Here is a 55,558-nt window from a genome sequence, read left to right as displayed (position 1 = left end):
CCAAGCACGTGATAACGGCCTTTGAACACGCCAGCGCGCTCCATTGCCCAGAGATCGGCCACATCTTCGACCACGCACAGCTCGCCGTTGGCACGCCTCTCGTCCGTGCAAAGAGGGCAGATTTCGCTGGTGCCGACATTGCCGCAGTTGAGGCATTCGCGCGCTGTCGCCGCGACCTCGCTCATCACGTCGGCCAGCGGCGTCAGCAGCAGCGCCCGCTTGCGGATCAGATGCAACACGGCGCGCCGGGCCGAGCGCGGCCCCAGTCCCGGCAACTTGGCCATCAGGGCAATCAGGTCTTCGATGTCGCTGGTGGAGTTCTTGATCATTCCGCGGCCTTTTGCTTGCCAGCCATATAGGCCGATCGGGGCCGGGGAACGCAAGGGTGGGCCGACAAAATGTTCAGGGTTTGTCTTGGCGCTATTCGGGGTCGCCCCAGGGGCTGCGCTGTGTCCGGCTGATACAGGCTGCGCCGGATCAGATCGCCCGCCCATTTGTCTGACTTGCGCATGGCAGAGCGGATACCGCAGCTGCAGGGCCTGTGGAATGCAGCGGCGGGGACGTGCAATTTCATTGCGGCCAAGGCCGCCTGCTGGGCGGCGCGCCCTGACAGACCGACTGGAGACAACGTGCGGCCGGCAGCGATTGGCGGGCAAAGAAAAGGCGGCACCAAGGCCGCCCTTTCCGGTTCTGCAAACACCGTTCAGAACGGCAGTTTGATGTCCTTGGGCAGGCCCATGCTCTCAGTCAGCTTGGCCATCTCATCCTGTGCTTTCTCGGCTGCCTTGGCCTGCGCGTCCTTGATGGCGGCCAGGATCAGGTCCTCGACCACTTCCTTGTCGTCGCCATTGAAGATCGAGGGATCGATATCCAGGCCTTTCAGGTCGCCCTTGGCAGAGGCGGTGGCTTTGACCAGACCCGCGCCGGCCTCGCCGGTTACCATGACGTTGTGCAGCTCTTCCTGCATCTGCGCCATCTTGGTCTGCAGTTCCTGTGCCGATTTCATCATCTTGGCCATGTCGCCAAGACCGCCGAGGCCTTTGAGCATCTGTATTCTCCTAAGTGCGGAGGCGCAGCGCGCCGTAAATCATCCCCGCACATATCGCAATTGCAAGCGCGATGAACAAGTGGGGGGAGGCCGTGCAGTCCTGGATTATGCCCATGGCCTTCTTATCATCGAAGAAAACTTCATGGTTATCCACGGCTATGACGCATGCAAGAGCGGCCCAAAGAAGGCCGGCGATTGCGAACAGGCCGCGCTTTCTAGAGTAGAGCGCGAATCCGGCAAGGGCGAAGAGCGCCAGTGCAACAGGTTTGGACGAGAGCCGCAAAAACACATCCCACGCGCTTTCACGTGCTTCTCCTGTATCAAAGCAGGTGGTGGCAAAGGCAGCTGCCGGCAGGGTGAGCAACAGGGCGGTCAGGCCGGCGGTTACCCGTCCTCGAACGGATCCCATTCGTCCTCCACCTCTGGCAGCGCCTCAGCTGCGACTTCGGCAGCCAGTTCCTCGGGCGTGCGGATGCGGGTGATCTTGGCCTTGGGAAAGCTTTCCAGCACCGCCTGCACCAGCGGATGCGCAGTGGCTTCTTGCCGCAGGGCGTTCTCAGCCGCATCGCGGATCTCGGCAATGGTGGCTGCCTCGCCATCCGGCGCGATGGAGACCACCCATCGGGCGCCGGTCCAGTTCTGCAGTGCGGAACCAAGCCGGGCGGCCAGATCGCGCGGCGCCTGGGCCGAGGGCGTGAACTCGATCCGTCCCGGCTGGTAGGCGACCAGCCGCACACCGGTTTCCACCTCCACCAGCAGTTTCACGTCGCGGTTGGTGCGGATCAGTTCGACCACATGTTCGAAACTTGGGTAACGGGCGAGGGCAGAACTGGCCTGTGGTGCCAGCGCCGTCACCGTGCCGCCGCCGCCATGGGCAACCGGGGCGCCGCCCGCAGGGCCGCCGCCGCCACCTCCGCCGCCGGGTGCCGCGCTGCCAAGCGTCTGGGCGCCCATGCCCTGCATCTGCGCACCACCGCCGGGACCGCCCGGGGCGGCGGGCGGCGGGGGCGGCGTGTCCTGCAGCTTGCGGATCAATTCCTCGGGGCTGGGCAGATCGGCCACATGGGTCAGGCGGATCACTGCCATCTCTGCCGCCATCATCGCGTTCGGGGCCGCGGCCACTTCCTCCAGCGCCTTCAGCAGCATCTGCCACATGCGGGTCAGGACGCGCATTGCCAGCGCATCGGCCATCGCCTTGCCACGAGCGCGCTCATCCGGGCTGACGGTGGGGTCCTCAGCCGCGTCCGGCGTGATCTTCACGACTGAGACCCAATGGGTGATCTCTGCCAGATCGCGCAGCACCGCCAGCGGGTCGGCGCCCTCGGCGTATTGGCCGCTGAGTTCCGTCAAAGCTGCGGCCGCATCGCCGCGCAGGATCATGTCCATCAGGTCCAGCACCCGGCCACGGTCGGCAAGCCCCAGCATGGCGCGGACCTGATCGGCGGTGGTCTCACCGGCGCCATGGGAAATCGCCTGATCCAGCAGCGAGGTTGCATCGCGCGCAGAGCCTTCGGCGGCGCGGGTGATCAGCGCCAGCGCATCCTCGGCAATTTCAGCACCTTCGGCACCGGCGATCTTGCGCAGCAGCGCAATCATCACTTCCGGCTCGATCCGGCGCAGGTCGAACCGCTGACACCGCGACAGAACGGTCACCGGTACCTTACGGATTTCGGTGGTGGCAAAGATGAATTTCACATGCGCCGGCGGTTCCTCCAGCGTCTTCAACAGGGCGTTGAACGCAGAGGTCGACAGCATGTGAACTTCGTCGATGATGTAGATCTTGTAGCGGGCCGACGCGGCGCGGTACTGCACGCTGTCAATGATCTCGCGGATGTCGTTGACACCGGTGCGGCTAGCCGCGTCCATTTCCATCACATCGACATGGCGGCCTTCCATGATGGCGGTGCAATGTTCGCATGTGCCGCAGGGATCGGTGGTGGGGCCGCCCTGGCCGTCCTCACCGACGCAGTTCATCCCCTTGGCGATGATCCGCGCGGTGGTGGTCTTACCGGTGCCGCGGATGCCGGTCATGATAAAGGCCTGGGCGATCCGGTCAGCCGCAAAAGCGTTCTTCAGGGTGCGCACCATGGCGTCCTGACCCACCAGATCGGCAAAGGTTTCTGGCCGGTATTTGCGGGCCAGAACCTGATATTGGGATTGGCCGGTGTCGCCGGTGGTGCCGCTGGGGATGTCGTTCATGATGTCTCGTGCCGGATTCGGTGTGCGGGCGCGCGCCCTGCGTTCCGCGCAGGGTATTGAAGCGCGGCCCGTTCGTCCACTGCAGAAGGGCAGGCGGCGGGCAGGCAGGAAAAGGAATTGTTTTTTGACTTTTTGCCGTTAGAATCAATTGGCAAGACCCTGGGCGGGCGTGGGAATTGGAACGCAACGCAAGGAGGCGGCATGCGATCTGACAAATCCTCTGGGACTGCGGTGCAGGAAATGCCTGTACCAGTGAATATCTCGATCCATGAAGTGCCCGTCGCGGGCGGGCTTTTGGCCCTGTGCCCCTTGCCGGGCAAGGGCGGCGATTATGCCGGCGACATGGGCCGGATCAACGCCTGGAAGCCCGGACTGGTGATCTCCATGACCACGGCTGAGGAACACGCGGCGGCAGGCAGCCATCGGCTGGGCTGCGATATCCAAAGCATGGCCAGCCGATGGATTCACCTGCCAGTGCCGGATTTCGACGTGCCATCCCCGCAGGTGGCGGCCATATGGCCCAAGGCCAGCGCTTCGGCGCGGATGGCGCTGGAGGGCGGCGGCCGGGTGCTGGTGCATTGCCAGGGCGGCTGTGGCCGCTCCGGCATGGCTGTGCTGCGGCTGATGATCGAAAGCGGCGAAGATCCCGCACAGGCGCTGGAACGGCTGCGCAGCGTGCGCCCCTGTGCGGTGGAAACACAGGCGCAGCTGGAATGGGCCAATGCCGGCCGCCCGACAGGGCAGCGCCCGCAATAGGTCGGCAGCCCGCTGCGGCTTGCCGTTTCGTGCCCAATCCGCTGGTTTAAAGCGCCAGCATCTGCTCTGCCTGCCGCGCCTCTGCCGTTTTCGGCAGCGCCTCCATCAGCGCGCAAGGGCGGGCGTCCAGTTTTGACGCGGCAAATCCGGTGCCGTCACGGCTGAGGATCGCGTCGGCAAAGCGGTCCAGGCCTTCACGTGGGGCCTCCTCTCCGACACCGCAGAACAGCCGGATCCGGTCATGGCTGGCCACAAATTGGGCCGGGCAACTGCGCGGGCAGCCGTCCAGGGCAGAAGTGCCAGTGATTTCGAAATCCTCATGGGTCATCGGCTTGGCCTTGGTCATTGCTTCGGCCAGTTTGGCGATCATCCGCTCTGCCGCGGGGCAGGGGCGCCCCAGGTGTTTGCAATCCGTTGCCGCATAGAAATGCGTCTTGTCCGTCCACATCATATTTGCGCCCTCCGCGCGTGGTACGGGGGTCTTGAAAGCAGGAGTTCGGATGAAAAACGGTTTGCCGCCGGTGCCATCAGACCCTGCCCGGACACCCCGCCCGGGTTCGAGTTTCAGTTCCGATGGCAGGTCTCCTGACTTGCGGGTCGTCGCTTTCCCGATCCTTCCCGGCCTCTTGCGGGCCAGTGGCTCTATCGGGGTCGCTCGCCGCTTACAGTTGCGGGGGCAGTCTCGGACTTGGCCTGCTGAAATGCGGGCCGCACCGTGTTCCCTTTTGATCCCGGACACAAGATTCTGTGGCACGGGAACCATCGGCACCAGCGGTAGCGGTTCGCCTGCCGAGTCGTCAATCGTTTTTCTGCACCTGCACTAGCTGCCAGTGGCGGCGCGGGTTCGGCAATCTGCCGGAAACCGGCGAATCCCTGCTGTGGCGCCCCGTCGCGCCGACCCGGCAACAGACGGGAGTGTGAAAGTTCGGCCAACTGGGCACCCTTGCCCGCACCTGGCCTGCGCTCAGGCCGCAGTAGATGCCGGAGGGCTGATAGGAGGCGGTGTTGTCAGGCGGTTCGGTTCAAACGCTCTTCCGTGATGCGGGCGTATTCTGCCAGCCGCAGCTTGAAACGACGGTTGAGATTGCTGCGCGCCAGTTTCAGCGATTGCACCATCAAACGCCCGGTCAGCGTGGTCGGAGACAGTGCCAGCCGAACAGACATACGGGTCCGGTGTGGCGACAAGGCCAGCAGCTCAACCTCTGTCCGGCCGTCAATGCCACTGCCGCTGCCATTCAGCACAAGGCCTGACGGCGGCGTGAATGATGCCATCGTCAGTTTGATGTCGCGCGACTTGCCGCGAAAATTGAAGGTCAGATCCCAAACCAGGCCGTTCTCCGGCTGGGCGAGGTCGCCGGTGCGCTGCAGCTCTATCCCGCGCCGCAGGGCAGAGCGCTCCAGCTGCTCGAAGTCCGAGATGGCCGCAAAGACATGATCGATCGGAGCCTCGATGTCTTCTTTGCTGTGAAATTCCATTTGCGTTGCCTCATATGCCGCTTGGGAGCCGCGCTGTTTCCGCCAAATATGCGCTTTAGTCCAGCGTGTCCGCAAGCCAGTTCTTGATCAAAAACTGTGCAATTGCCCCTTTGCGCGCGGGTTTCAGAACCGGATGTTCGCCGGCGAACACTGTCATCATCTCCTGACGGCCGATCCACAGCGCATCCTCGATCTCTTCGGGGTCGATGGTGATCTCACGGCTCAGGGCCTCACCTGCACAGCCAAACATCAGCGACATCGGAAAGGCCCAAGGTTGACTCGACAGGTACCGCACTGGACCAACCTGCACTCCGGTTTCCTCCAGCACTTCGCGGCGCACCGCGGCCTCCAGCGTCTCTCCCGGTTCCACGAAGCCGGCCAACAAAGAGTACATCCCTTCCGGCCAGCCGGGCGAGCGGCCCATCAGAACGCTGTCACCATGGGTGATCAGCATGATCACGACCGGGTCTGTCCGCGGAAAATGCGGCGCTTTGCAGGCCGGGCAGACCCTTTGCCAGCCCGCTTGCGCCATGTCGCTGGCGGCGCCGCAGCAGGCGCAATACCGGTGGCTGCGATGCCAGGCCAGCAATGCCTTTGCGGTGGCGGCCAGCTCTGCCTCCAGCGGCGACAGGCGGGTCATCACCCGGCGCAGTTCAACAAAGACATGGCCCGACGGCAGGTCCGGGTGCTGTTGTTCGCTGGCGTCGGCAAAGCTGTTGAGAGCCTCACTGTCGACATCATCAGGCTGCCAGCCGCTGATATCGCAGGCAAAGCAGGGGGTGCCGTCCGAGGTCAGTCCAAGAAACAGCGCATCCGGTTTGCAGGCTGCGGCCAGCGGATGGGCCGGTTTGCTCCAGGCAAGGCCGCAGGGCAGATCCGTCTCCGTTTCCTGCCGCGTCAGCGGTTTGCCCCGCCACATGAGCAGCACCTGGGCGCCGGGCGTGTTCCAGGCTGTTTCCAAAGCTGCGCTGTCGCTTCGCAGATGCGCGGCGCGCTCCAGCATGCCGCCGCCGAAGGTCACCTGTTCCGCGCGTTTCATGGCAGCTCTCCTATGGCTGGCGGCCTTTTGGGCCGTGCTCAACGTGGGACTGCAGCCATGCATGACAGTATGACGCAGGGGCTGCCAGCATTCGCCTGCGATCAATGCTTGCCTGTCGCAGTGCCGCCACACCTGCCCTGATTAACGCGGGGTCATTTTTCAGCAGAACAGGGAAAACCACGCTGCCGCAGCGGGCGATCTACGAAAAAGTTAATATGCTGTGAAAAGGATGCTTTGCAAAAGCGGAAAACGCTGATTCAAATAGCGCGGGACAAGAATAACGCCGAAGGGCGCGAAAGGAGCGGCGGGCAGGCAGTGTCAGCAGAATTTTGGATATGACGACCGGGGCCGGGACCTCAGAAACCGGGACTTCCGGGACGCTGCATGTGTTGGCCACCACGGACCTGCACTGCAATCTGCTGAGCCATGATTATTATGCTGACCGGCCGGATCCAGCCATCGGCCTGTCACGGGCGGCCACTTTGATCGCCCAGGCGCGCACTGAGGCAGCACGACAGGGCGCGGCCTGTATCCTGGTTGACAATGGCGATGGGTTGTTGGGATCGCCCCTGGGGGAAATTCTGCCGCAAATGGCTGGGCCGCATCCGCTGATGCGCGCCTTTCAGGTCCTGCAATATGACGCGGCGGGCCTCGGCAACCATGATTTCGATTCCGGGCTGGCTGCTCTGACGAACATGCTGAAGGACGCGCCTTGCCCGATGCTGTGTGCGAATCTGACGGCCGCGCAGCCGGGCCTGGAACTGCCGTTTGCCGCTTCAGCAGTTCTGGAGCGCGCCGTGCCCGCCTGCCCAGGCTTGCCGCCTCTGCGGATCGGCGTTTTCTCAGTCCTGCCGCCGCAGACGCTCTCCTGGTGCCGTCAGGTGCTGGCAGGGCAATTGCAGGCGCAGGGCATTGCAGAGGCCGCCGCCGAGCAGGCGCGGCAGCTGAAGGCGCAGGGCTGCGATCTGGTGCTGGGCCTTGCGCATAGCGGGCTGGCGGCAGAAGGCGGCGACAGCAGTGAAAACGCCTTGGAACTGCTGGCGGCCCTGCCAGAGATCGACGCTCTGGTTGGCGGCCATACCCATCTGACACTGCCACATCCGGACCACCCCTTTGCCAAGCCGGTGGTGATGCCAGGCGCGCATGGCTCGCATCTGGGGATGATCCGGCTGGAGCTGGAACATGTTTCCGGCAGCTGGCGGATGCGCCGTGGCACGCCCAGCCTGCAGCCGGTTGCCCAACCGGGGGCAACAGGTGCCGTGCAGCCGCTGGCGCAGGAGGCGCCCGCATTGGTGCAGGCCCTGGCAGATGATCACGGCCTCACCTTACAGCGTATGCAGGAGCCGGCAGGACACAGCCCGGTGGCGATGCATTCCTATTTCACCTTCTTTGCGCCGGACCGCGGTCTTGCCCTGACGGCCAGCGCCCAGGCGGCTGCGGCGCGGGTGCTGCTGCGCGGCACTGACGGTGAAAACCTGCCGTTGCTGTCTGCGGTGGCGCCAGGCAAATTCGGCGGCCGCTCCGGGCCGCAATATTACACTGATATTGCCGCCGGTGCGCTGTCTGCCCGCAATATTGCGGATCTGCAGGTCTTTCCGAATGAATTGAAGGCAATGGCTGTCACGGGCGCGCAGCTGCAGGATTGGCTGGAAATGTCGGCCGGGCTGTTTAACCAGGTGATGCCAGGCAGTGCCGGACAGCAGCTGGCAGACCCGCATCGGGCAGGCCACAACTTCGATGTGATCTTTGGCCTCAGCTACCGGATCGATGTATCCCAGCCACCGCGGTTCTCCGCCTCGGGGGCGCTGTTGAATCCGGATGCCCGGCGGGTTTCGGATCTTCGCTGGCAAGGCCAGCCGATTGACCCCGGCCAGCGGTTCGCAGTTGCACTCAACAGTTACCGGGCCAGCGGTGGTGGCCGGTTCCGGATGCTGGAAACCGCAGAGGAGCTGCCGTTGCCGCCGCTCCGCATCCGGCAGGCGATCAGCGACTATATTGCCGGGCGTTTGCCGCCGGATCCGCTGGCCGAGGCCGCCTATCCCTGGCAGCTGGCGCCGGTTCCGGGCGCACGCGCAGTTGCCGTGACAGGGGCGGGCGCTGCGCGGCACCTGGCGGAATTGCCGGACGGGCTGGCCACGCCACGCGGTTTCAGCAGCGATGGTTTCTGGGAGCTGGAACTGCAGCTATGACTGGCTGAACTCAGCGCAGGCGGCGCAGCCCTTGCCAATCCCGGCAGCGGCCCTTATATCAGGATTCGAGAGGTTGGCGCGGGCAGGCGCCTCGCCAACCTGGTCAGATCCGGAAGGAAGCAGCCACAACGAGCCCCGCTTGGGTCGATGTCCAGCCTCTCACTTACCCCCCCTCCACTATTACCTCCCCTGAACCAATTGATGTGAAATTGACAAGGGGCTCCCGCCCGCTTTGGAGCAATCAAAGATTGCCCCGCGCCGTTGGGCCGGGCGCCACGCTGGCGCGTGGCGGGAATCGCCGCTTCTTCTGGCTGGAAATATCCTGGGGTGAATTGGCCAGGAGGCCAAGAGGGGCAACGCCCCTGCCTGCCGTGCGCTAGTTCAGAACCGGCCGTTGTCCGCCGGGTAAACGCCAAGGATTTCCACATTGGTGGTGAAATAACTCAGCTCGTCCATCGCCAGCTGCACATTGGCGTCATCGGGATGGCCTTCGATGTCGGCATAAAACTGGGTCGCGGTGAACGAGCCGTCCACCATATAGCTTTCCAGTTTGGTCATGTTGATGCCGTTGGTGGCAAAACCGCCCATCGCCTTGTAAAGCGCCGCCGGGATGTTGCGCACCTGAAACACGAAGCTGGTGATCATGTTATGGGCGCCGCGACGGCTAAAGTCCGGCTTCTGCGCCATGATCAGAAAGCGGGTAGTGTTGTCGCTGCTGTCCTCGATATGGCGAGCAAGCACATTCAGACCGTAGATCTCGCCTGCCAGTTCGCTGGCCAGCGCGGCAGAATGGATGTCGCCGGCTTCGGCCACATCACGGGCGGCGCGCGCGTTGTCGGGGCTAACCCGGCCGCGGATGCCATTGTCCCGCAGGAAGGTTCCGCATTGCGGCAAAAGCACCAGATGCGAATGCGCCTCCTGGATGTCTTCCAGTTTTGCTCCCGGCACCGCCAGCAGGTTGATATGCACCCGCACAAAGGCTTCGTCCACGATATGCAGCCCGCTGTGCGGCAACAGCCGGTGGCTGTCGGCCACGCGGCCATAGGTGGAGTTTTCCACCGGCAGCATCGCCTGCTCCGCCGCGCCGCTGCGCACCGCTTCCAGAATGTCCTCAAACGTGCGGCAGGCCAGCACCTCCATACCGGGGCGGGCGATGCGGCAGGCCTCGTGGCTGTAGGAGCCAAGCTCCCCCTGAATGGCGATTTTGCGGCTCATGGGTGTGTTCCCCGTGCAAAACTTCAAGATTTGGGCGTTTCGTCGCGCTGTCTATACCTTGCCACTTTGAAGGGGAAGCCTTAGACAACCGGTCAGACAGCTAAATGGACCCGCGATTCATGTTTGACACAATGACCCTTACCAAAGCGACCGCAGGCTTTTGCGGCGCGTTCCTGGTTCTCCTGCTGGGCAAATGGGCCGCAGAGGGCCTGTATCACGTGGACAGCCATGGTGAGGCCGCCTATGTGATCGAAGTCGCCTCGGCCGAAGCCGCCAGCGATGAGCCGGAAGTCAGCTTCGAAGAGCTGATGGCCTCTGCCGATGTTGCCAAAGGCGCAAAAGTTTTCAAGAAATGCTCTGCCTGCCACAAGCTGGAAGACGGCGCGAACTCAACTGGCCCCTACCTCTATGGCGTGGTTGGCCGCAATATCGCTGCCGCACCGGGCTTTGGCTATTCCGGCGCTCTGACCGGCATGGCAGACAAGGCCTGGACTGCCGAAGAGCTGGACGCCTTCCTGACCAAGCCGTCGGCCTATGCGTCTGGCACCACCATGTCGTTCTCGGGTCTGAAGAAACAGAAAGACCGCGTGAACCTGATCGCCTATCTGGACAGCCTGGACAACTAAACCTGTCTACTGTCCCAGCTATCCAACCGAAAAAGCCGCTGCAGACCCGCAGCGGCTTTTTTTGATGGCAGCATTGCCCGGCCGTCATCAGGCCGGGTTGTTTTCCCGGTAATAGGCCAGCGCATCGCGTTCCTGGCCGTCGGGCAGGATGCAGACGCCGATGGGGCCGGCCTTGCCGCTGCGCAGCACATACTGGCCGCCGCTCTGGACGCAGAACGCCTCTTCGGGGCTGGAATAGACCACTTCCTCCTCCTGCTGGGCGCAGGCGCTGAGGGCTGCAACCCCGGCCAGGGCAAGGGGGGCTAGATACTTCACTGTCGGCATTTCTGTCTCCCTGAGGTTCTGACGTTTTTGTGATTCGAGGCTGGCATGCAGTCCAATACCGGGCAAGCAGCCGCTGAAAAGGCTGGCAGGATCGGCCGTTGCACGCCAAAAGGGAGCGTGGCGCGAACAGGAAACCGCCTAATCGCAACTTGAATGTTACCGCCCCCCGCCATTAGCTTGTGGGCAGATAAGATCCTGGGCGCTAGGCCGCAGGCAAAAGGAGGTCATGGCAGATGAATCCCGCTCGAGCTGCGGCGCGCGTGCGCACAATGGACAGGGTGAACCCGCTGCAGGCAGCTGCGGTACTGGCCCAGGCCCTGATGATGGGGCTGATCCTGGCACTGGCGACGGCGACGCTGGTCCGGGCTGAGGACACCATCATCAAGGCCCATGGCTTTGCCGAGTTCGGGGATCTGAAATACCCCCAAGGCTTTGCGCATTTCGACTATGTGAACCCTGAGGCGCCCAAGGGCGGTGAACTGGCGATTTCGGCGGTTGGCACTTTCGACAGCATGAACCCCTACACCCGCAAGGGCCGGGCAGGGATGTTGTCTTCGCAGCACTTCGAAAGCCTGATGGTCGGCTCGTACGATGAACCCGGCTCCTACTACGGGCTGCTGGCCGAAAGCCTTGAGTATCCGGAAAGCCAGGACTGGGTGATCTTCAATCTGCGGCCCGAGGCGCGGTTTTCGGACGGGTCTGCGGTTACGGCTGATGATGTGGTCTTCTCTCACAACATCCTGCTGGAGCAGGGGTTGAAATCCTATGCCGAAGCCGTGCGCAAGCGCATCCCAAAGGCCGAAGCACTGGGGCCGCACCGGGTGAAATTCTACTTCTCGCCGGACTTCCCGCGCCGGGCGATGATTTCCCAGGTGGCCGGCACGTCGGTATTCTCCAAGGCTTGGTTCGAGGCCGACCCCGAAAACCGCCGCATTGACGAACCGCGGCTGGAACCGGGCATCGGCTCGGGGCCTTACGTGCTGGACAAGGCAGAGGTGAACCAAAGCATCATTTACCGCCGCAACCCGGACTACTGGGGCAAGGACATCAACGTGAATATCGGCCGCCACAACTATGACAGCATCCGGGTTGAGTACTTTGGCGATGCGGTGGCCGCGATGGAAGGGTTCAAGGCCGGTGTCTACACGCTGCGCCCTGAAAACAGTTCTAAAAGCTGGGCCACTGCCTATAATTTTGATGCGGTGAACGCAGGCGAGGTGGTCAAAGGCGAAATTCCGGACGGAAACGTGCCTGCGGCCTCTGGCTTTGTGATGAACCTGCTGCGTCCCAAATTCCAGGACATCCGCGTCCGCGAGGCGCTGCAGCTGGCCTATAATTTCGAGTGGACCAACGAAAGCCTGCAATATGGGTTGTTCCGCCACCAGTCCTCTTTCTGGCAGGACACGCCGCTGCAGGCCGAGGGCCTGCCCGAAGGCCGCGAAAAAGAGGTGCTGGAGGCGCTGGACGGTCAGATCGACCCATCGCTACTGACCTCGGAGCCGGTGATGGCGCATGCCTCCAAACCGGCCCGCCCCGGCGACCGCAAGAACCTGCGCCGCGCCATGAAACTGCTGGACGAGGCTGGCTGGACCGTCGGCAATGACGGTGTGCGCCGCAACGCGGACGGCGAGGTGTTCAAACTGGAGTTTCTGGTCGACAGCCCGACCATCGAACGTATCGTGCAGCCCTATGTCACCAATCTGAACACCATGGGGCTGGAGGCTGTGGTGAACCGGGTCGATTACGCGCAATTCACCAGCCGCCGCCGCGAAAAGGAGTTCGACATGATCTCCTCCGCCTACCGGATGTCGCTGGAGCCTTCGACCGGCCTTTACCAGCAGTTCGGCTCGGAAGCGCACGAGTACTCGGTCTTCAATCCCGCAGGGCTGGCAGATCCGGCGGTGGACGCGCTGATCGGCAATATCGTCGAAGCCAAGACCCAGGAAGATCTGCGCGCCAATGCCCGCGCCCTCGACCGGGTGCTACGCGCCAAGCGGTTTGCCGTGCCGACTTGGTATCTGGACGTCAATTGGATCGCCTATTGGGACATGTACAGCCAGCCGGAAAACCTGCCGCCCTACAGCCCGGGCTTCCTGGACCTGTGGTGGATTGACGATGCCCGCGAGGCGGCGCTGAAATCCTCTGGCGCGCTGCGGTAAGCCACAGCCATGGCCGCCTATATCCTCCGCCGCCTGCTTTTGGTGATCCCGACGCTGTTCGGCATCCTGGTGGTGAATTTCGCCCTGGTCCAGTTTGTGCCCGGCGGCCCTGTCGAACAGATCATCGCCCAGCTCGAAGGCGGCGGCGATGTGTTCGAGGGCTTTGCCGGCGGCGGCGGCGACACCGGAACCGAGACCATCGGCGCCAATGAAAACTACGCCGGCCGCCAGGGCCTGCCGCCGGAGCTGATCAAGGAGCTGGAAGAGCAGTTTGGCCTCGACAAGCCGCCCTTGGAACGGTTCGCCACCATGGTCGGCAACTATGCCACCTTCGATTTCGGCGAGAGCTACTTCCGCAAGATCGACGTCACTGATCTGGTGTTGGAAAAAATGCCGGTCTCGATCTCGCTGGGCCTGTGGTCGACCCTGATCGCCTATCTAATCTCGATCCCGCTGGGCATTCGCAAGGCGATGAAAGACGGCTCCTCCTTCGACACCTGGACCAGCGGCGTGATCATCGCGGCCTATGCCATCCCCGGTTTCCTGTTTGCCATCATGCTGCTGGTGCTGTTTGCCGGCGGCTCTTACTGGCAGATCTTCCCGCTGCGCGGGCTGACGTCCGACAATTGGGACAGCCTCAGCCTTATTGGCAAAATCCTGGATTACTTCTGGCACATCGCGCTGCCGGTCGCAGCCTCGACCATTGCGGCCTTCGCCACCCTGACGCTGCTCACCAAGAATTCCTTTCTGGATGAGATCAAAAAGCAATACGTCATGACCGCCCGTGCCAAGGGGCTCAGTGAAACGCGGGTGCTTTACGGCCATGTGTTCCGCAATGCGATGCTAATTGTGATTGCCGGTTTCCCGGCGGTTTTCATCGGCGTGTTCTTTGCCGGCTCTCTGATCATCGAGACGATTTTCTCGCTCGACGGGCTGGGCCGACTGGGGTTTGAAGCTGCGGTGGCGCGTGACTATCCGGTGATGTTCGGCACAATGTATATCTTCGGGCTGATGGGGCTGGTGGTCGGCATCCTCTCTGACTTGATGTATGTGTTCGTCGATCCCCGCATCGACTTTGAAAAGCGGGAGGGCTGATCCATGGCGTTATCCCCCCTGAACCAGCGCCGCTGGCATAATTTCTGCAAAAACCGCCGTGCCTACTGGTCGCTGTGGATCTTTTCGGTGCTGTTCGGCCTGTCGCTCTTTGCCGAATTCATCGCCAACGACAAACCGATCCTTGTCAGCTACCGGGGCGAGGTCTATGCACCGGTGTTCAAATTCTACCCGGAAACCAAATTCGGCGGCGATTTCCAAACAGAGGCGGTTTATTCCGATCCGGAAGTCGAATGCCTGATCCGCTCCGGTGGGGTGGAAGACTGCTTTGACGAACCAGCAGCCATCCTGGAGGAGATCACGACCGGCACCTATGCAGCGGAAGGCTTCGCAGAAGGCTGGACCCTATGGCCGCCCATTCCCTACAGTTTCAACACCACGGTGGACCGCCCGGGTGCTGCGCCGCTGCCGCCGGGCGGGCTGAACCTTCTGGGCACCGATGACACCAAGCGCGATGTGCTGGCGCGGGTGATCTACGGTTTCCGCCTATCGATCCTGTTCACCCTGATGGTCACAGGCGCCGCCAGCCTGATCGGCATTCTGGCCGGCGCTGTGCAGGGCTACTTCGGCGGTCTCACCGACCTGATCTTCCAGCGGGTGATCGAGGTCTGGGGATCAATCAACTCGCTTTATGTGATCATCATCATGTTTGCGATCCTGGGGCGCAGTTTCTGGCTGCTGGTGGGTCTGATGATCCTGTTTGGCTGGACCGCTCTTGTCGGTGTGGTGCGGGCCGAGTTCCTGCGCGCCCGCAACCTGGAATATGTCCGCGCCGCCAAGGCACTGGGCGTCGGCAACCTGACGATCATGTTCCGCCATATGCTGCCCAATGCGATGGTGGCGACGCTGACCATGCTGCCCTTCATCATCACCGGCACCATCGGCCTGCTGGCCGGGCTCGATTTCCTCGGCTTCGGCCTGCCGTCCTCGGCGCCGTCCCTGGGCGAGCTGACCCTGCAGGCCAAACAGAACCTCGAAGCGCCCTGGCTGGCTTTCACCGCCTTCTTCACCTTTGCCATCATGCTGTCGCTCTTGATTTTCATTTTCGAAGGCGTGCGCGATGCCTTCGACCCGCGGAAGACGTTTTCATGACCGGCTCAGACTTGTTTGAAATGCATCGCCCGGCGGGACGCCGGGCAGTGCCCGTCCGCCCCGCCACGCCAAAGGCGTGCTTTCAGCACGACGGGCGGGTACTTCGTTTCCGCCCTCGGACGGGCAGTGCCCTCATGGTGGTGTCGAAAGGGGAAACACAATGACCGTTACAGCCCCTCTCCTGAACGTCCAGAACCTCCGCGTCTCCTTCCGCCAGGACGGCCAAGTAAGCGAAGCCGTCCGCGGCGTCTCCTTCTCTGTCGGGCGCGGTGAAACCGTGGCGCTGGTGGGCGAAAGCGGCTCCGGCAAATCGGTCTCGGCGCTCTCCACCGTGTCGCTCCTGGGCGACAGCGCCATGGTGACAGGCTCCGTCACCTATGACGGCACCGAGATGGTCGGCGCCAGCGAACGCCATCTGATGCAGGTGCGCGGCAATGACATCAGCTTCATCTTTCAGGAGCCGATGACCTCTCTCAACCCGCTGCACACGATCGAGCGCCAGCTGGAGGAATCCCTGGCCCTGCATCAGGGGATTTCCGGTCAGGCCGCCCGCGCCCGCATTCTGGAACTGATGGAGAAGGTCGGCATCCGCGACGCGGAAAACCGGCTGACGTCTTATCCGCATCAGCTGTCTGGCGGGCAGCGGCAGCGGGTGATGATCGCCATGGCGCTGGCCAACAAACCCGATATCCTGATCGCGGATGAGCCGACCACGGCGCTGGACGTGACCATCCAGGCGCAGATCCTCGACCTGCTGGCGGATCTCAAGGAAAGCGAAGGCATGGGGCTGTTGTTCATCACTCATGACCTGGCCATCGTGCGCCGCATTGCCGACCGCGTCTGCGTGATGAAGGACGGCGAGATCGTCGAGGAAGGCCCGGCTGCAGAGATCTTTGCCAATCCGCAGCACCCCTATACGCAGAAACTGCTGGCGGCAGAGCCCTCCGGCCAGCCACAGCCGGTGCCGCAAAACGCTGATACGCTGGTGGCGGCCAAGGATCTGAAGGTCTGGTTTCCGATCCAGAAGGGGCTGCTCAAACGTACTGTCGGCCATGTGAAAGCCGTGAACCCAATGTCGCTGTCCGTGCGTGCCGGTGAAACCCTGGGCATCGTGGGAGAGAGCGGCTCGGGCAAGACCACGCTGGCGCTCGCCATCATGCGGCTGATTGCGTCCGAGGGCGCAGTGGAGTTTCAGGGACAGGACCTGCGCAAGTGGTCCACCCGCGAGCTGCGACGCCTGCGCAAGGACATGCAGATCGTGTTCCAGGATCCGTTCGGCTCGCTCAGCCCGCGGATGACCTGCGCCCAGATCATCTCTGAAGGGCTGGCCATTCACAATGTGGATCAGCACCGCGATCCGCGTGAACTGGTGGCTGAGGTGATGCAGGAGGTCGGTCTCGATCCTGCAGCCATGGACCGCTACCCGCATGAGTTTTCCGGCGGCCAGCGCCAGCGCATCGCCATTGCCCGCGCCATGGTGCTGCGGCCCAAACTGGTGGTGTTGGATGAGCCGACCTCGGCGCTGGACATGACGGTGCAGGTGCAGATCGTCGAACTGCTGCGCGATCTGCAGGCTCGATACGGGCTGGCCTATCTGTTCATCTCTCACGACCTCAACGTGGTGCGGGCGATGTCGCATAACGTGGTGGTGATGAACCAGGGCGATGTGGTGGAGACCGGAGCCGCCGAAGCGCTGTTTGCCAATCCCCAGGCCGAGTACACCCGCCGTCTTCTGGCTGCCGCCGGTTAAGCCGCCGCAGGTTAACTCCTCGGCAAGCTTTGCAATATCTATGCGTGCGCAACCCGCGCAACGCCCAGAAGTTGCGGCAGCGCCGCTGACCAAATGTTTCGCACGCGAAACATTGCGGCAGAAATACTGACCTATCAGGCTGTGTTTTTGGCCGACTGTATTTTGAACGGGCTGTGTTTTCAAAGGACAGCGAGGCACTCCCGCGCCCGCTGGTGCCCGGGCTGCGCCGGACCCCCTGGGGGGCGTTGGGCGCGGCCCAGCGCCACGGGCGCTGAGCCTCGCCCAACGGGAGCGCTGCGCCTTTGGCGCGGCGGCGACGGGCGGGAGAAATGCGCCGCTCAACGATTGTGTCAGAAGGCGGTGCGGCGGTCGAAGCAGCTCAGGTCGTAGGCGTCAAAGTTGCGGGCGATCATCTGGGCCAGCGGAAGGGCTTCCCTGCAGATATCCAGCCCCTGGGCGGAAATCTGTAACATACCCGGAAAGGCAGCGCTGACTTCCTGGAACATCCGCTCCAGTTGGTCTGCGCTGATGGCAAACTGCGACAGGATTTCTGTGCGGCAAATGCGGAAATCGCACATCAACGCCTCAATCAGCCGTGCCCGCAGCAGATCTTTACCACCAAGGGCATGGCCGTGGGGCGTGGCGAAGTGCCGGTCCCGGATGGTGCGGATATGGGTGGAGCTGGCCAGCGCATGCAGCCGCCAGTCGCCGATCTCGTTCGGGTCAATCTCCACCGAGAACTCCGCTCGCAGCGCCCGCGGCTCGGCTTTGGTGATGGCGGCAACCAGATCGCGGATCAGTTCTGCACTGAGCAAAGTTGGCGTGCCACCGCCCCAAAGCAGCCGGGACAGGGTGATGTCTTTGGGCAACTGTGTCAGCAGCGCAATTTCGGCGTTCAGAACCCGGACCTTAGCTTTCACCGATGCGTCGGAATGGGTACCTTGCGTGCGGCAGGCACAAAACCAGCACACTCTGCGGCAGAACGGCACATGAACCTACAGCGAGATGCAGCTGCCGGGGGAAATTCTGAAAACCCAACTGGAAAACTGTAATGAATCAAGCCCCTTGGTGAAATGCAGCGCAGCGGGATAGCTGGCGTGGCACGGCACATTGGAGACAAACAAACCCAGCTCGGCCAATTGAGCTTTCTGTTTCATTCCATTACCGTTATGGGAACGCGTGACCCAGAACCTTGATCCAGATCAACCGGGATTACCGAATGAACGCTTCTTCCTTTGCCCAGCTCAGATGCGGTGACTGCCCGATCCGCCATCGGGCCGTGTGTGCGCGCTGCAATGCGGATGAGCTGGAGGCGCTGGATGCGATCAAATACTACCGCACCTATGAAGCCGGCCAGCCGATCATCTGGTCCGGCGATGTGATGAATTTCGTGGGGTCCGTGGTCTCGGGCATCGCCACGTTGACCCAGACGATGGAGGATGGGCGCACCCAGATGGTGGGGCTCTTGCTGCCCAGTGACTTTGTCGGCCGTCCGGGGCGTGAAGGTGCTGCCTATGATGTGGTCGCAACCACCGATGTTGTGATGTGCTGTTTCCGCAAGAAGCCGTTTGAGGAGCTGATGGAACGCACCCCGCATATTGCGCACCGGCTGCTGGAGATGACACTGGATGAGCTTGACGCAGCCCGCGAGTGGATGCTGGTGCTGGGCCGCAAGACTGCGCGCGAGAAAATTGCCAGCCTCCTGGCGATTATTGCACGCCGCGACGCCACGCTGACACCAGGCGGAGCCACCAACCGGATGGTGTTCGACTTGCCGCTGACCCGTGAAGCCATGGCCGACTATCTGGGCCTGACCCTGGAAACCGTGAGCCGCCAGATCTCGGCGCTCAAGAAGGACGGGGTGATCGAGCTGGAAGGCAAGCGCCATGTCACGGTTCCGGATATGCGTCTGCTGATGGAAGAGGCCGGCGACGACAGCGATGGCGGATTTCTCGGTTAAAGCTGTTTTTCCAATCAAGCCTGCGTATTCGATGGCCGCGGGGCGGCCCGTTTTGACAGGCTGCGCGGGGCTGTGGGCAGCAAACACCACAGCCGCAGCACGCGCGGCAGCTGTGGTGCTTCTGTGAAAGGGGCGACCAGCTCGCCACAGTAGAGCTGGCGCAGATCGCCAGGCCTGCGTTTGAGGATCGGCGGTTGTTCTGGTGCCATGACCGGGATTGCAACGCCCGGCATTGCGGTGATGTGCACAGTGCAGGGCTGGGCCTGTTCGCGCAGGAGACGGAGGATGGTAGCCATTTGACCGAAGGTCGCAGTGAAATCCAGCAACATACGTGCGCCTAGCGTCATTGGCATCACCAGTTTCTGGTGGCGCTCAAACCACCAACGCCCGCAGCGGCCTCAAAGGCAGGCAAGGCGCCGTGTAGCCGGAGCCATGACTGAGAGTTCGTTTGGCTCTGTGATTTCAGAGAATTGATTTTCGGCCAAGAGGCTGCCAGCGCTTTGATGAGAGTAAAGAAACCTGCCACTGCGCAACGGTAGCAGAAGATGTCAGAGCCTGCCCGCTGCGCCGGGGTGCCAGGCGCTAGCGCGGATTACATTCCCACAACTGCGCATCGGACCGCCAAAGCCTGTGCTGCGGGGCATGACGGCGGAGCATGGGCCCAATCTGGCGGGCCTAATCGCCGGCGCCTTGCAGGTTGCGGACCCCGCCGCCAAGGCTGCGGAGGTTATTGCATGCCGCGCTGTCTTTCAGACCATGCATTGCATCGGCTGAAGGCCGGATGCCCATTCGGTGCTCTCCCGCGCCCGCGCGTGCCCGGCTGTGCCGGACCCGCTGGCGGCCTTGGGCCAGGCTCGGCGCAACGCGCCGAGCCTGGCCCAACGGGAGGAGGCCTTTCGCTAGAAAGGCAGACGACGGGCGGGAGAGGCTGCGGTCTGCTGAAGGGGGCATGGCGCCCTGCAAGAGCGCTTGTATGGATAGGCGTTCCTGGCCCTAATGCGCCATCAGCACCGGCACGGCGGCCTGTTCCAGCATATTGCGGGTGGCACCGCCCAGGATTGCCTCGCGGAAACGGGAATGGCCGTAAGCGCCCATCACGATCAGTTCGGCGGCGGTGTCGGCGGCGTGGCGGTTCAGCACGTCCGAAACCCGGGGCAGAGTCTTGCTGAGCACGTCGATTTCACATGTCACCCCGTGGCGGGACAGCATTTGAGCCAGCATGCCGCCGGGGTCCGAGCGTTCGGGGCCGTGCTGTGGCGGGTCAATCACCGCGATGCGGACCAGATCCGCGCTTTGCAGGAAGGGCATCGCCCGGCGGATCGCTGTCATTGCCTCGATGCTTTCGTTCCAGGCCGCCAGAACAGTCTTGGGCTGTGTCAGCGGCGCAGTATCGTCTGGCACCACCAGCACCGGAGCGCGGCCTTCGAACAGCGCCGATTCGACAATTGGCTCTGCCTCGGCGCGCTTGCCTTCCCCGTAGGGCTGACCCAGCACCACCAGATCGGAGAACCGTGCAGCCTGTGCCACATGGCGGCCGATGTCGGCAATCTGGGCCACGCCATTGTCGGTGCCAAATGCCGCTCCCGCCTGTTTCAAGGTCGCGTCCGCCTCAGCCTGGACCTTTTCGGCTTCGTCACGGGCGCGGGCCAAGGTTTCCTGCAACACCAAGGCGTTGGCGCCGGCATAATAATACCCTGTCTGCGTGCGGTCGACACCCAGACAAAGCGCATCGGCGTGGGCGCCGAAGTGTTCAGCCAGGGCCGCAATTTGCGCCAAAGGCGGCGCCGCGGTCTCCGTAGCTGTGAGTACAGTAAGCAAGGACTTGTAAGACATTGATACCTCTCGGCGAAAAAGACAAAGCGCCGGCCCGTGCGGGAAGGCGCGCGCGGAGTTTCACTGCAGGGAAGAAGTGTCACATGTTACTGGGAATTGTCTTGATGCAGATCAAAGCGGCAAAGAAGCGCGTTCTGCATGAAGGGCGCGGTCTAATAAGAGCCTTTGTGAGTCAAGATTCGCCGAGGTATGACAAAGGGACGCAAGATGTCTAATTATATCAAGCTGATAGCGCTTGGCCTGATCACGCTGTTTGCGATGATTGGTGCCAATTACGCGCGGGATCTGGCTTACCAGGTACATGCGATCATCGTGATGATCGTGGCTGGCGGCCTGTTTCTTTACACTTTGCGCAGAACTGACGAGCCGAAAGCGGCGGTTGCCGGTCTGGAAAATGAGTATTTCGACAGCGTGATCCGCGCTGGCACGATTGCAACCGCTTTCTGGGGCGTGGTCGGTTTCCTGGCGGGAACCTTCATCGCGTTTCAGCTGGCCTTTCCGGCGCTGAACTTTGAATGGGCCGAGGGCCTTGCCAACTTTGGCCGCCTGCGCCCGCTGCACACTTCGGCGGTTATCTTTGCCTTTGGCGGCAACGCGCTGATCGCCACCTCCTTTTACGTTGTGCAGCGGACCTCTGCGGCACGGCTGTGGGGCGGCAACCTGGCGTGGTTCGTGTTCTGGGGCTATCAGCTGTTCATTGTGCTGGCGGCAACCGGCTATCTGTTCGGCTCGACCCAGTCCAAGGAATACGCCGAGCCGGAATGGCATGTGGACCTGTGGCTGACCATCGTGTGGGTCGCCTATCTGGCGGTGTTTCTGGGCACCATCATCAAGCGCAAGGAGCCGCATATCTATGTGGCGAACTGGTTCTACCTGTCGTTCATCGTCACCGTGGCGATGCTGCATCTGATCAACAACATGACCATCCCGGTTTCGATCTGGGGCTCCAAGTCGGTGATCGTGTGGCCGGGCGTGCAGGATGCGATGATCCAGTGGTGGTACGGCCACAACGCTGTGGGCTTTTTCCTGACCGCAGGCTTCCTGGGCATGATGTATTACTTCATCCCCAAACAGGCCGAGCGTCCGGTGTTCTCTTACAAGCTGTCGATCATCCACTTTTGGGCCTTGATCTTCCTCTATATCTGGGCCGGTCCGCACCACCTGCATTACACGGCGCTGCCGGACTGGGCCTCGACCCTGGGCATGGTGATGTCGGTGATCCTGTGGATGCCCAGCTGGGGCGGTATGATCAACGGGTTGATGACGCTGTCGGGCGCCTGGGACAAGCTGCGCACCGACCCGGTGATCCGGATGATGGTGATCTCGCTGGGCTTTTACGGCATGTCCACTTTTGAAGGTCCGATGATGTCGATCCGCGCAGTGAATTCGCTGTCGCATTACACCGACTGGACCATTGGCCACGTGCACTCCGGCGCGCTGGGCTGGAACGGCATGATCACTTTCGGTGCTCTGTACTATCTGGTGCCGGCGCTGTGGAAACGCGAGAGCCTCTACAGCCTGCGGCTGGTCTCCTGGCACTTCTGGCTGGCCACGCTCGGCATCATTCTCTACGCGGCGTCGATGTGGGTGACCGGGATCATGGAAGGCCTGATGTGGCGTGAAGTGGATGCCAACGGGTTCCTGGTGAACTCCTTTGCTGACACCGTGGCTGCGAAGTTCCCGATGTATGTGGTGCGGGGTCTGGGCGGGGTGATGTTCCTCGCAGGGTCGATCATCATGTGCTACAACCTGTGGATGACGGTCCGTAAGGCGCCGGCCAAAGAGGCCAGCCTGACGGTCCAGGTTCCGGCTGAATAAGGAGCCAGGAAGCAATGTCTATTCTCGACAAACATAAGATCCTCGAGACCAACGCGACCCTGCTGCTGATCTTCAGCTTCCTGGTCGTGACCATCGGCGGCCTGGTGCAGATCGCACCGCTGTTCTATCTGGAAAACACCATCGAGAAGGTGGAGGGCATGCGTCCCTACACCCCGCTCGAGATGGCGGGCCGCGAGGTCTATATCCGGGAAGGCTGCTATGTCTGCCACAGCCAGATGATCCGTCCGATGCGCGATGAGGTGGAACGCTATGGCCATTACTCGCTGGCGGCGGAGTCGATGTATGACCGCCCATTCCAGTGGGGCTCCAAGCGGACCGGGCCGGATCTGGCCCGTGTCGGCGGTCGCTACTCGGATGAATGGCACGCAGACCACCTGCGCGACCCGCAGGCGGTGGTGCCAGAGTCGGTGATGCCGAAATACGGCTTCCTCGAAGAGAAGAAGATCGACGGCAGATACATTGGCGATCTTCTGGCCACCAATGCGATGCTGGGCACGCCCTACACGGACGAGATGATCGAAGCCGCACAGGCTGATTTCCGCGCCCAGGCCGATCCGGACAGCGACTATGACGGGCTGCTGGAGCGCTATGGCGAGGACATCAATGTGCGCAACTTTGATGGCAAGTCGGGGATCTCCGAGGCCGATGCGCTGATCGCCTATCTGCAGATGCTGGGCACGCTGGTCGATTTCTCGACCTTCACCCCGGACGCAAGCCGCTGAGGGAGGATGGTATGGAACTTTACACACTCCTGCGGCAGTTCGCGGACAGCTGGATGCTGCTGTTCCTGTTCACCTTCTTTATCGGTGTTGTGATCTGGGCGTTCCGCCCGGGCAGCACCAAGGTTTACACGGATACTGCAGACATCCCGTTCCGGCATGATGATGCACCGGCGCCTGCCACAGGCGCTGACAAACCCGCCGAGACCAAGGAGGCGAGGGCATGAGCAAGAAATCGCAAAAGTTCGAAGGCGATCCGAACACCACCGGCCATGAGTGGGACGGGATCGAGGAATTCGACAACCCGATGCCGCGCTGGTGGCTGTGGACCTTTTATGCCACCATGATCTGGGGGGTGCTGTACACCGTCGCCTATCCGGCATGGCCGCTGATCAACGGCGCCACAGCAGGGGTGCTGGGCTGGTCGACGCGCGGCGATGTGGCAGCTGAAATCATTGCAGTGGAAGAGGCCAACGCGCCGGTCAACGCCAAGCTGGAAGCGGCTGAGCTGACCGCCATCGCGGAGGATCCGGAATTGGGTTCCTATGCGGTGTCCGCCGGTTCCGCCGTGTTCAAGACCTGGTGTGCCCAGTGCCACGGCTCGGGCGCGGCAGGTGCCAAGGGCTATCCGAACCTGCTGGACGACGACTGGCTCTGGGGCGGCTCGGTGGAGGATATCCATGCCACCATCACCCACGGTATCCGCAATGAAGACAGTGATGATGCACGCTATTCCGAGATGCCTGCCTTTGGCCGGGACGAGCTGCTGGAGAAAGAAGAGATTTCCCAAGTGGTCAACTATGTGATGTCGCTGTCCGGCGAGGCGCGGGATGCATCCCAGGTTGAGGCCGGTTCGGTTGTCTTTGCCGATAATTGCGCGTCTTGCCACGCGGATGACGGCACCGGGGACCGCGCTCAGGGCGCGCCGGACCTTGCGGATGCGATCTGGCTCTATGGCGGCGATTACGCCACCCTGACCGAGACCGTGACCAATTCGCGTTATGGCGTGATGCCGGCCTGGAACACCCGCCTGACCGAGGCAGAAATCCGCGCGGTTTCGTCTTATGTCCACCAGCTGGGCGGCGGTGAGTAAGCTGGACGCTGGCACATGTGAGAACGTCGAGAGGGCCGCCCATCGGGCGGCCCTTGCCAGTTGTGATGCCGCGCCAAGCCGCGGGTAGGTGCAGCGGCGAGAGAAACCTAGGCACGCGCTCGGGAGGGGCCGAAAATCCCATTGTCCAAGGATCAATGCGGTCGGGATTGACATGCTTTTCGTTCAATCGGGCAGTGATGCCGGTGACAGGCAAACGTCGGAGGTCTCGATCTCCCATGTTAGGTATGCGCCCAAGGCATACTTTGCTGCCGTATGACCAGTTGATCGATGTCGGCCCCAGCCGGGCGGCAAACGCGCGACCATTGCGGAGCTGATGCCCGGCGCCAGCGGTCGCGACACATGCCGATGCCGTGACCGGGCCGATCCCGGGACGTGTTCGCAGCGGCATAAGCTTGGGGTCCTTGCGGCCTGCAGGGCGCTCCTAATTCCCTGGACAGTCACGATGTCATACTCCCCCGGCAGGCCCCGCAGCCAGTTGCCGAGCCGGCTTCTTTGCCACACGACCGGATCGCGCGCAGGCTGGAGGAGTATTCATCTCATGGCAAAGCGTGACGTTGTTGCGAAAAGACGATGACCACCCCAGGCGCCATTGCGATCCCGGCAAAGGTCCGGGATTTGGCCGGCTGATTCGAGTCTGTCAGACCGAACGACATTAAAACCTTGGTGGGCCAAATTGATGTCCGTGTTGATAGCACCACAGGTAAGAGACCCAGTTTCCCCATATTTTCAACAGCTAGATGGAAAGAGAGGCGGTCAGGGTTCGCGCGTAGAATGAAAAAATTTATCTGGACTTGCTAAACATCAGATGTTTAAGGTGATCGAATGAATGAGATGCTTTATTACGATCTGAAGGATGCGAGCGGTGTGGCGCCGGGACTCGCTATGCAAGTGTCCCGGGAACTGGGACGTCGCATTGTTGCAGGTCACTACAAAGAAAACGCCTTGATCGAGGATGAGGGAAAGCTCTCTCAGCGCTTCGGGGTGAGCAAATCCGTGATCCGTGAGGGGGTAAAACTGCTCGTCAGCAAAGGGCTGCTGGAGGTGAAACGCGGCAGTGGCACACGGGTGCGGCGCCGGGCGAGTTGGGCCTTGTTGGACGATGATGTATTGGCATGGCACCTGTCTGTTGACCCGAAGCCTGCTTTTTTGCGCCAGCTGCTAGATATGCGCCGCATGATGGAGCCAAAGGCCGCGGGCTGGGCCGCCATGCACGGCACTGAGGAGCAATTTGCCGAGATCGAGGCCGCTCAGGTGCGCATGGAAGAAGACTGCCATTCAATCGAAGACTTCGTGGTCGCGGACGCCCTGTTTCACCGTGGTATCCTGCGCGCGGCCAATAACGAAATCCTGCTGTCGATGGAGGGTGTGATCTTCTCTGCGCTGCTGAGTTCGATCCGGCTGACCAATCGTGATCCGCGAGAAAACGCAAATTCGATCCCCTTTCACCGCAAGGTCCTTGAGGCGATCAAGGCGCGGGACCATGGGCTGGCGGAAGAGATGATGACCGCCCATCTGAGCGACACGAGTCAACGTCTTGAGAGCGCCCTGAAAGAAATGGCTGGCGGGGGTTCGACGAACTGACAGACCAGAAAAAGACATTCACCAGCCTGCAGTGGTGCGTAGGCTAGTGGGGGGTAGCACGACACCGGGTTCAATCAACGTCGCGCTACCGGATCCAACCCGAGATTTCGGGGAAACCACCAGACGAAAAGGCGCCAGCAAAGGTGCCAAAACATCGACAGGGAGAATATGATGTTTTCCGACCTAAAGAAAGGTCTTCTCGCGACGACCATGCTGGCCAATGCGACGCTTGTTGCGCAGTCAGCTTCTGCCGAAAACATGGTGGCACTCTTGCTGCCTGAGAACGTAAATCCACGTTGGGAACAGCAGGACGCGGCAGCGTTTTTGCGCACGATGGCAGAGATTGCCCCGGACGTGAAAGTTGAGGTTTTCAACGCCAACAACGACACTTCGGTGCAGCAACGCCAGGCTGAGCAAGCCTTGACGCAGGGTGCCAAGGTTCTGGTTGTGATCCCGATTGACGGTGAAAGCTCCGCCATTATTGCCGATACTGCCGCCGAAGAAAACGTACCGACGATCGCCTATGACCGGATGATCAATTCGGCGAACACGACATTCTGGGTTCAAGCCGATCTTGAAGGTATGGGCTATGATCAGGCGATGCATGTCATCAACAACACCAAAGATGGTGATACGTTGGTCATGCTGAAGGGCTCGCCAACCGACCCAAACGCAGCTGTCATTCACAATGGCCAATTGCGCGCGTTGACGCCGCTTTACGAAAGCGGCGCGCGTGTCATGGGCTATGAAAACTGGACCCAAGGATGGGATCCGGCGATCGCACGTCGTTCTATGGATCAGGCGCTGACCCAATTGGACAATAACGTCCAAGGGGTGGTTTCTTCCAATGACGGCAATGCTGGTGCCGCAATTGCTGCAATGGAAGAGCAGGGTATGGCGGGAACCGTTCCGGTCTCTGGTCTTGATTGCACCGTTCAGGCGCAGCAGCTTATGTTGCTTGGGAAACAAACCCAATGTGGCTGGCGGCCGCTTGAAGATATGGCGGCAGCAGCTGCGCAGGTTTCTGTGCGCCTGGTCAACGGCGAAGACTTCTCAGATCTTGCTCCACAAACCGTTGAAAACGGTGTTGGCGCGACAGTCGCTTACGTTCCGGTCGGATCCTATTCCGCCGTTGGTGTGGATGGCGTTGCCTATGTGATCGCCAATGACAAATCCATCACCAAAGAGATGGTGTGCCAAGGCGAAGCCGCAGAAACAACTTTCTGCCAGTAATCGGTACAAAAATGTCTGAACATGAAAACAAGGTGGGGCTCAGGGCCCCGCCCGCTCACTTGCGCGTGAGCGGTATCCACAAACGGTTTGGCGGCGTCCACGCCCTGCGCGGTGTCGACTTTGAGGTCGCCCGTGGCGAGGTCATGGCGCTGGTTGGCGACAATGGTGCGGGCAAGTCCACCTTGATGAAGGTTCTGGCCGGGGCTCATGCTGCTGACGAAGGCCAGTTCTTCATGGATGAAGCCCCGGTGAGTGTGAATACCCCGCATGATGCAAGCGACCTGGGCATCCAGATCGTCTATCAGGATTTGGCTCTTTGTGAAAATCTGGATGTGGCTGCGAACCTGTCACTTGGTGCAGAACCGGTGAAACCCGGCTGGTCGTTCCTGCCGCAGCTGCTGCGTCCGCTTGATGATCTGGAAATGGAAGTCAAAGCGCAGGCGGCGATTGATCGTTTGCAGGTGCGTACATTGAAATCCGTGCGCGCCAAAGTTGGCGGCCTGTCAGGTGGTCAACGTCAGGCCATCGCCATTGCCCGCGCTGTTGGGGCGGATGGGAGTGTCGTTATGTTGGATGAACCAACAGCGGCCCTTGGTGTTGCGCAAACCCGGCAGGTTCTCGATGTGGTCAAGCGGCTGCGCGATACCAACCACGCAGTTGTCTATATCTCGCACAATATGCGTGACATCTTTGAGGTCGCTGACCGCATTTGTGTTCTGCGCCACGGCGGCAATGTCGCGACCTGGCGCAAGGATGAAACCACCCCTGATGAAATCGTCGTCGCGATGACACGCGGCCTGGATGACGAGGCCGGTAATGCAGCCTGAGCACAAACTCTCCTTTATCAACCGACTGCGCATCATGCGCGAAACGCGGTTTGGCGCTTTTGTGCCTGTCCTTTTGGCTCTGGCCGCGATCTGGACCTATTTTGGTCTGGCTGTGCCGCTGTGGGAATATTGGGGCGACCCGGATGCAGAAAACATCCGGTTCATCTTTCTCAGCCCACGCAACATCTACAACCTTTTCATGCAATCGGCAGTGATTGCCACGCTGGCTGTCGGCATCACGGTGGTTCTGCTGCTTGGAGACATAGACCTGTCGGCCGCGGCAACCGCTGGCGTCTGTGCCGCGCTTTTGGGCGTGCTGGTGCTGGCTGGCGTGCCTGGTCCGCTGGCCTGCCTGATCGTGATGGGCGTAGGCATTGTCATGGGCACGGCGCAGGGGGTCTTAGTGGCCTATGTGGGCATTCCGTCCTTTGTGGTGACACTGGCTGGCTTGCTTGGATTTCAGGGGCTGATGCAGAAGATCCTGCCGACGGGAAACCTGAATGTGGGTGATCCCTTTGTGCGCGGCTTTGCCCGGGTCCTTCTGCCCGATGCGCTTGGCTGGGTGCTGGCGCTGACATGTATCGTCGTGTTCGTCTGGATGAGCCTGCGCAGACAGGCACAACGCAAAGCGCGCGGCCTGGAACTGGACAGCACAGCAGCTGTCTGGGGGCAGATCGTGTTCTTCGGAGCGCTCATGCTGGCGACAGTGGCGACGCTGAACAGCTATCGGTCCGTACCGTTGCTCATTGTGTTGCTTATGGCGATCACGGCGCTGGTCGGCTGGATCACGACCTCAACGCCCTATGGGCGCTCGATCTTTTCTGTCGGCGGCAATCCCGAGAGCGCGCGGCGTGTGGGCATGAATGTCAAACGCATCCGCGTGTCTGCTTTTGCCATTGTCGGGCTTATGGCAGCTATCGGCGGAATCTTCGGTGCCTCACGGTTTGGTTCTGTATCGTACACGGCCTTTGCGGGCGGGTCGCTGCTGTTGGAATCCATTGGCGCAGCTGTCATCGGCGGCACATCCCTGTTCGGCGGGCGTGGCTCAGTCTGGAATGCCATTCTTGGGGCGCTGGTCATTGGATCACTTGGAAACGGGTTGGACCTGTCGGGCGCGAGTGCCGCTGACAAGTTGATGTTCTCTGGTGCGATCCTGCTGCTGGCAGTGGCCATCGATGCGGTGTCCCGTTCCGGCACGTCGGAAAGGTAGGCCGAGATGTGGACAGACATGCAAAGATCTCTCTTGGATGCGATCCTAGATGAACTGATCCCGCCAAGCGAAGACGGGCGGATCCCCGGTGCAGGCGCATTGGGAGTGGCGGAGTTTTTCCCGACTGCAGAAGCCTATGCGCCCGATCCGATAGGGGCGGTGGAGACAATCCTGAACGCGGTTTCAGGCGAATTTTTAGCTTTGCCGCGCGATGAAAAGGTCGCGGAATTGAAGCGCGTCGAAGCGGCTTGTGGTCAGGCATTCGAGACGCTCCTTCGGCTGGCCTATATGGGCTACTACAGCCGCGCTGATACGCGCCCGTATTTTGGCGTCGGCGCGCATCCAATCCATCCCACAGGTTATCCGGTTGAACGCGAAAGCGCCGCATTGATGGATCAATTGACCGCGCCAGTACGCGCGCGGGGAAAGGCGTATCGCGATGCAAAATGAACCCGTTGACGTTTTGATCATTGGCGCCGGTGCATCGGGTGCTGCAATTGCGTGGTCATTGCTCGAAACCCGAATGCGCATCTTGTGTCTGGAACAGGGGCCGCGTCTTGAAGACAGGGATTTCCCGAGCCGGGATGACGATTACGAACTGGCCCGCTATGGAAAATTTTCCTGCGATCCCAATGTGCGAGGCCTGAAACAGGACTATCCGATCAATGCGGATGACAGCTGCATCACCCCGGTGAATTTCAATGCGGTTGGCGGCTCGACCATCAACTTTCTGGGCCATTGGCCGCGCATGAAGCCTTCTGATTTCCGTACCAAATCCTTGGATGGTGTTGGTGCGGATTGGCTCGTCGATTATGAAACGCTTGCCCCGTTCTATGACATGAATGACCGCAACACAGGCGTGTCGGGGCTGGGCGGCAATCCGGCCTATCCTGATTACAAACCAGAGCTGCCACCAATCCCGATCGGCAAGCTGGGACAGACCCTTGCCAAAGGGTTCAATGCCATGGGCTACCACTGGTGGCCGTCGGATGTGTCAATCCTCAGTCAGGATCACGACGGGCGACAGACCTGCGTGAATGCGGGCACCTGTGATCTGGGCTGTGCGGCGGGGGCCAAGGGCGGCACCAACTTTACCTATTGGCCGCTGCTGGAAAATGCGGGGGTTGAACTGCGCACCGAAGCCCGTGTGCGCGAAATTCTTGTTGATGACAGCACAGGCTTTGCGACGGGGGTGTTGTATCACGGGTCTGACGGCCAAGTGCATGAACAACGGGCCGAACTGGTTGTTGTTGCCTGTAACGGTGTCGGCACCCCGCGTTTGTTGCTGAACTCCACATCCAAAGCCTTCCCCGACGGGTTGGCCAATCGCAACGGTATGGTTGGCAAGAACCTGATGTTTCATCCCCTGACGGGTGTCGCCGGTGTCTTTGATGAGCCGATGCTGGGGCATGAAGGGCCGATGGCCTGTTCGATCCTGTCACAGGAATTCTATGAAACCGATCCGAACCGCGATTTTGTGCGTGGATACGGGTTGCACTCGGGGCGGTCCACGACGCCCATGACCTATGCCCTTGGCGGCTATGGCATCGACAATCCGATCCCATGGGGCGCCGAACATCGTGAGATCATGGACAATGTTTATCCCTATCTGGCTGGCCTGACCGTTGTCAGCGAGGATCTGCCAGAAGAGCACAACTGCGTCACGCTCGACCCAGATCTGACTGACAGCGACGGCATAGCTGCACCAAAGATCACCTATCGATTGGGTGAGAACACCCGAAAAATGCTGCGTCATGGAGAAGAGCAGGCAAAGGAAATTCTGCTCGCGGCTGGCGCAAAGAAGGTGCTGAGCAAGAATGACGACAAGGTGTGGTGGCGTGCCGGCTGGCATCAGATGGGCACCTGCCGGATGGGCGATGATCCCGAAACCTCTGTGGTGAATGGATGGGGGCGCAGTCACGACGTGAAGAACCTGTTCATTGTCGATGGCTCGATCTTTCCGACAGCGGGGGCGGTCAACCCGACCTCCACCATTCAGGCGATGGCGCTTTATGTCGGCGATAGCATCAAGACCAACATCGAAACCCTGTTTGATTGAGACGCGCCATGGATTTTCCAACACACATGTATATCGACGGCGCCTTGACCAACGGCACAGCCACACGAGATGTCATCAACCCGGCGACAGAAACGCTGGTCGCGTCCGTGGCGGTCGCGGGCCATGACGATGCGGAACGGGCATTGGATGCGGCCAAAGCCGCCTTTCCTGGATGGGCGGCCACTCCGATTGCGGAGCGACAACGGTGGATGCGCAAAATGCGCGATGCCGTCATCGCAAACGAAGACTGGCTGCGCCGTTGCGTGCATCATGAGATGGGCAAACCCTGGGCACAGACCGAAGAAGATTGGGACCGGCTGGTCGCATCCCTGGATTTCTACGCAGAAGAAATTGCAAGGCTGCAGGACTATGGATTGGCGGACCGCGCCGGCACATATACGCACCGCATGGTCTATGAACCTGCGGGTGTAGCGGTGGCCTTTCTGGCCTGGAACTTTCCGCTGCTGAACCTTGCGTTCAAAATCGGCCCGGCGATGGCGGCAGGCTGCCCGATTATCATTCGCCCCTCTGATGCGACGCCCATCTCGGCCTATGCTGTCGGCGCGTTATGCAATCAGATCGGACTGCCCAAAGGGGTTGTGCAGATCCTGGCGACCGAAAGCTATGCAGTCGCTGACGCGCTGACGGCCTCTATCATCCCGCAAGTGATCACGCTGATCGGGTCCACAAAGACGGGCCAGCATATCATGCGCACCGGCGCGACCTCGATCAAACGATACTCGATGGAACTGGGCGGCAACGCGCCCGTGCTGGTGTTTGAAGATGCCGACCTGGATCTGGCGGCTGATATCGTCACGGGCGTGAAGTTCAGCAATGCCGGGCAGATTTGCGTCTCTCCCAACCGTGTGTTCGTCGTCGAAGCGGTGCGCGATAGCTTTACGGAAAAGGTCGTTGCGCGGGCAAAAGCCGCCAAGGTCGGGTTCGACAAGGACACCGACATCACCACCGGGCCTGTCATTGATGGGCGGGCGTGGACGCGGCTTAAGGGGCTGGTTGATGACGCTGTGTCTGCGGGCGCTACGCTTTTGGCAGGTGGCGACAGGCCAGCGGGCCTGAACACCGGGCATTACTTGGCCCCCACTGTTTTGACGGACGTGACCGAAACAATGGCCGTGTACCGCGAAGAGACCTTTGGACCGATTGTAAGCATCGTGCCTTTCGATACTGAAACAGACCTTTTGCGTATGGCGAACGATTGCGAAGAAGGTGGGCTGACGGCCTATATCTTTACCCGCGATCTGGCGCGGGCCGAAGGGTATGCGGCACGGCTGCGCTACGGCGAAATCCAAATCAACGGCGTGAAATACGACATTGATCTGCCACACGGCGGGATCGGGCAATCGGGGATCGGGCATGATTGCTCTGCCCTCGCGCTGCACGACTACCTTGTGCAAAAGCGGATCACGCGCGCGCTCGACACCACCACATTCGGAGGGCTGAACCCATGAAGATCACCCGCATCACCAGCCATGTTCTGGGCTATGATTTGCCCGAGCCACTGGGGTATTCGCAGCAGTATTACACCAAACGAACCGCCCATCTGGTTGAGGTAGAGACAGACGACGGCATCACGGGCTGGGGCGAATGTTTTGGCGCGGGTAACATCGCGCTGGCCAACAAAGGGATCGTTGAACAGGTGATCCAGCCCATGGTGCTGGGAATGGACCCGCTGGATCGCGATGTGATCTGGCACAAGGTCTATAACCTGATGCGCGATCACGGCCAAAAGGGAATGCCGCTGCAATCGCTGTCCGGCGTCGACATTGCGCTGTGGGATATTGCGGGCAAGGTTGCGGGCCTGCCGCTGCACAAAATGATTGGCGGCGCGCACCGCGACAAGATCGATGTCTATGGCTACGGCATGATGCTGCGCCCTGAAAGCGCCGACAGCCTGGTCGCGCGCTTTCAGGACGAGGCTGCGGCGATCAAAGACATGGGTTTCAAAGCCACCAAGATGAAGGTCGGTCTGGGCCCCAAGGACGACGTGCGTCTGATCGAGGCCGTGCGCCGCGGCGTGGGCGATGACTATCGCTTTATGATCGATGCCAACCACGCCTACACCACCCATGATGCCTTTTATGTTGGCCGCGCCATGGAGGAGTTCGACCCCTATTGGTTCGAAGAACCGGTGGCGCCTGAGGACCTGGATGGCTACCGCGAATTGCGCCAGGGGCTGCGGGTCAACATCTCGGGCGGTGAGGCAGAGTTTAACCGCTGGGGCTGGCGTGCGCTGCTGGAAAGCCGTGGTCTCGATATTGCCCAGCCAGAGGTCTGCGCGTTGGGCGGGATCAGCGAATACCTCCGGGTGCTGGCCCTGTGTCACGCGCATTTCACCCCCGTGGTGAACCATGTCTGGGGTTCTGCCGTGGCGGTGGCCACCAACATGCATCTGCTGGCCGCGATGCCGCCTTTGCCCGGTGGTCTGTTCCCGTGGGAGCCGATGCTGGAATTTGACACGACCCACAACACATTCCGCGACGAATTGCTGACCGAACCCTTGGATATTCAGCGCCAAGTCGCCGCCAGCGGCGGACAGGTTGCTATACCGGATGGTCCTGGCATTGGGGTCTCCCCCGACCGCGATTTCATCCATCATTTCACGATCAGCAGCTGAAGTTGATCGAACCCAGTCAGTTTAAGAGGAGGAAACTATGAAACTGATGTCCTTTGGCAAAATTGCCATGATCACCGCAAGCACCCTGGCGCTGTCCAGTGCTGCATTTGCACAAGACGTTACATTGCGCGTGGGTGTCGTTACGCCGACAGATCACCCGCATTCGATCTCGGCGCGCGAATTTGCGCGTCTGGTCGAAGAAAAGACAGGTGGAGAGGTTGCCGTGTCGGTCTCCGACAACGGCGCGCTGGGGTCCAACCCCGAACTGCTGGATGCGGTGCAGACGGGTATCATCCACTTTACCGTCTCCACCCCCGGTGTAATGGCCGAATATTCCACTGCGATGGGTATTCTTGAGCTTCCTTATGTCTTCCAAAGCATCGACCACATGAAAGCGGTCACACGCGGCGATGTGGGCACACAAATGGGCGCCGATTATCAAGGCGCCACAGGTGTCGAGGTTCTGGGCTATTTTGGTGGCGCGCAGCGCAACATGATCACGACGAATGCGACCATCAATGGCGTTGCGGACCTTGAAGGTCTGAAAATGCGCACATGGGAATGGAACGTGATGTTGGACTGGTGGTCCGGTCTGGGTGCGCTTGGGTCTGTGGTGGCGTTTCCCGAAGTCTATACCGCGCTGCAAACCGGTGTTGTTGACGGGGCCGAAAACGAATTCACCACCTTCACCACCGCGCGTTGGGCCGAGGTTGCCAAAAACGTGTCGCTGACACAGCACTCGATCACAGTGCGCCCGCTGGTCGGCAATGCCGCAGCACTGGCTGGTCTGTCGGACGAACATCAGGCCGCGATCCGCGAAGCCGCCCTGGAGGCTGCTGACTTTGACGTGGCCCTTGAAGGGGAGTTGGACATGAAGAACATGGCTGCCCTTGCGGCAGATTATGACGTCGTCTTCACCGAGCCAGACAAAGGCCCGCTGATCAAAGCCTCTGCAGCCGTTGTGACCAACTTTGCCGCCGAAAACGGTCTTGAAGATCTGGCAGCTGCAATCGCTGCCGCTGCTGAATAAGATACCTCCCTGGCGGCCCCTGCGTTTTAGTGGGGGCCGCATTCTGACACCGCTTTGAGGAGGGCGCGATGTTACACAAGATCGTTGATAAGATCGAATGGGGGCTGGAAAAGAGCGCGGCACTGATGTGCCTTATGCTGCTGGTCTGCCTGTTTACAGAAGTTCTGACGCGTTATGTGTTCTTCACGTCGATCCCTGAAATTCAATACATCGTGCCGTTCTGCTTTTTGTGGATGGTCATGTTTGCCTCTGCAATCGCCGTGCGCAAAGGCACCCATTTTGAGGTCGATCTGCTGCAAACGCGCCTGCCAGGTCTGCCCAAACGCATCCACCGTACCTTGATGCTGCTGACAGTGATGGCGGGCGGGGTGATCATTGCATGGTCATCAATTGATTTCGTGCAGCTGGGCCTGCTCAAGAAAAATCCGGCGACCGGCATCCGCATGATCTATATCTACGCCTCGCTTTTGATCGGTGGCGGGCTGATTGCGTTGATGGCGCTGGAACAGCTGTTTGTCAGCCCTGGTGATACAGCCGATGGCATTGATGCCATTCTTGACGCCAACAAGGCCGAAATTTCTGCGAAGGACCTGAAATGACGTCCGAACTTGCGCTTTCCATTCTTTTGATCAGTTTCGTGATCCTGTTTACAATCGGCGTGCCGCTGGCGATCTCCTTGCTGTTCTCGTCGGTTATTACAATCGCCGCCGACCCGAGCCTCAGCATCGTGGTGCTGCCGCAAAAGCTTTTTGCCGGCATCGACAATTTCCTGCTGCTGGCAATCCCCGGTTTCATGTTCGCTGCGCTGATGATGAACAAGATCGGCGTCACCCGCGATATTGTGCGATTATCCGACCTGCTGGTCGGACGGATCAAGGGCGGCTTGGCGCATATCAATGTGGTGTCGTCCATGTTGATGGGTGGTGTCTCTGGCTCCTCAACCGCGGATGTGGCCGGGATCGGGGCCATTCTGGTGCCTGCAATGAAAGAAAAGGGCTATTCTCCCGGTTTCGCCGCGTCGCTGACCGCCGCGTCGTCGTCGATTGGGTCGATCATCCCGCCCTCAATCCTGATGGTGATCTATGGGGCCTCCGCCAATGTGTCGATCGGAGCCTTGTTCATCGCAGGTTACATACCGGGCATTCTGGTGGGGCTGACGCAACTGGTGATCGCGTGGTATTACGCCCATAAATATGGGATCGACCTGCCCAGCACCGAAACGAAACCGCGCAGCGAAAAAATTGAAATTCTCGCCAAAGGGCTGATCCCTGTGTCGGTCATCGCTGTGATCATTGGCGGTATCCTGACCGGCGTGATGACAGCGACGGAATCGGCTGCTGTCGCGTCGGTCTATGTCGTGGCCGTGGGCGTCGTGGTGTATCGCAAGATGTCGGTCAAAATGCTGATGGAGGTGGCGATTGAAACCGCCATGCTGACAGCGGTCGTGATGATCTGCGTTGGCACCGCCACGCTGTTTGGCTGGTTGATGTCCTTTTACGGCATCCTTGATGTGGCAGGCGGGTTGTTTGAAACCTATGCCAGCAGCCCGACGATGTTCCTGGTGTTTGCCACCGTGCTGTTTTTGCTGCTTGGAACGTTCATGGACCCGGCGCCTGCGATGTTGATCTTTGTGCCCGTACTGGCAGCAGTAGCCGCCACCATCGGCGCCGACCCGTTGCAGCTGGGCATCCTTGTTATCATGGCGCTGGCGATCGGCAAGATCACACCGCCATACGGCATCAGCCTGCTGCTGGCCTGCACAATTGCCGAAATCCCGCTGTCCAAAGGGCTGGGCTGGACGTTGGTGTTCTTTGGCGCGTTCTGTCTGTTGATGGTCTTCATCATCCTGTTTCCCGCCATCACATTGGGCCTGCCCACTTGGCTGGCCCCTGAATTGATGGGACGATAAGTCATGACTGACACATATTTTGTTGCCGTTGATTGGGGCACATCCGGATTTCGTCTTTGGGTCATCGGCAGGGACGGCAGCGTCCTTGACTCGACCACCGCACCGCTTGGCATGTCACGCCTGAAACGCAACGATTTTGACCGCGTCCTCGAAGAAAGCCTCGACAAGCTTGGGATCGCCCAGGACGTGCCGGCAATCATCTGCGGTATGGCCGGAGCTGCACAGGGCTGGTGCGAAGCGCCTTATTTATGCGCGCCAACCCGCCTTGACGCATTGGGAGAGGGCGCGGTGTCAGTCCGTGGGGCCACGCGCAATGTCCACATCCTGCCGGGCGTCAAACAAATGGCACCGGCCAATGTCATGCGCGGCGAGGAAACCCAAATCGCGGGGCTTTTGCATGCAGAGCCATCCTTTGCCGGCACTGTTTGCCTGCCTGGCACCCACACCAAATGGGTGCAGGTCAAAGATGGCGCAATTCAACACTTTGAAACCTGCATGACGGGCGAGCAATTCGCCTTCTTCTCCCAAACATCGGTTCTGTCCCATTCCATGATACTGGACGGCTGGAGCGACAATGCCTTCAGGTCTGCCGTGCGTCTGGCAACGCAAGACCCGGTGGCTGTGCCACGGCGGCTGTTCTCTATTCGCGCCGACATGCTGGTGCGGGATCAAGACAGCGCCACGGCGCGCGCAACCCTATCGGGCTTGCTGATCGGGCAGGAACTGATGTCCGTTGTGCACTACTGGCGTGACCAGTCGGTGACATTGATTGGCGCACCGCCCTTGTGTGAAATCTACCTTATGGCGCTGGACTTCCTGGGTGTCGGTGGTCGCTCTTTGGATGTTGAAACAACGACTTTGGCGGGGCTGGCCGCCGCATTTCATATTCAGACAGGAACCGTCCATGCCTAGAGAGATCATAGCAATTCTGCGCGGCGTTCGTCCTCATGAGGTTGAGGCTATTGGCGCGGTTCTGATTGAAAGTGGTATTTCCACCATCGAAGTGCCGCTTAACTCCCCCGATCCGTTTGACAGCATTTCGCGATTGGCGCGTGCCTATGCGGATGTGGCCAGCATTGGCGCTGGCACTGTTTTAAGCAAAGAGGACGTAACACGTGTCGCCGATGCTGGCGGCAGGCTGATCGTTTCGCCCGATACCATGCCCGAGGTGATTGCGGCGACCAAAGCCTTGGGCCTTGGGTCCTATCCCGGCGTGTTGACCCCGACTGAGTGCTTTTGCGCATTGCGCAATGGCGCGGACGGGTTGAAATTCTTCCCCTCCAACCTGGTTGGCCCGGATGGTTTAAAGGCGGTGTCTGCCGTTTTGCCAGCGGGGACCAGGACCTATGCCGTTGGCGGTGTCGGGCAGGGCAATTTTCAAACTTGGTTGGAGGCTGGTGTCACAGGGTTTGGCATAGGCTCCGGCATTTATAAGGCGGGCATGACAGCAGACACGGCGCGTCAAAATGCCCGCGATATTGTCGTCGCATATGATCGAGCGGTCGATCTGGTTGGCCACAGCTAGAACAGCACAGGGGCGAAGCTCTGCCTTTCAATGAATTGAAGGCTCACCAATATGTCGTTCCAGGATCGGGGAGCACAATACGGCCGCCGGTAACGCCTCCTCCAGCATGTTCTTTTGAGCAGACGCGGTTTGACGTTTGTTCCGCTAGCCCCTCCCTGAGATCCATTGCCTTGCGGCGCAGGTCCTTGATCTTCGCAGGTGCGATTGGGTTGGTTCAGGAGATTGGAAGCAGGCGTTCATTCAAGTCCTGTCCTGTGAACCGGGTGGTGCATGCCGGGCAAGAAGGTCAGGCATGGCCATTTCCAAGGCTCTGACTTTGCTCTGGACGCCTTCCATGACCTGTTTGGCGACAGGTGACGGGCGTAAATGCTTTTGCCGGATCAACTGGCAGCTTCGCCAACCTTTTTCCGTGTCTATCGGTCGGAACACCAGGTCAGTATGAGCACTTAGCTGCGCGGATAGTGCGGGCAGGATCAGCACGCCTAGGCCCGCCCGCGCCATGGTTTCCATTGTCATTAGCCGTGATGCTTCAGCAGCGTAGGTGAACTCTGCCTGAAGGGTTTTCTCAAAGATCCCGATTGTGCGGTTGGCGGAGGTATCCGCCGGCGGTCGGATGAGCTCGAAGGGCAGGATATCTTCGATGCTGACAGATCCGGTGCTGGCCAGCGGGTGATCCTGAAGACAGACAACGCAGGGGCGGTCGGAAAGCAGGAATGTACAGGACAGGGCCGTGTCGCTGCCAGTCATGGAGGTCAGCGCAAAATCCACTTCGCCCGCGCGCACCATGTCGTAGACCCGGTGATCGTCCACTTCGCGAAACACCGGGAAAACCCCGGTCCCGGATCGGCGAAGCTCTGTTATTGCCGGTACCAGAAGATGCGCGACCAGCGAGGTCGGGGTGGCAATCTGCAGGCTGTTCCGGCCCCCCTCGGCCACCGCTCGCGCCTTGTCGAACAGCAGTTTGGCGGATTGCTCGAACCGCTCCAGTTCCGGCATCAGGGCCTGCGCTTCGGCGGTTGGCAGCACCACTCCCCGGCTGCGCTCAATCAGGCGGACACCGACGATCTCTTCGAGGCGGGAGATGTGTTGGGTCACCGCGGGCTGGGTCAGATTCAGAGCATGCGCAGCCTGGGTGTAGCTTTGCATCTGAAGGACGGTCAGGAAGCTCTGGACGAGTTTCGGCGGCAAGTCGGGGCGGCGCATAACGGAGGCTTCTCTATTATCATGAATATTTATTGGATTAACCTTCCATAACGTAACAGGGTTGTTCGCGACAGCCGGGGCAAAGCAAGGGCCGTGCAGGCCGCCCGCAGGTCCCGTCAGGAAACGCTGCCTGGGCGGCTGATCGTGTGAAATGGTCTGGGGAGCATTGCCATGAACATCAAAGACATCCGCATCACACCGCTGCGGCTGGAAACGCGGGTTCCATACGTCTGGTCGCAGGGTGTCGAGCATGCCTTCACCGTGAACCTGATTGAGATGGAGGCCGAAGACGGCACCATCGGCTATGGTGAGACAACTGCCGCGCCGGATGCGGATGCGCAGAAGATCATCCTGGAAAAGCTGGCCGGATCTTACATTGGCCGTTCCGTTTTCGATATCTCATCCGCGCAGGACGATGCTTACCGGCGTCATTTTCTGGTCTTTGGCGGCAATATGCAGCGCTATGCCAACCAGTTGTTTTGCGGGCTGGAAATGGCAGCGCTTGACCTGCAGGGCAAGCTGATGGGCCGTCCCGTCTGGGAGTTGCTGGGCGGTGAAAAGCGCAAAGACGTCGGGTATTTCTACTTTCTTCAGGGGCAAACCACCGAAGAGCTGGTGGCCGATGCACGCGCCGGAGTCAAAGCAGGCCATCCGATCCTCTATTTGAAAGTCGGGATCTCGGCTGAGTATGACCTGGCCAATATCCGGGCCATCCGGCAGGCGATTGGCCCGGATCACCGCCTGCGGTTGGATGCCAATGAAGGCTGGCCGCCCGCCCATGCGCTGCGCATGATCAATGCCATCGCGGATTGCAATATCGAATATATCGAGCAGCCCACCACCAGCCTGTCGCTGGCGCCGCTTAAACATCTGAAAGAACGCTCTCCCATTGCTTTGGGGGCAGATCAGAGCGTCTTTACCCTGCAGGAGGTCTTTCAGGCCTGCGCCGGCGGGGTGGCGGACATGATAGCCGTCGGCCCGCGTGAGATTGGAGGGCTGAAAGGGATGATGAAGGCCTCGGCCATCTGCGAAGGCGCCGGGATCACCCTGTGCATCCACTCCAGCATGACCACAGGCATCACCACCTGCGCAGAACATCACATCGGACGCGCTGCGGCCAATCTGGATGATGGCAATCAGATCATGTGGCAGCTGCTGAAAGACAATATCATCGCCTCTCCCTGTCTGGAGCCGCAAAAGGGCATTCTGTCTCTTGAAGGGCGCCCCGGCCTTGGCTTTGAGCTTGATTTTGATGCTGTCGCCGAGGCCGCCGATGCACATCGCGCTTATGCCAAGGCGCAGGGGGGAGCCTGAACATGCCTCAGATCAGCGCCAAAGAGTTGGAAACCCTGGCCTGCGCCTATCTGACAGATGCCAGTGCCGCCCCCGGAGCCGCGGCCCAGGTGGCCCACGCCATGGTTCAGGCCGAAACAGAAAGGAACCCGGTATGCGGGCTGTACTACCTGACAGTGTTCAAGGAACAGATGGCCCTGGGAAAAGTTGACGGGCAGGCAGAACCCTCCGTTCTTTCCTCTGTCGGAAGCGCCATCATGGTGGATGCGGTTGGCGGGTTTGCCCATCCGGCGATCAGTCTTGCCACCAATGCGCTGATCACCAAGGCAAGGGAACAGGGCATTGCAGCGGCCGGGATCACCCGGTCCTATAATGCACTGTCGCTTGCCCATCATGTGCTGCCGCTGGCCGAAGCCGGATTGATCGGGCTGTGCTGTTCAAACGCCCCGGCCAGTGTGGCCCCGCCGGGCGGAACTGCGCCACTGTTCGGAACCAACCCGATGGCCTTTGCGGTGCCGGGATCGGACGGGCCTGCGGTTGTCATCGACCAGTCAGCAAGCGCGGTTACCAAGACGGCAATCCTGATGCGAGAAAAGGCGGGCGGAGAAATGCCGCTGGGCTGGGCTCAGGACCAGGGCGGCCAGCCGACACGGGATCCTGCAGCCGGGCTGGCCGGTTCGCTCTTGCCCTACGGCGGACAGAAGGGCGCCAACATCGGCCTGATGGTCGAAATCCTCGCCGCCGCCCTGACCGGCGCGCAGCTGAGTACGCAGGCGCCGTCCTTTTCCGGGCGGGATACAGGCAACCCCGGTGTCGGTCAGTTCCTGCTGGCCATTGATCCGGCCCATTTCAGCGGCGCGCAGTTTGCACAATCACTGACCAGGCTTGCCGGAACCTATGACGCTGCGGACGTGCGTCTGCCCGGCAGTAAATTTCGCACGGATCTGAACCGCCCGGCGCTGCAAATGATCACGATTGATGCAGAACTCCTTGCCGAGTTGCGGGCCGTGCCGAAGCAATCACCCCCCCCTGAGGAAACCTGAATAAGTTTCATAGTCTTTGAGCCCGACAGAGTGGCAGATGGCGACTTGTGCGATCGTATGCGCAACCCTTGGCCAGCGCATGTGAGCGGATGCAACAAGTTCGGCTACTTCTGGCACTTCGGTCTGCAGACCTGCGGCACCCGAGAGGCCAGCCGGGCCAAAATTCCTGCGCTTTCCCTATAGCCGCATAAATTCCCCGCGGCTTCAGCTTTGGGAGGGTTTCCAGCGCGGGCCACGCTCAATCGGTGCTGAAATGTTACGCTATGGTTCGCATCGAAAAATCTTCACCTTTGCGGCCATTCATTACCAACCGACCTCCGCGTTGAAGCGTTCATGGCTCCTGCCATTGGCAATCTGATGCAGCGTTCACTTACAGTCGTAACTCGTGAAAGAACTGCCGCGAGTTGTGGTTCCTGATCAGACACATTTTTGCATCCGGTTTGAACAGGTTAGATCTCTGCTCAGGAGCATCTGGTTTCGATACATGTGCCAGCTGCCTGATGCTTACTTAGTAACCTATGGCAATTGTTGGCGTGGTGGGCCAGCCAGGGAACAGCGGTTCACAAGCCTTGTTTTTATGCAGACTGACCGGCCTTCTGAACTGCCTTCGACCATTGCCATCAATTCGATCGCGGCCTTGCGCCCCATTTCCCGGTGGGGGACATGAACCGTGGTCAAGGCCGGGCTGACGATTTCGGCCAGCTCAATGTCATCAAAGCCTGTGACTGAAACTTGCTCGGGCACATTTATTCCCAGCCTTCCTGCTTCGCGCAGTGCGCCCGCCGCAAGGACATCGTTGCCGCACATGACAACCGTCGGCCTCGGGGTCAGCGTCATTAGCTGTTCAAAGGCCTCTGCGCCCTTTTCAATCTCATAGTCCGTTTCAATCAGCGTCAGGGCATTTGCATCGAGGCCGTATTCCCCCATGGCGCGCCTGACGCCGTCAACGCGGCTTTGCGCCCGGTCGTTGCCCAAAGTCCGACCAGAAATCATCGCAATACGCCGGTGCCCGGCCGAAATCACTTTCTGTGCCAGTTCTCCCATGGCTTCTGTATTGCTGAACCCGACAGATGGCCGCGTTGCCGTCGGGTCATAGGACCAGGCCACCATTGAAGGGACCTGATGGCGTTCCAGATACTGATAGATTTCCGGATTGCGGGCATGACCGATCAGCAGCAGGCCATCAGCCCCGCGGGCAACAAGTGTGCGGATCTGCTCGCGCTCCATCTCGGGATCATAAGCTGAGCTGGACACCAGCAACGTATAGCCGCTCTCGCGCAGCTGGTTCTGAAACTCCTGCAGGCCACGGGCAAAGATTGCATTGTCCATCGTTGGTATTATGGCGCCAATGGTGAAACTGCGGCGGGCGGCCATGACCTGGGCCGCATAGTTCGGCGTGTAGCCCAGTGATTCGACAGCTTGCATCACCCGCTGGCGGGTTGCTTCAATTACCCGCTCCGGCGCGTTCAGGCAGCGCGATACTGTGGCGGTGGAAACTCCGGCCGCCTTGGCAACATCGTTAAGTGTCGGAGCTGAACGGGTTTTTCCCATGTGACGCCTGCCTTGTCCCTTCTTCATTTCATAGCACAAAAAGAACGGCTTGCCATCTGCTTATGTAAGCGCTTGCATTTGCGATGTAAGCGCTTACAAATGGGTTCGAGATAACAAACCGGGATCTTGTGATGTTCCTTTGGACTGCCGCCGCCGTCTTTGCCGTGTTTTTTGCCAATGTTGCTTTGGGCGCCTTTGGCGGCGGCGGGTTTTTGGGGGACGTCGGAGAGATGCTGGTTCTGTTTGCCGCCGCAATCCTGTTTGTGGCGGCCATTCTCAAACGCGAAGCTGACCATAAAAACAACAACGGCAGCTGATGGATTTTCAAGGGAGGAAGACAATGACGAATGGCAAGGATGGCCTCAAATCTGCTGAGCGCCGGAACTTTCTGAAACTGGCCTCAGCCGGTTCTTTCACCGCAGCGCTGGTGGCTGGCGCAGGCGGCATGCTGTGGTCATCCGAGGCAGCTGCCCAGACCGCCAAAGAAGAAAAAGAGCGCGAGCGCGCGGCAGAGCATATCATGACCGTTGCCACCGCTTATGTGCTGGGCGCGTCGCGCAGCTATCCGATCATGCAGCTGGATCTGAAGGAAAACATCCAGAACGCCACCAATGGTAAGGTCTATGTCAAACTGGCGCCCGGTGGGCAGCTGGGCGCAGGCGGCGCCTTGGTGCAGAAAGTGCAGGGCGGCACCATTCAGGCGGCACAGCATTCGCTGTCAAACTTTGCCCCCTTCGCCTCTACCGTTGATCTGATCAACATGCCTTACCTCTGTGGGTCCAACCAGCGGTTCACCAATCTGGTGAACTCGGATTTCTGGAAGGCGGAGGTGCATCCCAAGGTCGAGGCCAACGGGTTCAAGGCGCTGTTCTATGTGAACATCGATCCCCGTGTGGTTGCTGTGCGCAAGGGCGGCAATGCGGTGACCTCGCCCGGTGACATGGCAGGCGTGAAATTCCGCGTGCCGGGTTCGAAGATGCTGCAGCAGTATTACCGCATGGTCGGCGCCAACCCGACGCCGGTCGCCTGGGGTGAGACTCCTTCGGCGATCAAACAGGGGGTGGCGGATGCGCTCGATCCCTCCGTCGGTGCTCTTTATGTCTTTGGTTTCAAGGATATCCTCAGCCATGTGACCTTCACCCAAGCCGTGCCGGACAGTCAGGTCTATTCCTGCAATCTGGAGTGGTTCAACTCACTGCCTGCCGATGTGCAGGAAGGGGTGATGTGGGGCTCTGAACTGACCGCGCATCAGAATCTGGCCAAGGTGCCCTCGGCCCGGGCCTATGCAATGGCGGAACTGGCCAAGGCCGGTGTCGAGTTCCATGCTCTCAGCGATGATCAGCTGGGCGAGTGGAAAGAGGCGGGCGGCTATCAGCGCAGCGAATGGGATGCCTTCAAGACGGAACTGGCAGGCTCCATGGATAATTTCGCCAAGCTGGAAGAGGCCGCTGGCACGCAGGGCAAATATTACATCCACGACGCCTGAGGCTTGTAGTGCGGGCGCCGGTTTGCGGCGCCCGACCATTTCCAACAGCCACCTTTGCAACAGCCTGACCGGCTGACTGCACAGGTGTGCCTGAACCACGGGAACAGCAATGAACTTCCTGCGAACCCTCGACAAGAACGCAGAGCGCTGGCTGCTTCTGGTGTTCTACGTGATGCTGGTCATCACCATGGCGATTGAGGTGATCCGGCGCGAGCTGTTTGCCTTTTCCTCGATCTGGGGCGAGGAGATCGTCCGCTATTCCTTTATCTACCTGGCCTGGATCGGTGCCGCAGCAGCGGTCAAGGAACGCGCCCATATCCGTATCGACGTGATCCTGCACTACCTTGGCCCGCGGCCCAAGGCGCTGATCTATATCTTTGGCGATCTGGTGATGTTCATCGTCGCCCTGGTGGCACTCTACTGGTCGTTCGAAACTGTGCTCGTCTCGGCCAAATTCGGATCGGTCAGCCACGGGCTGCGGATCTCGATGGTGTGGTTCTTGATGGCGGTGCCCGCGGGCTTTGCGCTGATAGTCTGGCGCCTTTTGCAATCCTTTTTGCGCGACTGGCGCAGCCTTCGCGACGGCACGCCCGTCTTTGAAGGCGACAAGCTGTTTGACTGAGGGGCCTTAAGCAATGCTGTGGAATACACTCAATCAAACGGTCGAGCTGGGCTGGGACTTCTACCTTCCGGTAATCATGTTTGTAGGGCTGATCGCGCTGGCGGTGCCGGTCTGGGCCGCGATTGGCGCCGCTGCTATCACCATGTTGGTGATGTCCGGCGACCTGCCGCTGAGCGCCATCGGTGAAAGCCTGTTCACCGGCATTGATGCCTTTGCGCTGACTGCGGTGCCGCTGTTCATCCTGACCGGCGATGTGCTGGTCAGAACCGGGCTCAGCAAAAAATTCCTCGATGTGGCCGAGGCGCTGACCTGCTGGACCCGTGGCGGCTTCGGTTCGGCCACGGTGCTGGTCTGCGGCATGTTCGCGGCGATCTCTGGCTCTGACGCCGCCGGCGCTGCGGCTGTGGGCCGGATGACCATCAACCGGCTGGTCGAAAGCGGCTATCCGCGCCCCTATGCCTGCGCTTTGGTGGCGGCTGGCGCCTGCACCGGCATTCTGATCCCACCCTCCATCGCCTATATCATCATCGGCCTGGTGCTGGGCATTTCCGCCTCCACCCTGTTCCTGGCAGCGCTGATTCCGGGGATTGCGATATTGGTGTCCATTCTCGTCACCAATATCATCATGAACCGGCTCTACACCTATGAGACAGGCGGCAATATGGGGCTGAGCGAATGGCTGGGCAATCTGGGCCAGGCGCTGAAGTCCGGCTGGTATGCCTTCATCGTGCCGGGCATCATCTTTTATGGCATCTTCTCGGGCCGCCTGACCCCGACCGAGGCCGGCGCAACAGCAGTTGTCGTTACCATCCTGATGGGCTTCCTGCTTGGCACCCTGAAGCTGGCGGACTTCCCGGCGATGCTGGTCAGCTCGGCCAAGGTGAACGGGGTGATCCTGCCAATCATCGCCTTTTCAGCCCCGCTGGCAGAGGCACTGGCCATCATGGGCGTGCCACAGGGTTTCGTGACGGTGGTGACAGGGCTGACTGATGATCCGTCAATGCTGATCCTGCTGATGATCTGCATTCTGATTGCGGCGGGCTGCGTGATGGAGACGACGCCAAATATCGTGATCCTGGCGCCGATCCTGAAGCCGCTGGCTGACAACATCGGCATGAACGAAATTCAGTTCTGCATCATGATGATCACCGCCTTGGGCGTGGGTTTCATCACCCCGCCGCTGGGCCTCAACCTGTTTGTCGTCTCTGGCATCACCGGCGAGTCCATCCTCAAGATTGCCGCCCGCGCCATTCCGTTTGTGCTGACCATGCTGATCGTGGTGCTGCTGATCGCCTACATCCCGGCGATCTCGACCACGCTGCTTCCTGATATCTACAAGTAGGACCCCCTGGAAATGACCCGAGAATATCTGAAGAAGGCTGCCCTGACCCCCAAGTCGGATGCTTCTGAGACCCACAGGATTGTTCAGGATATCCTGGACGATATCGAGGCGGGTGGCGACGCCAAGGCATTGGAATATGCCGCCAAATTCGACCGATACGAGGGCAATGTGCTGCTGACAGCCCAGGAGATCGAAGCGGCCTGCGCGCTGGTGCCCGAGAAGCTGAAGGCGGATATCCGGTTTTCGCACGACAATGTACGGCGCTTTGCGGAGCTGCAAAAAAGCACGATGCAAGACGTGGAAACCGAAATCTCTCCTGGTTTCATCACCGGGCAGAAGGTGATCCCGGTGGATGCGGCGGGCTGCTATGTGCCGGGCGGGCGCTACAGCCATATCGCAAGCGCTATCATGACCGTGACCACTGCCAAGGTGGCCGGCTGCAAGCATATCACTGCCTGCTCGCCGCCGCACCCCGGTGTGGGTGTGGCCCCTGCCATCATCTATGCGGCTCATATCTGCGGCGCCGACAAGATCATGGCGATGGGGGGCGTGCAGGGGGTTGCGGCCATGACCTTTGGCCTTTTTGGCCTGCCCAAGGCCAATATCCTGGTCGGCCCCGGCAACCAGTTCGTGGCAGAGGCCAAGCGCATCCTGTTCGGCCGTGTCGGTATCGACATGATCGCGGGCCCCACTGACAGCCTGATCCTGGCCGACGCAACGGCGGATGCGCATATCGTTGCCACCGATCTGGTCAGCCAGGCAGAGCATGGCTACAACTCGCCGGTCTGGCTGGTGACGGATGACCGCAGCCTGGCCGAGGAGGTCATGCGGCTGGTGCCGGGGCTGATTGGTGACCTGCCTGAGGTCAACCGCGACAATGCCGCTGCGGCCTGGCGCGATTATGCGGAAGTCATCCTATGTGACGACCGCGAAGAGATGGCCGCCTGCTCCGACGACTATGCGCCTGAACATCTGACCGTGCAGGCTGAGGGTCTGGATTGGTGGCTGGAAAGGCTCACCTGCTATGGCTCGCTGTTTTTGGGCGAAGAAACCACGGTGTCCTATGGCGACAAGGCGGCGGGCACCAATCACGTGCTGCCAACCTCGCGCGCGGCCAGCTATACCGGTGGGCTCAGCGTTCACAAATACATGAAAATCGTCACCTGGCAGCGCGCCACCCGTGAAGGCTCCAAACCGGTGGCCGAGGCCACGGCGCGGATTGCCCGGCTGGAGGGGATGGAAGGCCACGCCCGCGCGGCTGACGTGCGGTTGGCCAAGTATTTCCCGGATGAAACCTTTGACCTGACCGCAAATGGCTGACCCGCGCGCCCTGTTCGACCTGTCGGGCCGTACTGTCTGCATCACCGGCGCCAGCTCCGGGCTGGGGCGTCGGGCGACTGTGGCGCTCGCCGCCGCAGGCGCACAGGTGGTGGCGGTGGCACGGCGGGCGGAGGCTTTGGAAAGCCTCTGTGCAGAGATTGGGACCGCCGCCGCATATGTCACGGCGGATGTAGCAGACCGCAGTGCATTGGACGGGCTGCGGCAGGCAGTCTGCACCCCCTTTGGGGCGCCAGACATCCTGATCCATGCGGCGGGGGTGAACACGCGGCAGGCGGCAGATGAGGTCACCATTTCCGAATGGGACCAAACGCTGGCGCTGAACCTTTCCGCCCCGTTCTTCCTTAGCCAGGCATTGGTGCCTGCGATGAAGGACCGGGGCTGGGGGCGGGTCGTCAACTTCGCCTCGCTGCAGACAACCCGTGCCTTTCCCGGCGGCATCGCCTATGGCGCCAGCAAGGGCGGGGTTGCCCAGCTGACCCGCGCCATGGCTGAGGCCTGGTCGCCCCATGGCATCACCGCAAATGCGATCGGCCCGGGCTTCTTTCCAACCGAACTGACCCAGGCGGTATTCAACGACGAACAGCGCGCTGCCCGAAACGCGGCGCAGACCTGCATCGGCCGCAATGGCCGGCTGGAGGATATCGACGGGCCGCTGCTGTTCCTGTGCTCAGAGGCGTCAGCCTATGTCACCGGGCAAGTCCTGATGGTTGACGGGGGGTTTACAGCGAAATGAAGGCCTTGGTCTATGAAGGAATAGAAGCGCTGGCGCTGCGCGATGTGCCAATGACGGTGGCCAAGCCGGGTGAACATCTGATCCGGATACATGCTTCAGGCATTTGCGGGTCCGACATGCATGCCTACCTGGGCCACGACGACCGCCGCCCGGCGCCCTTGGTCCTGGGGCATGAAGCCGCTGGCGTCATCGAAGACGGGACACAAGCGGGACGCAGGGTGACCATAAACCCACTGGTCACCTGCGGCAGCTGCGCCGCCTGTATCTCTGGCCGTGAAAACCTCTGCGCCAGCCGCCAGATCATTTCGATGCCGCCGCGCGAAGGGGCCTTTGCACAGTTCGTGGCTATGCCAGAACGCAATCTTGTGACGGTGCCGGATGACGTGCCGCTGGCCAAGGCAGCACTGGCGGAACCGTTGGCTGTCAGCTGGCACGCCGCCCGGCTGGCCCTGGGCGCGCTGCACCCGGCCACGGAGCGCCGCGCGCTGGTGATCGGCGGCGGCGCCATCGGGCTGGCGGCTGCACTGGGACTGCGGGCGATGGGGGTGGAGGATGTCACAATCCAGGAACCCAACGCTGCACGCCGGGACTATCTGAACGCCTGCTGCGGCCAGCAGGCCGTGGCAGAGTTTGGCGGCATGGCGCCTGTGGTGATCGACGCCGTGGGATATGCCGCCACCCGCGCCGCCGCGTCGGCCATCGCTGCGCCCGGTGGGGTGATTGCGCATGTGGGACTGGGCGAAGACACCGGGGGCTTGGATGTCCGTCGCCTGACGCTTCAGGAAATCAGCTTTATCGGCACCTACACATATACCGCGCAGGATTTCCGCGACACCGCGCAGGCTATTTTCAACGGCCGCTTAGGTCCGCTGGACTGGTCTGAAATGAGGCCGCTGTCGGACGGCGCCGCCGCCTTTCGCGCGTTGCGGCAAGGCGTGGTGGCGGCCCCCAAGATCATCCTTGACCCCTGGGCCTGAACTATCTGCCCAAGTAAACGGAGAGAACCCATGTATGACAACATCCTGGTTCCTATGGCTCTGGACCATGGGGTTTCCGGCACAACGTTGAAGGCCGCCGCCACCCTGTGCAACCCGGGCGGGCGCATCACAGCGCTTCATGTCTACGAAGCGCCGCAAGGCTCTGTGAACGCCTATTTGGACGAGAAGGCTGTCCGCGAAGGCTTGGAAAATGCCCGGCAGAGATTGGCCAAGAAAACCGCCGACTATGGTGATGTAGACGCGCAAATCGTCAAGGGGCGGTCGTACCGTGCCATTGTTGAATACGCGGAAAAACACGGGATCGATTGTATCGTTGTCGGCTCCCATAAACCGGGCCTTAGCGACTTTTTCCTGGGCACAACGGCCGCGCGGGTGGTCCGCCACGCATCTTGTGCAGTCCATGTCTGCCGCACGGCCTGATCCTGAAAAAAGACACCCGAAACAAAGGCAACCGACCATGAATATAGATAAGAGGATCGCAGACGATCTGGCCGCCAACGGCGTCTCTTTCGTCACCACTGTGCCCTGCAAGCAGCTGGCCGGCGTGATCGACGAGATCGACCAGCACGACGATATTTTCCACATCCCCTCCAACAAGGAGGACGAGGGCATGGGGCTGTGCGCCGGCGCCTGGATGGGCGGCAAGCGGCCCGCCATCATCATGCAGAACACCGCCATCGGGGTCACCATCAATACGCTGGCGACACTGATCCAATATTACCGGATGCCCTTGCCGATGCTGATCTCCTACCGTGGCGAGCTGCGTGAGCCGGTCGCCTGCCAAGTGGAAATGGCGGTGCACACCAAGGCGCTGCTGGCCCAGCTCAATATCCCGACCTATCACTTTCACTGGCAGAAGGATGTCGAGGAACTGGACAACATCCTGAAATACACCTTCATGTGCAACAAACCCGTTGCCATCCTGACCGATGCCAATTTTTGGGGAGGCTATGGCGACCAATGATCCGTTCTGAAATCCTGAGAGAAATCGCCCCGATCCTGCGCAACGAACTGGTGGTCTGCAACATCGGCATTCCCAGCCAGGAGCTGCATGCCATCGACGACCAGCCGAGCAATTTCTATATGCTGGGCACCATGGGCCTGGCTTCGTCTATCGGGCTGGGCCTTGCGTTGGCGCAGCCGAAACCGGTGATTGTGATCGACGGTGACGGCTCGATCCTCACCAATCTGGGCACCTTGCCGACCATCGGCAACAACGCGCCCGGGAATTATATCCTGATGATTATAGACAATGGCTCTTATGGCTCCACCGGCGATCAGCCGACCTATACCAGCCAGCGCACTGATCTGGCGGGCATGACTCGCGCTGCGGGCTGCGCCCGGGTGGTGGAGGTGCAGGACAAGGATACCGGCCCGGCGCTCGAAGACGCGCTGACCAGCGGCGAGGCCACGGTGCTGGTGGTCAAATGCGACAGTGGCAACGCCAAGATGCCGGTGATCACCATGGACCCGGTGGTAATCCGCGACCGGTTCATGCAGGCCGTGGCCGGCTGATGGGGGCAGGCGCCATCCATTCGGCCAAGGATGCCCGCCGCTTGGCCCGGCGGCGGCTCCCTTGGATGGTCTTTGACTATATCGACGGCGCCGCCGGGCAGGAAACCGGAGCAGCGCGCAACCGTGCCGCCCTTGATGCCATCACCCTGCGGCCCCGCATCCTGCGCGATGTCAGCCAGCGGTCGCTGACCACGGAAATATTTGGCGCCGAGGCAGACCGGCCTTTTGGCATTGCCCCCATGGGCATGTGCAACCTCGCGGCGCCCGGCGCCGATCTGATGCTGGCCCGGCTGGCGGCGCGCTATCGGGTGCCGCATGGGGTTTCCACCGTCGCCTCGACTCCTTTGGAAACCATCCTAGAGGCGGCAGAAGGATATGCCTGGTTCCAGCTATATTTCAGCGGTGACGGCAGCGGCGCTTTCAAACTGGCTGAGCGCGCCAAGGCTGCTGGCTATCAAACCCTTGTACTGACAGTGGATGTACCCGAAGTCGGGCGCCGCCCGCGCGAGCTGCGCCATGGTTTTACAATGCCCTTCCGTATCGGTCCCAGCCAGTTCTTTGACTTTGCCATGCATCCGCGCTGGTCCCTGAGGACGCTTATTGCAGGCAGGCCGGACATGGCGAACTTTAAGATGGAGGGATATGATTTCGATCGCACCGAGAGCCGGGCGCGGGCAACCTGGGACACGCTGACCCGGCTGCGGGACCTCTGGCCCGGGAAACTGGTGGTGAAAGGTGTTCTGGACAGTGAGGACGCCCGCGCACTGGTTGCAGCAGGCGTTGATGCCATCCAGGTCTCAAGCCATGGCGCCCGGCAGCTGGAGGCCGCCCCTGCTCCGATAGACATGCTGGCAAAATTCCGCGCCGAACTGGAGCCGGATTTTCCTCTATTCTATGACAGCGGGATTTTGAGCGGAGAAGATATTCTTAGAGCCCTTTCAGTTGGAGCCGACTTTGTCTTTGTCGGAAGGATACTGCAGTTTGCTATCGCAGCTGCCGGAGAGAAAGGGCTGCAACAGCTGTGGGAGGTTCTTAGTCAAGAGCTGAGTATCGCCATGGCCCAAACCGGGCAGATTAGCCTGAATGGTGACAATTCGCGCTGGTAACGCGAGGGTGACTTTTGGGCATTGAGCCCCGACAGGGCGGCGTCATTTGCTGCGCGTCAAATACACGCCCACAAGCCCACATTGATTTGTCAGACATCCGAAATCTCTTGTTTCAAGGTGTCTGGATGCACGGCCAATTTGCCCGCATAGGCCCGCGATTGAATCAGCAGGATCCAGAAATAGTTGCGCCGACTTCAGCCGCTGACACCGGTGCACGAGCCTAGTGGTTCGTTTGTTCGCGCTTATCTATACCCATGGAGGGACGTTGGAATTCTTCTGTTGCTCGGCAATTTATTTACCCCGGTTTGATCCGGATCAAACCGGCCTTTGCGCGGATGGGGTAGAACTGCAGGTGAAAGAGATTGCTGCCTGGCTTAACAGCCCTCCTGAGCAGCATGATATCCCGCAAGGCCGACGTGCAGGCTGAGCGGGGCATGCGCCGGTTTTCCGATCTGTTCGCGCGTTTCCTGGAAAACCGGCGCTTTTTCCGTCAAATCCTCTGCGGATCAATGCAGCGGACCTTCATGGGCCTGCGGTGCAGCCATGCGGTGAGCGCGGCCATCAGACCCGGAGCGCGGGGTGGCGCCTGATAGGAGCTCGGCAGCGGTTTGGCGGGGGGCAGATCACGCAGCCGCACACAGTCCTGGCGGGCGGCGGTCATCATCGAACGGGCGTAGATATCAGTCATCATGTCACGGCTTCCTGTGTTTTCTGTGTGTTCCTGACACTTGCCTGAAAGCGTGATTCCTGCGAGTTAAGAAGACTATCATAATGTAAGGACTGATTACATATGGACTGGCTGCACATGCCTCCGCTCGCGGCACTCCGAGCTTTTTCTGCGTTTGCAGAGGCCGGAAATGTTGTGCAGGCGGGTGCGGCTCTGAATGTCAGCCACGCTGCCATCAGTCAGCAGCTTCGCGCGCTGGAAGGGCATCTGGGCGCTTCGCTGCTGGACCGAAGCGGCCGGGCCCTGGAGCTGACTGCAGATGGTGCGCGCCTTGCCCGAGCGCTGCAGCTGGGGTTCGACGCAATAGAGGCTGCGGTGCGAGAGATTTCTGCCGCTGGTGCGGCCCGGCCGCTGCATGTCACCTGCACGCCTATGTTTGCCGCTCATTGGCTGATGCCGCGGCTGGCGGAGTTTCAGGCGGCGCATCCTGAGATTGACCTGGTGCTGGATCCCCGAGGCGAGATTGTGGAGCTGAAGCAGGGCGGCATCGATCTTGCCATCCGGTATGGTGACGGCAGCTGGCCGGGAATGGAGGCCCGGATGCTGCTGCAGTCACCCATGGTGGTGATTGCTGCGGACAGTCTGTTGAGAGGGCGTAAAGTGGTGGCGCCGGAAGAGTTGCTGGAGCTGCCCTGGCTGGAGGAATTGGGCACGACGGAGGCGTCTCGCTGGCTGCAATCACGGGGGGTCACGGACAGCCTGCGTGGCCCGCGGACCCTGCTGCCCGGGAACCTGCTGATGCAGGCGGTCAGGTCAGGGCAGGGCGTTGCGGTCGCTGTCCAGGCCTTTGTCGCCGAGGACCTGCAAGCCGGCCGACTGTGCGCCTTGTTCACCGAAGGCGAGGGCAGGGGGTATTATGTCGTTACCCGAGCAGGCGTGCTCCGTCCGGAAACCCGGAAGTTCTCAGCCTGGCTCAGCCGCCACGCTAAAGGCTGAAGCACTTGCAGTGGATGCAGCCTGTCTTTTCCACGCTCACCAGTGTTGTGTCCATTAGTGTGAAGGCTGGTGGTCGCGCGGGTCTCGTCAGTTAGCGCGCAACGGATTGTGTTACACCCTGTGTCACAGTTTCGGCCGACTGAGATACTTGAGCCACCCCCCGCAATTCGGACACCGACGTAGGCTACGATTTGTTGTCTGCTGATCTTCGACGAGAAGGAGATCAGAGATGTCGAAACGGAAGCAGCATTCGCCGGATTTCAAGGCGAAGGTGGCGCTTGAGGCGCTGAAGGGCGAGCAGACGGTAGCCGAACTGGCGAGCTGGTTCGGGGTTCACCCGACGATGATCCACACATGGAAGAAGGCTTTGCTGGAAGGCGCGTCGGGCGTGTTCGAGCGCGGCGGCAGAAAGGCCCCTGAGATCAACGATGAGCAAATGAAGGAGCTGCACGCGAAGATCGGGGAGTAGGCCGTGGCCAACGATTTTTTGTCCAGAAAGCTCAAGCCGTGGACCGGCAGATGAGGCGGAAGATGGTTGAACCCGCCAGTCCCGATCTGTCGATCGGCAAGCAGTGCAGGCTGCTGTCGATCTCGCGGTCGTCGTTCTACGACACCCCCAGGGGCGAGACGGCGCTAAAGTTCGCGCTCATGCGCCAAATTGATGAACAATTCCTTGAGACACCGTTCTTCGGTGTGCGGCAGATGACCTGGCATCTACGCAATGAGGGTCATCTGGTGAACGAGAAGCGCATTCGTCGTCTCATGCGGCTGATGGGTCTCATGCCGATTTACCAGAAGCCCAACACCCGCCGCCTGGCAGCACATGCAGAGCATGTGCGAGAGGGGGCAAGGCGGCGAAAGGACACCAGACCTACCCCTACCTGCTGCGCGGGTTGCGGGTGGACCGGCCCACTCAGGTCTGGGCGGCGGACATCACCTATCTGCCGATGCGGCGAGGGTTCCTGTATCTCGTCGCCATCATGGATTGGCACACGCGCAAGGTGCTGGCCTGGCGCATCTCGAACACGTTGGAGGCAGACTTCTGCGTCGACGCGCTGAACGAAGCCATCCACCGGTTTGCGCCGCCAGACATCATGAACACTGACCAGGGCAGTCAGTTCACATCCTTCGCTTGGACAGATCGCTTGCGACGATCCAGCGTGCGGATATCAATGGATGGGAAAGGACGGTTCCTGGACAAC

56 protein-coding genes, 1 other RNA gene, 2 pseudogenes and 1 riboswitch (1 of these 60 cut by a window edge) are annotated in these 55,558 nt (G+C 60.7%); of the genes and pseudogenes, 43 read left to right on the top strand and 16 right to left on the bottom strand.

Annotated features, from left to right (window positions below; translation table 11 throughout):
- The 4 genes from recR to ACP151_RS09840 all read right to left on the bottom strand — a co-directional run.
- Positions 1-329: the 5' portion of a recombination mediator RecR gene (gene recR / locus ACP151_RS09855; RefSeq protein ID WP_424978721.1), read on the bottom strand. The gene continues 271 nt to the left of window position 1, outside the view; only the first 329 of its 600 coding nucleotides appear in the window; the start codon lies at positions 327-329; its stop codon lies off the left edge, out of view.
- Between the two features lie 374 nt (positions 330-703).
- Entirely contained in the window at positions 704-1,048 is a 345-nt protein-coding gene (locus tag ACP151_RS09850) for a YbaB/EbfC family nucleoid-associated protein (RefSeq protein ID WP_424978720.1), read from the bottom strand.
- 10 nt (positions 1,049-1,058) lie between these two features.
- Complete coding sequence (locus tag ACP151_RS09845; protein ID WP_424978719.1) at positions 1,059-1,457, bottom strand: hypothetical protein; 399 nt, start codon at positions 1,455-1,457, stop codon at positions 1,059-1,061.
- The gene (locus tag ACP151_RS09840) at positions 1,433-3,247 is read right to left on the bottom strand and encodes a DNA polymerase III subunit gamma/tau (protein ID WP_424978718.1); all 1,815 of its coding nucleotides are present in this window, start codon (positions 3,245-3,247) and stop codon (positions 1,433-1,435) included. The genes ACP151_RS09845 and ACP151_RS09840 overlap by 25 nt, the downstream gene beginning before the upstream one ends.
- Before the next feature lie 201 nt (positions 3,248-3,448).
- On the opposite strand from ACP151_RS09840, the gene ACP151_RS09835 reads away from it, so the two are divergent.
- Positions 3,449-4,003: a protein-tyrosine phosphatase family protein gene (locus ACP151_RS09835; RefSeq protein WP_424978717.1), complete on the top strand. Its 555-nt coding sequence runs from the start codon at positions 3,449-3,451 to the stop codon at positions 4,001-4,003.
- A gap of 46 nt (positions 4,004-4,049) precedes the next feature.
- On the opposite strand, the gene ACP151_RS09830 is transcribed toward ACP151_RS09835, so the two are convergent.
- From ACP151_RS09830 to nudC, 3 genes are all read right to left on the bottom strand, one after another.
- Complete coding sequence (locus ACP151_RS09830; protein WP_424978716.1) at positions 4,050-4,454, bottom strand: hypothetical protein; 405 nt, start codon at positions 4,452-4,454, stop codon at positions 4,050-4,052.
- A 107-nt stretch (positions 4,455-4,561) separates the two neighbouring features.
- Positions 4,562-4,782: riboswitch (cobalamin riboswitch) on the bottom strand.
- A gap of 229 nt (positions 4,783-5,011) precedes the next feature.
- On the bottom strand, positions 5,012-5,479 hold the full coding sequence (locus ACP151_RS09825; protein WP_424978715.1) for an SRPBCC family protein: 468 nt from the start codon (positions 5,477-5,479) through the stop codon (positions 5,012-5,014).
- A gap of 55 nt (positions 5,480-5,534) precedes the next feature.
- On the bottom strand, positions 5,535-6,518 hold the full coding sequence (gene nudC / locus ACP151_RS09820) for an NAD(+) diphosphatase (RefSeq protein WP_424978714.1): 984 nt from the start codon (positions 6,516-6,518) through the stop codon (positions 5,535-5,537).
- A 335-nt stretch (positions 6,519-6,853) separates the two neighbouring features.
- Here nudC and ACP151_RS09815 point away from each other — a divergent pair, with 335 nt between their 5' ends.
- Positions 6,854-8,707 (top strand): 5'-nucleotidase C-terminal domain-containing protein, encoded by a 1,854-nt coding sequence (locus tag ACP151_RS09815; RefSeq protein ID WP_424978713.1) that lies wholly within the window; start codon positions 6,854-6,856, stop codon positions 8,705-8,707.
- Between the two features lie 66 nt (positions 8,708-8,773).
- Positions 8,774-8,872, top strand: an RNA gene (ffs, locus tag ACP151_RS09810) — signal recognition particle sRNA small type.
- Between the two features lie 216 nt (positions 8,873-9,088).
- On the opposite strand, the gene ACP151_RS09805 is transcribed toward ffs, so the two are convergent.
- Entirely contained in the window at positions 9,089-9,922 is an 834-nt protein-coding gene (locus ACP151_RS09805; RefSeq protein ID WP_424978712.1) for a prephenate dehydratase, read from the bottom strand.
- 119 nt (positions 9,923-10,041) lie between these two features.
- Between ACP151_RS09805 and ACP151_RS09800 the strand changes: the two genes are divergently transcribed.
- Positions 10,042-10,548, top strand: coding sequence for a c-type cytochrome (locus ACP151_RS09800; RefSeq protein WP_424978711.1), 507 nt, complete (start codon positions 10,042-10,044; stop codon positions 10,546-10,548).
- A gap of 87 nt (positions 10,549-10,635) precedes the next feature.
- Here ACP151_RS09800 and ACP151_RS09795 read toward each other — a convergent pair whose 3' ends face one another.
- Positions 10,636-10,872 carry a DUF333 domain-containing protein gene (locus ACP151_RS09795; protein WP_424978710.1) on the bottom strand — a complete coding sequence of 79 codons (237 nt, stop codon included), beginning with the start codon at positions 10,870-10,872 and terminating at the stop codon, positions 10,636-10,638.
- A 233-nt stretch (positions 10,873-11,105) separates the two neighbouring features.
- Between ACP151_RS09795 and ACP151_RS09790 the strand changes: the two genes are divergently transcribed.
- The 4 genes from ACP151_RS09790 to ACP151_RS09775 all read left to right on the top strand — a co-directional run bounded on the left by ACP151_RS09790 (position 11,106) and on the right by ACP151_RS09775 (position 16,986).
- Positions 11,106-13,031: an extracellular solute-binding protein gene (locus ACP151_RS09790; protein WP_424978709.1), complete on the top strand. Its 1,926-nt coding sequence runs from the start codon at positions 11,106-11,108 to the stop codon at positions 13,029-13,031.
- A 9-nt stretch (positions 13,032-13,040) separates the two neighbouring features.
- Positions 13,041-14,126, top strand: coding sequence for a microcin C ABC transporter permease YejB (locus ACP151_RS09785; protein WP_424978708.1), 1,086 nt, complete (start codon positions 13,041-13,043; stop codon positions 14,124-14,126).
- 3 nt (positions 14,127-14,129) lie between these two features.
- Entirely contained in the window at positions 14,130-15,236 is a 1,107-nt protein-coding gene (locus ACP151_RS09780) for an ABC transporter permease (protein ID WP_424978707.1), read from the top strand.
- Between the two features lie 160 nt (positions 15,237-15,396).
- A complete protein-coding gene (locus tag ACP151_RS09775) occupies positions 15,397-16,986 on the top strand; it encodes an ABC transporter ATP-binding protein (protein WP_424978706.1) in 1,590 nt (529 codons plus the stop codon).
- Between the two features lie 350 nt (positions 16,987-17,336).
- Here ACP151_RS09775 and ACP151_RS09770 read toward each other — a convergent pair whose 3' ends face one another.
- Positions 17,337-17,906 (bottom strand): hypothetical protein, encoded by a 570-nt coding sequence (locus ACP151_RS09770; RefSeq protein ID WP_424978705.1) that lies wholly within the window; start codon positions 17,904-17,906, stop codon positions 17,337-17,339.
- A gap of 299 nt (positions 17,907-18,205) precedes the next feature.
- On the opposite strand from ACP151_RS09770, the gene fnrL reads away from it, so the two are divergent.
- Positions 18,206-18,946: a transcriptional regulator FnrL gene (gene fnrL / locus ACP151_RS09765; RefSeq protein WP_424978704.1), complete on the top strand. Its 741-nt coding sequence runs from the start codon at positions 18,206-18,208 to the stop codon at positions 18,944-18,946.
- 14 nt (positions 18,947-18,960) lie between these two features.
- Here the strand turns inward: fnrL and ACP151_RS09760 are convergent, their stop codons facing one another.
- Both ACP151_RS09760 and ACP151_RS09755 read right to left on the bottom strand, forming a co-directional pair.
- Positions 18,961-19,242: a hypothetical protein gene (locus tag ACP151_RS09760; protein WP_424978703.1), complete on the bottom strand. Its 282-nt coding sequence runs from the start codon at positions 19,240-19,242 to the stop codon at positions 18,961-18,963.
- Positions 19,243-19,939: 697 nt separating this feature from the next.
- Positions 19,940-20,779: a universal stress protein gene (locus ACP151_RS09755; protein WP_424978701.1), complete on the bottom strand. Its 840-nt coding sequence runs from the start codon at positions 20,777-20,779 to the stop codon at positions 19,940-19,942.
- Between the two features lie 207 nt (positions 20,780-20,986).
- Between ACP151_RS09755 and ccoN the strand changes: the two genes are divergently transcribed.
- Genes ccoN through ccoP form a run of 4 tightly spaced genes read left to right on the top strand, consistent with a single transcriptional unit; the run spans position 20,987 to position 24,430 of the window.
- Positions 20,987-22,597: a cytochrome-c oxidase, cbb3-type subunit I gene (ccoN, locus tag ACP151_RS09750; RefSeq protein ID WP_424978700.1), complete on the top strand. Its 1,611-nt coding sequence runs from the start codon at positions 20,987-20,989 to the stop codon at positions 22,595-22,597.
- 14 nt (positions 22,598-22,611) lie between these two features.
- A complete protein-coding gene (ccoO, locus tag ACP151_RS09745) occupies positions 22,612-23,340 on the top strand; it encodes a cytochrome-c oxidase, cbb3-type subunit II (RefSeq protein ID WP_424978699.1) in 729 nt (242 codons plus the stop codon).
- An 11-nt stretch (positions 23,341-23,351) separates the two neighbouring features.
- A complete protein-coding gene (locus tag ACP151_RS09740) occupies positions 23,352-23,564 on the top strand; it encodes a cbb3-type cytochrome oxidase subunit 3 (RefSeq protein WP_424978698.1) in 213 nt (70 codons plus the stop codon).
- On the top strand, positions 23,561-24,430 hold the full coding sequence (gene ccoP / locus ACP151_RS09735; RefSeq protein WP_424978697.1) for a cytochrome-c oxidase, cbb3-type subunit III: 870 nt from the start codon (positions 23,561-23,563) through the stop codon (positions 24,428-24,430). The genes ACP151_RS09740 and ccoP overlap by 4 nt, the downstream gene beginning before the upstream one ends.
- 196 nt (positions 24,431-24,626) lie before the next feature.
- Here the strand turns inward: ccoP and ACP151_RS09730 are convergent.
- Positions 24,627-24,839: pseudogene (locus tag ACP151_RS09730) on the bottom strand (transposase); the annotation flags it as partial.
- 434 nt (positions 24,840-25,273) lie between these two features.
- Here ACP151_RS09730 and ACP151_RS09725 point away from each other — a divergent pair.
- From ACP151_RS09725 to ACP151_RS09665, 13 genes are all read left to right on the top strand, one after another.
- Positions 25,274-26,032, top strand: a complete 759-nt coding sequence (locus ACP151_RS09725; RefSeq protein ID WP_424978696.1) for a FadR/GntR family transcriptional regulator — start codon at positions 25,274-25,276, stop codon at positions 26,030-26,032.
- A gap of 171 nt (positions 26,033-26,203) precedes the next feature.
- Positions 26,204-27,265: a sugar ABC transporter substrate-binding protein gene (locus ACP151_RS09720; RefSeq protein WP_424978695.1), complete on the top strand. Its 1,062-nt coding sequence runs from the start codon at positions 26,204-26,206 to the stop codon at positions 27,263-27,265.
- Between the two features lie 11 nt (positions 27,266-27,276).
- Entirely contained in the window at positions 27,277-28,092 is an 816-nt protein-coding gene (locus ACP151_RS09715) for an ATP-binding cassette domain-containing protein (protein WP_424978694.1), read from the top strand.
- Positions 28,067-29,302 (top strand): sugar ABC transporter permease, encoded by a 1,236-nt coding sequence (locus tag ACP151_RS09710; RefSeq protein WP_424978693.1) that lies wholly within the window; start codon positions 28,067-28,069, stop codon positions 29,300-29,302. The genes ACP151_RS09715 and ACP151_RS09710 overlap by 26 nt, the downstream gene beginning before the upstream one ends.
- 33 nt (positions 29,303-29,335) lie before the next feature.
- Complete coding sequence (locus ACP151_RS09705; RefSeq protein ID WP_424978692.1) at positions 29,336-29,752, top strand: hypothetical protein; 417 nt, start codon at positions 29,336-29,338, stop codon at positions 29,750-29,752.
- Positions 29,742-31,361: a GMC family oxidoreductase gene (locus tag ACP151_RS09700; RefSeq protein ID WP_424978691.1), complete on the top strand. Its 1,620-nt coding sequence runs from the start codon at positions 29,742-29,744 to the stop codon at positions 31,359-31,361. The genes ACP151_RS09705 and ACP151_RS09700 overlap by 11 nt, the downstream gene beginning before the upstream one ends.
- A gap of 8 nt (positions 31,362-31,369) precedes the next feature.
- Positions 31,370-32,830, top strand: coding sequence for an NAD-dependent succinate-semialdehyde dehydrogenase (locus tag ACP151_RS09695; RefSeq protein WP_424978690.1), 1,461 nt, complete (start codon positions 31,370-31,372; stop codon positions 32,828-32,830).
- Entirely contained in the window at positions 32,827-33,996 is a 1,170-nt protein-coding gene (locus ACP151_RS09690; protein WP_424978689.1) for a mandelate racemase/muconate lactonizing enzyme family protein, read from the top strand. The genes ACP151_RS09695 and ACP151_RS09690 overlap by 4 nt, the downstream gene beginning before the upstream one ends.
- Positions 33,997-34,033: 37 nt before the next feature.
- The gene (locus ACP151_RS09685; RefSeq protein ID WP_424978688.1) at positions 34,034-35,026 is read left to right on the top strand and encodes a TRAP transporter substrate-binding protein; all 993 of its coding nucleotides are present in this window, start codon (positions 34,034-34,036) and stop codon (positions 35,024-35,026) included.
- A 68-nt stretch (positions 35,027-35,094) separates the two neighbouring features.
- Positions 35,095-35,625 carry a TRAP transporter small permease gene (locus ACP151_RS09680; RefSeq protein WP_424978687.1) on the top strand — a complete coding sequence of 177 codons (531 nt, stop codon included), beginning with the start codon at positions 35,095-35,097 and terminating at the stop codon, positions 35,623-35,625.
- Positions 35,622-36,935 (top strand): TRAP transporter large permease, encoded by a 1,314-nt coding sequence (locus tag ACP151_RS09675; RefSeq protein WP_424978686.1) that lies wholly within the window; start codon positions 35,622-35,624, stop codon positions 36,933-36,935. Before ACP151_RS09680 ends, ACP151_RS09675 begins: the two co-directional genes overlap by 4 nt.
- Before the next feature lie 3 nt (positions 36,936-36,938).
- Entirely contained in the window at positions 36,939-37,847 is a 909-nt protein-coding gene (locus ACP151_RS09670) for a 2-dehydro-3-deoxygalactonokinase (RefSeq protein ID WP_424978685.1), read from the top strand.
- Positions 37,840-38,460 carry a 2-dehydro-3-deoxy-6-phosphogalactonate aldolase gene (locus ACP151_RS09665; RefSeq protein ID WP_424978684.1) on the top strand — a complete coding sequence of 207 codons (621 nt, stop codon included), beginning with the start codon at positions 37,840-37,842 and terminating at the stop codon, positions 38,458-38,460. The genes ACP151_RS09670 and ACP151_RS09665 overlap by 8 nt, the downstream gene beginning before the upstream one ends.
- Positions 38,461-38,700: 240 nt before the next feature.
- Here the strand turns inward: ACP151_RS09665 and ACP151_RS09660 are convergent, their stop codons facing one another.
- Positions 38,701-39,915: a LysR family transcriptional regulator gene (locus ACP151_RS09660; protein ID WP_424978683.1), complete on the bottom strand. Its 1,215-nt coding sequence runs from the start codon at positions 39,913-39,915 to the stop codon at positions 38,701-38,703.
- Here ACP151_RS09660 and ACP151_RS09655 point away from each other — a divergent pair.
- Positions 39,835-40,977, top strand: coding sequence for a mandelate racemase/muconate lactonizing enzyme family protein (locus ACP151_RS09655; RefSeq protein WP_424978681.1), 1,143 nt, complete (start codon positions 39,835-39,837; stop codon positions 40,975-40,977). The genes ACP151_RS09660 and ACP151_RS09655 overlap by 81 nt on opposite strands.
- Before the next feature lie 2 nt (positions 40,978-40,979).
- Positions 40,980-41,999 carry an Ldh family oxidoreductase gene (locus tag ACP151_RS09650; protein WP_424978680.1) on the top strand — a complete coding sequence of 340 codons (1,020 nt, stop codon included), beginning with the start codon at positions 40,980-40,982 and terminating at the stop codon, positions 41,997-41,999.
- Between the two features lie 516 nt (positions 42,000-42,515).
- Here ACP151_RS09650 and ACP151_RS09645 read toward each other — a convergent pair.
- Positions 42,516-43,550, bottom strand: a complete 1,035-nt coding sequence (locus tag ACP151_RS09645) for a LacI family DNA-binding transcriptional regulator (protein WP_424978679.1) — start codon at positions 43,548-43,550, stop codon at positions 42,516-42,518.
- Positions 43,551-43,681: 131 nt separating this feature from the next.
- On the opposite strand from ACP151_RS09645, the gene ACP151_RS09640 reads away from it, so the two are divergent.
- The 11 genes from ACP151_RS09640 to ACP151_RS09590 all read left to right on the top strand — a co-directional run bounded on the left by ACP151_RS09640 (position 43,682) and on the right by ACP151_RS09590 (position 52,693).
- Positions 43,682-43,867 carry a hypothetical protein gene (locus ACP151_RS09640; protein ID WP_424978678.1) on the top strand — a complete coding sequence of 62 codons (186 nt, stop codon included), beginning with the start codon at positions 43,682-43,684 and terminating at the stop codon, positions 43,865-43,867.
- Positions 43,868-43,890: 23 nt separating this feature from the next.
- Entirely contained in the window at positions 43,891-45,036 is a 1,146-nt protein-coding gene (locus tag ACP151_RS09635; RefSeq protein WP_424978677.1) for a TRAP transporter substrate-binding protein, read from the top strand.
- 109 nt (positions 45,037-45,145) lie between these two features.
- The gene (locus ACP151_RS09630; protein WP_424978676.1) at positions 45,146-45,658 is read left to right on the top strand and encodes a TRAP transporter small permease; all 513 of its coding nucleotides are present in this window, start codon (positions 45,146-45,148) and stop codon (positions 45,656-45,658) included.
- A 13-nt stretch (positions 45,659-45,671) separates the two neighbouring features.
- The gene (locus ACP151_RS09625; protein ID WP_424978675.1) at positions 45,672-47,000 is read left to right on the top strand and encodes a TRAP transporter large permease; all 1,329 of its coding nucleotides are present in this window, start codon (positions 45,672-45,674) and stop codon (positions 46,998-47,000) included.
- Between the two features lie 12 nt (positions 47,001-47,012).
- The gene (hisD, locus tag ACP151_RS09620) at positions 47,013-48,320 is read left to right on the top strand and encodes a histidinol dehydrogenase (protein ID WP_424978674.1); all 1,308 of its coding nucleotides are present in this window, start codon (positions 47,013-47,015) and stop codon (positions 48,318-48,320) included.
- On the top strand, positions 48,313-49,074 hold the full coding sequence (locus tag ACP151_RS09615) for an SDR family NAD(P)-dependent oxidoreductase (RefSeq protein ID WP_424978673.1): 762 nt from the start codon (positions 48,313-48,315) through the stop codon (positions 49,072-49,074). The genes hisD and ACP151_RS09615 overlap by 8 nt, the downstream gene beginning before the upstream one ends.
- Positions 49,071-50,051, top strand: coding sequence for an alcohol dehydrogenase catalytic domain-containing protein (locus ACP151_RS09610; RefSeq protein ID WP_424978672.1), 981 nt, complete (start codon positions 49,071-49,073; stop codon positions 50,049-50,051). The genes ACP151_RS09615 and ACP151_RS09610 overlap by 4 nt, the downstream gene beginning before the upstream one ends.
- A gap of 30 nt (positions 50,052-50,081) precedes the next feature.
- Positions 50,082-50,492 (top strand): universal stress protein, encoded by a 411-nt coding sequence (locus tag ACP151_RS09605; protein ID WP_424978671.1) that lies wholly within the window; start codon positions 50,082-50,084, stop codon positions 50,490-50,492.
- A gap of 37 nt (positions 50,493-50,529) precedes the next feature.
- Complete coding sequence (gene comD, locus ACP151_RS09600) at positions 50,530-51,036, top strand: sulfopyruvate decarboxylase subunit alpha (protein ID WP_424978670.1); 507 nt, start codon at positions 50,530-50,532, stop codon at positions 51,034-51,036.
- Positions 51,033-51,587, top strand: coding sequence for a sulfopyruvate decarboxylase subunit beta (gene comE / locus ACP151_RS09595; protein ID WP_424978669.1), 555 nt, complete (start codon positions 51,033-51,035; stop codon positions 51,585-51,587). The genes comD and comE overlap by 4 nt, the downstream gene beginning before the upstream one ends.
- Positions 51,587-52,693 carry an alpha-hydroxy acid oxidase gene (locus tag ACP151_RS09590; protein ID WP_424978668.1) on the top strand — a complete coding sequence of 369 codons (1,107 nt, stop codon included), beginning with the start codon at positions 51,587-51,589 and terminating at the stop codon, positions 52,691-52,693. Before comE ends, ACP151_RS09590 begins: the two co-directional genes overlap by 1 nt.
- Positions 52,694-53,183: 490 nt before the next feature.
- Here ACP151_RS09590 and ACP151_RS09585 read toward each other — a convergent pair whose 3' ends face one another.
- A complete protein-coding gene (locus ACP151_RS09585; protein ID WP_424978667.1) occupies positions 53,184-53,384 on the bottom strand; it encodes a hypothetical protein in 201 nt (66 codons plus the stop codon).
- A 99-nt stretch (positions 53,385-53,483) separates the two neighbouring features.
- Between ACP151_RS09585 and ACP151_RS09580 the strand changes: the two genes are divergently transcribed.
- The 4 genes and pseudogenes from ACP151_RS09580 to ACP151_RS09565 form a co-directional block, all read left to right on the top strand.
- Complete coding sequence (locus ACP151_RS09580; protein WP_424978666.1) at positions 53,484-54,356, top strand: LysR substrate-binding domain-containing protein; 873 nt, start codon at positions 53,484-53,486, stop codon at positions 54,354-54,356.
- Positions 54,357-54,585: 229 nt separating this feature from the next.
- Entirely contained in the window at positions 54,586-54,825 is a 240-nt protein-coding gene (locus ACP151_RS09575; RefSeq protein ID WP_424978665.1) for a transposase, read from the top strand.
- A 50-nt stretch (positions 54,826-54,875) separates the two neighbouring features.
- A pseudogene (locus ACP151_RS09570) lies at positions 54,876-55,142 on the top strand (IS3 family transposase); the annotation flags it as partial.
- A 113-nt stretch (positions 55,143-55,255) separates the two neighbouring features.
- Positions 55,256-55,558: transposase (locus tag ACP151_RS09565; protein WP_424978664.1), on the top strand; the 303-nt coding region annotated here is incomplete at its 3' end.

The sequence above is a fragment of the Leisingera sp. S232 genome, assembly GCF_049800895.1.
Lineage (GTDB): Bacteria > Pseudomonadota > Alphaproteobacteria > Rhodobacterales > Rhodobacteraceae > Leisingera.
The sequence above is the reverse complement of the archived record's forward strand: the minus strand, read 5'-3'. Positions and strand labels throughout refer to the sequence as shown.

Coding starts and splice junctions, on each gene's coding strand:
- ccoO (WP_424978699.1), top strand. CDS start 22,612: ATGTCTATTCTCGACAAACATAAGATCCTCGAGACCAACGCGACCCTG.
- ACP151_RS09775 (WP_424978706.1), top strand. CDS start 15,397: ATGACCGTTACAGCCCCTCTCCTGAACGTCCAGAACCTCCGCGTCTCC.
- ACP151_RS09690 (WP_424978689.1), top strand. CDS start 32,827: ATGAAGATCACCCGCATCACCAGCCATGTTCTGGGCTATGATTTGCCC.
- ACP151_RS09790 (WP_424978709.1), top strand. CDS start 11,106: ATGAATCCCGCTCGAGCTGCGGCGCGCGTGCGCACAATGGACAGGGTG.
- ACP151_RS09725 (WP_424978696.1), top strand. CDS start 25,274: ATGAATGAGATGCTTTATTACGATCTGAAGGATGCGAGCGGTGTGGCG.
- fnrL (WP_424978704.1), top strand. CDS start 18,206: ATGAACGCTTCTTCCTTTGCCCAGCTCAGATGCGGTGACTGCCCGATC.
- ACP151_RS09780 (WP_424978707.1), top strand. CDS start 14,130: ATGGCGTTATCCCCCCTGAACCAGCGCCGCTGGCATAATTTCTGCAAA.
- ACP151_RS09695 (WP_424978690.1), top strand. CDS start 31,370: ATGGATTTTCCAACACACATGTATATCGACGGCGCCTTGACCAACGGC.
- ACP151_RS09625 (WP_424978675.1), top strand. CDS start 45,672: ATGCTGTGGAATACACTCAATCAAACGGTCGAGCTGGGCTGGGACTTC.
- ACP151_RS09665 (WP_424978684.1), top strand. CDS start 37,840: ATGCCTAGAGAGATCATAGCAATTCTGCGCGGCGTTCGTCCTCATGAG.
- ACP151_RS09710 (WP_424978693.1), top strand. CDS start 28,067: ATGACGAGGCCGGTAATGCAGCCTGAGCACAAACTCTCCTTTATCAAC.
- ACP151_RS09785 (WP_424978708.1), top strand. CDS start 13,041: ATGGCCGCCTATATCCTCCGCCGCCTGCTTTTGGTGATCCCGACGCTG.
- ACP151_RS09680 (WP_424978687.1), top strand. CDS start 35,095: ATGTTACACAAGATCGTTGATAAGATCGAATGGGGGCTGGAAAAGAGC.
- ACP151_RS09655 (WP_424978681.1), top strand. CDS start 39,835: ATGAACATCAAAGACATCCGCATCACACCGCTGCGGCTGGAAACGCGG.
- ACP151_RS09700 (WP_424978691.1), top strand. CDS start 29,742: ATGCAAAATGAACCCGTTGACGTTTTGATCATTGGCGCCGGTGCATCG.
- ACP151_RS09840 (WP_424978718.1), bottom strand. CDS start 3,247: ATGAACGACATCCCCAGCGGCACCACCGGCGACACCGGCCAATCCCAA.
- ACP151_RS09805 (WP_424978712.1), bottom strand. CDS start 9,922: ATGAGCCGCAAAATCGCCATTCAGGGGGAGCTTGGCTCCTACAGCCAC.
- ACP151_RS09815 (WP_424978713.1), top strand. CDS start 6,854: ATGACGACCGGGGCCGGGACCTCAGAAACCGGGACTTCCGGGACGCTG.
- ACP151_RS09760 (WP_424978703.1), bottom strand. CDS start 19,242: ATGGCTACCATCCTCCGTCTCCTGCGCGAACAGGCCCAGCCCTGCACT.
- ACP151_RS09850 (WP_424978720.1), bottom strand. CDS start 1,048: ATGCTCAAAGGCCTCGGCGGTCTTGGCGACATGGCCAAGATGATGAAA.
- ACP151_RS09635 (WP_424978677.1), top strand. CDS start 43,891: ATGACGAATGGCAAGGATGGCCTCAAATCTGCTGAGCGCCGGAACTTT.
- ACP151_RS09675 (WP_424978686.1), top strand. CDS start 35,622: ATGACGTCCGAACTTGCGCTTTCCATTCTTTTGATCAGTTTCGTGATC.
- ACP151_RS09835 (WP_424978717.1), top strand. CDS start 3,449: ATGCGATCTGACAAATCCTCTGGGACTGCGGTGCAGGAAATGCCTGTA.
- ACP151_RS09640 (WP_424978678.1), top strand. CDS start 43,682: ATGTTCCTTTGGACTGCCGCCGCCGTCTTTGCCGTGTTTTTTGCCAAT.
- ACP151_RS09825 (WP_424978715.1), bottom strand. CDS start 5,479: ATGGAATTTCACAGCAAAGAAGACATCGAGGCTCCGATCGATCATGTC.
- ACP151_RS09720 (WP_424978695.1), top strand. CDS start 26,204: ATGTTTTCCGACCTAAAGAAAGGTCTTCTCGCGACGACCATGCTGGCC.
- ACP151_RS09795 (WP_424978710.1), bottom strand. CDS start 10,872: ATGCCGACAGTGAAGTATCTAGCCCCCCTTGCCCTGGCCGGGGTTGCA.
- ACP151_RS09605 (WP_424978671.1), top strand. CDS start 50,082: ATGTATGACAACATCCTGGTTCCTATGGCTCTGGACCATGGGGTTTCC.
- ACP151_RS09575 (WP_424978665.1), top strand. CDS start 54,586: ATGTCGAAACGGAAGCAGCATTCGCCGGATTTCAAGGCGAAGGTGGCG.
- nudC (WP_424978714.1), bottom strand. CDS start 6,518: ATGAAACGCGCGGAACAGGTGACCTTCGGCGGCGGCATGCTGGAGCGC.
- ACP151_RS09585 (WP_424978667.1), bottom strand. CDS start 53,384: ATGATGACTGATATCTACGCCCGTTCGATGATGACCGCCGCCCGCCAG.
- ccoP (WP_424978697.1), top strand. CDS start 23,561: ATGAGCAAGAAATCGCAAAAGTTCGAAGGCGATCCGAACACCACCGGC.
- ACP151_RS09615 (WP_424978673.1), top strand. CDS start 48,313: ATGGCTGACCCGCGCGCCCTGTTCGACCTGTCGGGCCGTACTGTCTGC.
- ACP151_RS09650 (WP_424978680.1), top strand. CDS start 40,980: ATGCCTCAGATCAGCGCCAAAGAGTTGGAAACCCTGGCCTGCGCCTAT.
- ACP151_RS09590 (WP_424978668.1), top strand. CDS start 51,587: ATGGGGGCAGGCGCCATCCATTCGGCCAAGGATGCCCGCCGCTTGGCC.
- hisD (WP_424978674.1), top strand. CDS start 47,013: ATGACCCGAGAATATCTGAAGAAGGCTGCCCTGACCCCCAAGTCGGAT.
- ACP151_RS09580 (WP_424978666.1), top strand. CDS start 53,484: ATGGACTGGCTGCACATGCCTCCGCTCGCGGCACTCCGAGCTTTTTCT.
- ACP151_RS09755 (WP_424978701.1), bottom strand. CDS start 20,779: ATGTCTTACAAGTCCTTGCTTACTGTACTCACAGCTACGGAGACCGCG.
- ACP151_RS09630 (WP_424978676.1), top strand. CDS start 45,146: ATGAACTTCCTGCGAACCCTCGACAAGAACGCAGAGCGCTGGCTGCTT.
- ACP151_RS09800 (WP_424978711.1), top strand. CDS start 10,042: ATGTTTGACACAATGACCCTTACCAAAGCGACCGCAGGCTTTTGCGGC.
- ccoN (WP_424978700.1), top strand. CDS start 20,987: ATGTCTAATTATATCAAGCTGATAGCGCTTGGCCTGATCACGCTGTTT.
- comD (WP_424978670.1), top strand. CDS start 50,530: ATGAATATAGATAAGAGGATCGCAGACGATCTGGCCGCCAACGGCGTC.
- ACP151_RS09610 (WP_424978672.1), top strand. CDS start 49,071: ATGAAGGCCTTGGTCTATGAAGGAATAGAAGCGCTGGCGCTGCGCGAT.
- ACP151_RS09660 (WP_424978683.1), bottom strand. CDS start 39,915: ATGCTCGACACCCTGCGACCAGACGTATGGAACCCGCGTTTCCAGCCG.
- ACP151_RS09645 (WP_424978679.1), bottom strand. CDS start 43,550: ATGGGAAAAACCCGTTCAGCTCCGACACTTAACGATGTTGCCAAGGCG.
- ACP151_RS09715 (WP_424978694.1), top strand. CDS start 27,277: ATGTCTGAACATGAAAACAAGGTGGGGCTCAGGGCCCCGCCCGCTCAC.
- ACP151_RS09740 (WP_424978698.1), top strand. CDS start 23,352: ATGGAACTTTACACACTCCTGCGGCAGTTCGCGGACAGCTGGATGCTG.
- ACP151_RS09670 (WP_424978685.1), top strand. CDS start 36,939: ATGACTGACACATATTTTGTTGCCGTTGATTGGGGCACATCCGGATTT.
- ACP151_RS09830 (WP_424978716.1), bottom strand. CDS start 4,454: ATGATGTGGACGGACAAGACGCATTTCTATGCGGCAACGGATTGCAAA.
- ACP151_RS09845 (WP_424978719.1), bottom strand. CDS start 1,457: ATGGGATCCGTTCGAGGACGGGTAACCGCCGGCCTGACCGCCCTGTTG.
- ACP151_RS09685 (WP_424978688.1), top strand. CDS start 34,034: ATGAAACTGATGTCCTTTGGCAAAATTGCCATGATCACCGCAAGCACC.
- comE (WP_424978669.1), top strand. CDS start 51,033: ATGATCCGTTCTGAAATCCTGAGAGAAATCGCCCCGATCCTGCGCAAC.